The organism is Rhodobacter ferrooxidans (assembly GCF_000176015.1).
GTDB lineage: Bacteria > Pseudomonadota > Alphaproteobacteria > Rhodobacterales > Rhodobacteraceae > Pseudorhodobacter_B > Pseudorhodobacter_B ferrooxidans.
Window position 1 is genome coordinate 1 of record NZ_ACYY01000019.1, and the last position, 55,452, is coordinate 55,452.

The 55,452-nt window shown below is 65.9% G+C and carries 54 protein-coding genes and 1 pseudogene (1 of these 55 only partly in view); 15 read left to right on the plus strand and 40 right to left on the minus strand.

What is annotated here, in order from left to right:
- The 6 genes from RSW2DRAFT_RS18720 to RSW2DRAFT_RS12985 all read right to left on the minus strand — a co-directional run.
- On the minus strand, nt 1-422 hold a 422-nt coding region (locus RSW2DRAFT_RS18720), incomplete at its 3' end, for a calcium-binding protein (protein WP_269630412.1).
- On the minus strand, nt 304-2,448 hold the full coding sequence (locus RSW2DRAFT_RS12960) for a calcium-binding protein (RefSeq protein ID WP_008031671.1): 2,145 nt from the start codon (nt 2,446-2,448) through the stop codon (nt 304-306). The genes RSW2DRAFT_RS18720 and RSW2DRAFT_RS12960, both read right to left, overlap by 119 nt.
- A 187-nt stretch (nt 2,449-2,635) precedes the next feature.
- On the minus strand, nt 2,636-3,940 hold the full coding sequence (locus RSW2DRAFT_RS12965) for a UDP-glucose dehydrogenase family protein (protein WP_008031672.1): 1,305 nt from the start codon (nt 3,938-3,940) through the stop codon (nt 2,636-2,638).
- A gap of 121 nt (nt 3,941-4,061) precedes the next feature.
- Nucleotides 4,062-6,146: a DUF2793 domain-containing protein gene (locus tag RSW2DRAFT_RS17200; RefSeq protein ID WP_008031674.1), complete on the minus strand. Its 2,085-nt coding sequence runs from the start codon at nt 6,144-6,146 to the stop codon at nt 4,062-4,064.
- A gap of 97 nt (nt 6,147-6,243) precedes the next feature.
- Nucleotides 6,244-7,149, minus strand: a complete 906-nt coding sequence (locus RSW2DRAFT_RS12980) for a DMT family transporter (RefSeq protein ID WP_232209688.1) — start codon at nt 7,147-7,149, stop codon at nt 6,244-6,246.
- 148 nt (nt 7,150-7,297) lie between these two features.
- Nucleotides 7,298-7,900, minus strand: coding sequence for a LysE/ArgO family amino acid transporter (locus tag RSW2DRAFT_RS12985; RefSeq protein WP_008031677.1), 603 nt, complete (start codon nt 7,898-7,900; stop codon nt 7,298-7,300).
- Between the two features lie 127 nt (nt 7,901-8,027).
- On the opposite strand from RSW2DRAFT_RS12985, the gene RSW2DRAFT_RS12990 reads away from it, so the two are divergent.
- From RSW2DRAFT_RS12990 to RSW2DRAFT_RS13000, 3 genes are all read left to right on the plus strand, one after another.
- Nucleotides 8,028-8,897, plus strand: a complete 870-nt coding sequence (locus RSW2DRAFT_RS12990) for a LysR family transcriptional regulator ArgP (protein WP_008031679.1) — start codon at nt 8,028-8,030, stop codon at nt 8,895-8,897.
- A gap of 64 nt (nt 8,898-8,961) precedes the next feature.
- Nucleotides 8,962-9,555: a BglII/BstYI family type II restriction endonuclease gene (locus RSW2DRAFT_RS12995; RefSeq protein ID WP_008031680.1), complete on the plus strand. Its 594-nt coding sequence runs from the start codon at nt 8,962-8,964 to the stop codon at nt 9,553-9,555.
- Nucleotides 9,552-10,205, plus strand: coding sequence for an MT-A70 family methyltransferase (locus RSW2DRAFT_RS13000; RefSeq protein ID WP_008031681.1), 654 nt, complete (start codon nt 9,552-9,554; stop codon nt 10,203-10,205). The genes RSW2DRAFT_RS12995 and RSW2DRAFT_RS13000 overlap by 4 nt, the downstream gene beginning before the upstream one ends.
- Nucleotides 10,206-10,268: 63 nt before the next feature.
- Here RSW2DRAFT_RS13000 and RSW2DRAFT_RS13005 read toward each other — a convergent pair whose 3' ends face one another.
- The 5 genes from RSW2DRAFT_RS13005 to RSW2DRAFT_RS13025 all read right to left on the minus strand — a co-directional run bounded on the left by RSW2DRAFT_RS13005 (nt 10,269) and on the right by RSW2DRAFT_RS13025 (nt 14,968).
- Nucleotides 10,269-11,015: a YebC/PmpR family DNA-binding transcriptional regulator gene (locus RSW2DRAFT_RS13005; protein WP_008031682.1), complete on the minus strand. Its 747-nt coding sequence runs from the start codon at nt 11,013-11,015 to the stop codon at nt 10,269-10,271.
- A gap of 72 nt (nt 11,016-11,087) precedes the next feature.
- Nucleotides 11,088-11,438: a hypothetical protein gene (locus tag RSW2DRAFT_RS13010; protein WP_008031683.1), complete on the minus strand. Its 351-nt coding sequence runs from the start codon at nt 11,436-11,438 to the stop codon at nt 11,088-11,090.
- Nucleotide 11,439: 1 nt separating this feature from the next.
- A complete protein-coding gene (locus RSW2DRAFT_RS13015; protein WP_008031684.1) occupies nt 11,440-13,221 on the minus strand; it encodes an SLC13 family permease in 1,782 nt (593 codons plus the stop codon).
- A 29-nt stretch (nt 13,222-13,250) separates the two neighbouring features.
- Nucleotides 13,251-14,159, minus strand: coding sequence for a DMT family transporter (locus RSW2DRAFT_RS13020; protein WP_008031685.1), 909 nt, complete (start codon nt 14,157-14,159; stop codon nt 13,251-13,253).
- On the minus strand, nt 14,156-14,968 hold the full coding sequence (locus RSW2DRAFT_RS13025; RefSeq protein ID WP_040672195.1) for a TIGR00282 family metallophosphoesterase: 813 nt from the start codon (nt 14,966-14,968) through the stop codon (nt 14,156-14,158). Before RSW2DRAFT_RS13025 ends, RSW2DRAFT_RS13020 begins: the two co-directional genes overlap by 4 nt.
- 100 nt (nt 14,969-15,068) lie before the next feature.
- Between RSW2DRAFT_RS13025 and RSW2DRAFT_RS13030 the strand changes: the two genes are divergently transcribed.
- Both RSW2DRAFT_RS13030 and pdeM read left to right on the plus strand, forming a co-directional pair.
- Nucleotides 15,069-17,459, plus strand: a complete 2,391-nt coding sequence (locus RSW2DRAFT_RS13030; protein ID WP_040672201.1) for a ligase-associated DNA damage response DEXH box helicase — start codon at nt 15,069-15,071, stop codon at nt 17,457-17,459.
- Complete coding sequence (gene pdeM / locus RSW2DRAFT_RS13035; protein ID WP_008031690.1) at nt 17,456-18,106, plus strand: ligase-associated DNA damage response endonuclease PdeM; 651 nt, start codon at nt 17,456-17,458, stop codon at nt 18,104-18,106. Before RSW2DRAFT_RS13030 ends, pdeM begins: the two co-directional genes overlap by 4 nt.
- Here pdeM and folD read toward each other — a convergent pair.
- The 14 genes from folD to RSW2DRAFT_RS13105 all read right to left on the minus strand — a co-directional run bounded on the left by folD (nt 18,103) and on the right by RSW2DRAFT_RS13105 (nt 31,587).
- A complete protein-coding gene (gene folD, locus RSW2DRAFT_RS13040; RefSeq protein ID WP_008031692.1) occupies nt 18,103-18,993 on the minus strand; it encodes a bifunctional methylenetetrahydrofolate dehydrogenase/methenyltetrahydrofolate cyclohydrolase FolD in 891 nt (296 codons plus the stop codon). The two genes, pdeM and folD, sit on opposite strands and share 4 nt — an antisense overlap.
- The gene (locus tag RSW2DRAFT_RS13045; protein WP_008031693.1) at nt 18,990-19,292 is read right to left on the minus strand and encodes a chorismate mutase; all 303 of its coding nucleotides are present in this window, start codon (nt 19,290-19,292) and stop codon (nt 18,990-18,992) included. The genes folD and RSW2DRAFT_RS13045 overlap by 4 nt, the downstream gene beginning before the upstream one ends.
- 69 nt (nt 19,293-19,361) lie before the next feature.
- Nucleotides 19,362-21,038: a formate--tetrahydrofolate ligase gene (locus tag RSW2DRAFT_RS13050; RefSeq protein ID WP_008031696.1), complete on the minus strand. Its 1,677-nt coding sequence runs from the start codon at nt 21,036-21,038 to the stop codon at nt 19,362-19,364.
- Nucleotides 21,039-21,198: 160 nt separating this feature from the next.
- Complete coding sequence (locus RSW2DRAFT_RS13055) at nt 21,199-21,804, minus strand: MOSC domain-containing protein (protein WP_008031697.1); 606 nt, start codon at nt 21,802-21,804, stop codon at nt 21,199-21,201.
- Between the two features lie 156 nt (nt 21,805-21,960).
- Nucleotides 21,961-23,883 (minus strand): ATP-dependent zinc metalloprotease FtsH, encoded by a 1,923-nt coding sequence (gene ftsH, locus RSW2DRAFT_RS13060; protein WP_008031699.1) that lies wholly within the window; start codon nt 23,881-23,883, stop codon nt 21,961-21,963.
- Nucleotides 23,884-23,958: 75 nt separating this feature from the next.
- Nucleotides 23,959-25,227 (minus strand): tRNA lysidine(34) synthetase TilS, encoded by a 1,269-nt coding sequence (gene tilS, locus RSW2DRAFT_RS13065; RefSeq protein WP_008031701.1) that lies wholly within the window; start codon nt 25,225-25,227, stop codon nt 23,959-23,961.
- Nucleotides 25,227-26,045 (minus strand): tol-pal system protein YbgF, encoded by an 819-nt coding sequence (gene ybgF / locus RSW2DRAFT_RS13070; protein ID WP_008031704.1) that lies wholly within the window; start codon nt 26,043-26,045, stop codon nt 25,227-25,229. The genes tilS and ybgF overlap by 1 nt, the downstream gene beginning before the upstream one ends.
- A 4-nt stretch (nt 26,046-26,049) precedes the next feature.
- Entirely contained in the window at nt 26,050-26,583 is a 534-nt protein-coding gene (pal, locus tag RSW2DRAFT_RS13075; protein ID WP_008031706.1) for a peptidoglycan-associated lipoprotein Pal, read from the minus strand.
- Nucleotides 26,584-26,668: 85 nt separating this feature from the next.
- Entirely contained in the window at nt 26,669-28,006 is a 1,338-nt protein-coding gene (gene tolB / locus RSW2DRAFT_RS13080) for a Tol-Pal system beta propeller repeat protein TolB (protein ID WP_008031708.1), read from the minus strand.
- Between the two features lie 109 nt (nt 28,007-28,115).
- Nucleotides 28,116-29,273: a hypothetical protein gene (locus RSW2DRAFT_RS13085; protein WP_008031712.1), complete on the minus strand. Its 1,158-nt coding sequence runs from the start codon at nt 29,271-29,273 to the stop codon at nt 28,116-28,118.
- 10 nt (nt 29,274-29,283) lie between these two features.
- On the minus strand, nt 29,284-29,754 hold the full coding sequence (locus tag RSW2DRAFT_RS13090) for an ExbD/TolR family protein (protein WP_008031714.1): 471 nt from the start codon (nt 29,752-29,754) through the stop codon (nt 29,284-29,286).
- Between the two features lie 3 nt (nt 29,755-29,757).
- Nucleotides 29,758-30,453 (minus strand): protein TolQ, encoded by a 696-nt coding sequence (gene tolQ, locus RSW2DRAFT_RS13095; RefSeq protein ID WP_008031717.1) that lies wholly within the window; start codon nt 30,451-30,453, stop codon nt 29,758-29,760.
- Between the two features lie 106 nt (nt 30,454-30,559).
- Nucleotides 30,560-30,967 carry a tol-pal system-associated acyl-CoA thioesterase gene (gene ybgC, locus RSW2DRAFT_RS13100; RefSeq protein WP_008031719.1) on the minus strand — a complete coding sequence of 136 codons (408 nt, stop codon included), beginning with the start codon at nt 30,965-30,967 and terminating at the stop codon, nt 30,560-30,562.
- Nucleotides 30,964-31,587: a hypothetical protein gene (locus RSW2DRAFT_RS13105; RefSeq protein ID WP_232209689.1), complete on the minus strand. Its 624-nt coding sequence runs from the start codon at nt 31,585-31,587 to the stop codon at nt 30,964-30,966. Before RSW2DRAFT_RS13105 ends, ybgC begins: the two co-directional genes overlap by 4 nt.
- Nucleotides 31,588-31,745: 158 nt before the next feature.
- On the opposite strand from RSW2DRAFT_RS13105, the gene RSW2DRAFT_RS17205 reads away from it, so the two are divergent.
- Together RSW2DRAFT_RS17205 and RSW2DRAFT_RS13115 are read left to right on the plus strand one after the other, a co-directional pair.
- Nucleotides 31,746-32,321 carry a phosphatase PAP2 family protein gene (locus RSW2DRAFT_RS17205; RefSeq protein WP_156790716.1) on the plus strand — a complete coding sequence of 192 codons (576 nt, stop codon included), beginning with the start codon at nt 31,746-31,748 and terminating at the stop codon, nt 32,319-32,321.
- Nucleotides 32,322-32,328: 7 nt separating this feature from the next.
- Complete coding sequence (locus RSW2DRAFT_RS13115; RefSeq protein WP_008031723.1) at nt 32,329-32,679, plus strand: diacylglycerol kinase family protein; 351 nt, start codon at nt 32,329-32,331, stop codon at nt 32,677-32,679.
- A 212-nt stretch (nt 32,680-32,891) separates the two neighbouring features.
- Here RSW2DRAFT_RS13115 and RSW2DRAFT_RS18330 read toward each other — a convergent pair whose 3' ends face one another.
- From RSW2DRAFT_RS18330 to ruvC, 5 genes are all read right to left on the minus strand, one after another.
- The gene (locus RSW2DRAFT_RS18330; RefSeq protein WP_008031724.1) at nt 32,892-33,038 is read right to left on the minus strand and encodes a hypothetical protein; all 147 of its coding nucleotides are present in this window, start codon (nt 33,036-33,038) and stop codon (nt 32,892-32,894) included.
- 197 nt (nt 33,039-33,235) lie between these two features.
- Entirely contained in the window at nt 33,236-34,270 is a 1,035-nt protein-coding gene (gene ruvB, locus RSW2DRAFT_RS13125) for a Holliday junction branch migration DNA helicase RuvB (protein WP_008031725.1), read from the minus strand.
- On the minus strand, nt 34,267-35,148 hold the full coding sequence (locus tag RSW2DRAFT_RS17210) for a GIY-YIG nuclease family protein (RefSeq protein ID WP_008031726.1): 882 nt from the start codon (nt 35,146-35,148) through the stop codon (nt 34,267-34,269). Before RSW2DRAFT_RS17210 ends, ruvB begins: the two co-directional genes overlap by 4 nt.
- Nucleotides 35,149-35,151: 3 nt before the next feature.
- Nucleotides 35,152-35,826, minus strand: a complete 675-nt coding sequence (ruvA, locus tag RSW2DRAFT_RS13135; RefSeq protein ID WP_008031727.1) for a Holliday junction branch migration protein RuvA — start codon at nt 35,824-35,826, stop codon at nt 35,152-35,154.
- Complete coding sequence (gene ruvC / locus RSW2DRAFT_RS13140; RefSeq protein WP_040672207.1) at nt 35,823-36,329, minus strand: crossover junction endodeoxyribonuclease RuvC; 507 nt, start codon at nt 36,327-36,329, stop codon at nt 35,823-35,825. The genes ruvA and ruvC overlap by 4 nt, the downstream gene beginning before the upstream one ends.
- 329 nt (nt 36,330-36,658) lie before the next feature.
- Between ruvC and RSW2DRAFT_RS13145 the strand changes: the two genes are divergently transcribed.
- Nucleotides 36,659-36,874, plus strand: coding sequence for a DUF1127 domain-containing protein (locus RSW2DRAFT_RS13145; RefSeq protein ID WP_008031731.1), 216 nt, complete (start codon nt 36,659-36,661; stop codon nt 36,872-36,874).
- A gap of 95 nt (nt 36,875-36,969) precedes the next feature.
- Here the strand turns inward: RSW2DRAFT_RS13145 and RSW2DRAFT_RS13150 are convergent, their stop codons facing one another.
- The 6 genes and pseudogenes from RSW2DRAFT_RS13150 to RSW2DRAFT_RS13175 form a co-directional block, all read right to left on the minus strand.
- Nucleotides 36,970-37,323, minus strand: a complete 354-nt coding sequence (locus tag RSW2DRAFT_RS13150; protein ID WP_008031733.1) for a hypothetical protein — start codon at nt 37,321-37,323, stop codon at nt 36,970-36,972.
- Nucleotides 37,324-37,403: 80 nt separating this feature from the next.
- Nucleotides 37,404-38,282 carry a 50S ribosomal protein L11 methyltransferase gene (locus RSW2DRAFT_RS13155; protein ID WP_008031734.1) on the minus strand — a complete coding sequence of 293 codons (879 nt, stop codon included), beginning with the start codon at nt 38,280-38,282 and terminating at the stop codon, nt 37,404-37,406.
- A 60-nt stretch (nt 38,283-38,342) separates the two neighbouring features.
- Nucleotides 38,343-38,933 carry a hypothetical protein gene (locus tag RSW2DRAFT_RS13160; protein WP_008031737.1) on the minus strand — a complete coding sequence of 197 codons (591 nt, stop codon included), beginning with the start codon at nt 38,931-38,933 and terminating at the stop codon, nt 38,343-38,345.
- Between the two features lie 28 nt (nt 38,934-38,961).
- The gene (gene msrA, locus RSW2DRAFT_RS13165; RefSeq protein WP_008031739.1) at nt 38,962-39,612 is read right to left on the minus strand and encodes a peptide-methionine (S)-S-oxide reductase MsrA; all 651 of its coding nucleotides are present in this window, start codon (nt 39,610-39,612) and stop codon (nt 38,962-38,964) included.
- Between the two features lie 38 nt (nt 39,613-39,650).
- A complete protein-coding gene (locus RSW2DRAFT_RS13170) occupies nt 39,651-40,895 on the minus strand; it encodes an MFS transporter (RefSeq protein ID WP_008031740.1) in 1,245 nt (414 codons plus the stop codon).
- Between the two features lie 151 nt (nt 40,896-41,046).
- Nucleotides 41,047-43,273, minus strand: a pseudogene (locus tag RSW2DRAFT_RS13175) (primosomal protein N').
- A gap of 61 nt (nt 43,274-43,334) precedes the next feature.
- Here RSW2DRAFT_RS13175 and fsa point away from each other — a divergent pair.
- Genes fsa through RSW2DRAFT_RS13195 form a run of 4 tightly spaced genes read left to right on the plus strand, consistent with a single transcriptional unit; the run spans nt 43,335 to nt 46,384 of the window.
- Nucleotides 43,335-43,988, plus strand: coding sequence for a fructose-6-phosphate aldolase (fsa, locus tag RSW2DRAFT_RS13180; protein WP_008031745.1), 654 nt, complete (start codon nt 43,335-43,337; stop codon nt 43,986-43,988).
- A 42-nt stretch (nt 43,989-44,030) separates the two neighbouring features.
- Nucleotides 44,031-44,723 carry a DUF484 family protein gene (locus RSW2DRAFT_RS13185; protein ID WP_008031747.1) on the plus strand — a complete coding sequence of 231 codons (693 nt, stop codon included), beginning with the start codon at nt 44,031-44,033 and terminating at the stop codon, nt 44,721-44,723.
- On the plus strand, nt 44,720-45,643 hold the full coding sequence (locus tag RSW2DRAFT_RS13190; protein ID WP_008031748.1) for a tyrosine recombinase XerC: 924 nt from the start codon (nt 44,720-44,722) through the stop codon (nt 45,641-45,643). The genes RSW2DRAFT_RS13185 and RSW2DRAFT_RS13190 overlap by 4 nt, the downstream gene beginning before the upstream one ends.
- A 39-nt stretch (nt 45,644-45,682) precedes the next feature.
- A complete protein-coding gene (locus RSW2DRAFT_RS13195; protein WP_008031750.1) occupies nt 45,683-46,384 on the plus strand; it encodes a CDP-alcohol phosphatidyltransferase family protein in 702 nt (233 codons plus the stop codon).
- Here the strand turns inward: RSW2DRAFT_RS13195 and RSW2DRAFT_RS13200 are convergent.
- Nucleotides 46,381-47,217: a DMT family transporter gene (locus RSW2DRAFT_RS13200; RefSeq protein ID WP_008031753.1), complete on the minus strand. Its 837-nt coding sequence runs from the start codon at nt 47,215-47,217 to the stop codon at nt 46,381-46,383. The genes RSW2DRAFT_RS13195 and RSW2DRAFT_RS13200 overlap by 4 nt on opposite strands.
- A 147-nt stretch (nt 47,218-47,364) precedes the next feature.
- Complete coding sequence (ileS, locus tag RSW2DRAFT_RS13205) at nt 47,365-50,319, minus strand: isoleucine--tRNA ligase (protein ID WP_008031756.1); 2,955 nt, start codon at nt 50,317-50,319, stop codon at nt 47,365-47,367.
- A gap of 223 nt (nt 50,320-50,542) precedes the next feature.
- On the opposite strand from ileS, the gene RSW2DRAFT_RS13210 reads away from it, so the two are divergent.
- On the plus strand, nt 50,543-50,950 hold the full coding sequence (locus RSW2DRAFT_RS13210) for a group III truncated hemoglobin (RefSeq protein WP_008031758.1): 408 nt from the start codon (nt 50,543-50,545) through the stop codon (nt 50,948-50,950).
- Here the strand turns inward: RSW2DRAFT_RS13210 and RSW2DRAFT_RS13215 are convergent.
- Both RSW2DRAFT_RS13215 and RSW2DRAFT_RS13220 read right to left on the minus strand, forming a co-directional pair.
- Nucleotides 50,947-51,972 (minus strand): YcjF family protein, encoded by a 1,026-nt coding sequence (locus RSW2DRAFT_RS13215; RefSeq protein ID WP_040672208.1) that lies wholly within the window; start codon nt 51,970-51,972, stop codon nt 50,947-50,949. The genes RSW2DRAFT_RS13210 and RSW2DRAFT_RS13215 overlap by 4 nt on opposite strands.
- Nucleotides 51,973-51,977: 5 nt before the next feature.
- Nucleotides 51,978-53,393 (minus strand): YcjX family GTP-binding protein, encoded by a 1,416-nt coding sequence (locus tag RSW2DRAFT_RS13220; RefSeq protein ID WP_040672210.1) that lies wholly within the window; start codon nt 53,391-53,393, stop codon nt 51,978-51,980.
- Between the two features lie 300 nt (nt 53,394-53,693).
- Here RSW2DRAFT_RS13220 and RSW2DRAFT_RS13225 point away from each other — a divergent pair, with 300 nt between their 5' ends.
- Both RSW2DRAFT_RS13225 and RSW2DRAFT_RS17215 read left to right on the plus strand, forming a co-directional pair.
- Nucleotides 53,694-54,272, plus strand: a complete 579-nt coding sequence (locus tag RSW2DRAFT_RS13225; protein WP_156790718.1) for a hypothetical protein — start codon at nt 53,694-53,696, stop codon at nt 54,270-54,272.
- Between the two features lie 94 nt (nt 54,273-54,366).
- Nucleotides 54,367-55,452, plus strand: partial view of a S8 family serine peptidase gene (locus RSW2DRAFT_RS17215; RefSeq protein WP_008031765.1) — the beginning only. Its footprint extends 2,136 nt past the window's final position; 1,086 of the gene's 3,222 nt are visible here — the first part of the coding sequence; the start codon lies at nt 54,367-54,369; its stop codon lies off the right edge, out of view.

Here is a 55,452-nt window from a genome sequence, read left to right on the forward strand (position 1 = left end):
CCTTGCAGGACGTCGTCGCCATCGCCGCCCAGCAGCGTGTCGGCACCATCGCGCCCCATCAACACGTCGTGACCGGCCAGGCCATAAAGGACGTTGGCGGCATCGTCGCCGCCCAGCACATCGGAAAAGTCAGTGCCGCCAAGGTCTTCGACACCGGTCAGCACATCGCCCGCCGCGTCGCCGGTGTTGGCGGAGGCCACCAGCATGTCCACCCGCAGGCCTGCGGTGCTTTGGCCGTAATCGGCCAGATCGCGCCCGGCACCCCCCTCCAGCCGGTCAGCGCCAAGCCCGCCCTGCAGGCTGTCATTGCCGTCGCCGCCCAGCAGCGTGTCGGCACCATCGCGCCCCGACAGAATGTCGTCGCCAGCCTGACCGGTCAGCAGGTTGGATGCGGCATCGCCCGCCAGCGTATCGCCGAACAGGCTGCCGCCCAGATCCTCGACGCCCAGAAACACATCGCCCGCCGCCTCGCCGCTGTTGGCCGCCAGCACGGCCAGATCGACCAGCACCGCCGTCGCCGCCCCGCGATATTCGGCCCGGTCGCGCCCGGCGCCGCCCTCCAGCCGGTCGGCCCCCGGTGCCGCCGCTCAGCACGTCGTCGCCGTCGCCGCCCAGCAGCGTGTCATCCCCCGCCCGCCCGAACAACTGGTCGGCACCCACGCCTCCGTCAAGGCGATTGGAGTCCTGACTGCCGGCAATGGTATCGTCGCCCGCGCCGCCGGTGACCGCCTCGATCGACCGGTAGACCTTGGTGCCCACAGCCATCGTGGCCGTCAGCGAATCAAGCAGGTCAAACCCCAGGTTTCCCTGCCCCTGCGAGAAATCCACCGTGTCAAACCCCTCCAGCCCGTCCAGCAGCGTGGCTGCCGTGGTGCCCGACAGGGTATCGTCCCCCGAGGTTCCGACAAGTTCGGCGCTTTCGGGCGGCAATTCACCGGGGATCAAGCCGGTCGGCACCTCGTGCCACAGGTTGAACAGATCGCGCGATTGAAAGGCCGAGGGCTGGATCGGCTGGCCGTTGGCCGACATGACTGTCAGGGTTTCGCTGCCGAAGATGATTGTGGCACCGCCGGTGCGCGCCACCACCCGCAATTCATCGACCGAATAAACCCGGCCCCAGCCCGACAGGTCGATCCGGTCGATGCCCACCTGGAAATCGCGGATCACGTCGGCCACGCCGTCGGCTGCCAGCACAAAGACATCCGCCCCCGCGCCGCCCCAAAGCGAATCCGACCCGGCGCCATCCAGCAGGATATCGTCGCCAAGATCGCCCTTCAGCGAATCATTGCCGGTGCCGCCGGTAATCATGTCGTTGGCGGCGCTGCCCAGCAGCAGGTCGGCACCGTCCGTGCCCCCGATTGTGGCCGCAACCTCGCCCGGATCAAGCCGCAGGCGCGTGATACCCGTGCCCTCGCCCGCCACGAACAGCTCGATCACACCGCCCACCACCGTGGCGCTCAACGCCGAGATGTTGTGCAGCGCCATCCCCGGCACCTGCAACTGTGTCGCCATCAGTTGCAGACGACCGTCGGGCAGCAGGGTGAACATGTTCAGCCCGTCATCACCACCACCGGCAAAGACGAAAGCCCGGCCCTCCACCACCACCGATGTCAGCGCCTGCACCCCCTGAAACCGGCTGTCGAGCGTGTCGATCACATGGTCGGTCAGGTTCATGCCGCCGTCGGCTGCGATCTGCACCACCGAAATCGACGAGGTTCCCGCCGCCGCCAGCAGCACCGTGGTGACGCCCCCCACCTGCACCACCTCCAGCGCCGAGGGGGAATTCAGCCCCAATCCTTGCGTCGCCCCCAGGGATTGCTGAAAGGTCAGGCGGCCATCATCGCCAATGGCATAGCTGCGCAAGGCATCCTGCGCGGTCGAGGCCACCAGAAGGTAAGATTGCGCCCCGACGGCAAACGATGCCATCGCCGTGACATCGACACCCTGAAAATCGCCGATCACCGAAACGTTGCTGACCTGCTGCATCTGACCGTTGGCCAGCAGCCGGTAGCCCAGCAATCCGGCATCGCCCATCCGGTTCACAAAGCAGAAGGTGTCGGCGCCGACCTCCACCATGATCTGCGCCGCCAGCGTGCCCGACGGACTGCCGATCACCTGTGCGCTGAGCCCCAGACTGCCATCGGCACCCAGCCCATAGCCGCCCATCCGCGCGCCATTGCTGCCGGTCACGATCAGGGTGCTTTGGCCGTTCAGGCTGACGACCTCCAGCCGGGCCGGCGCCGGCAGCGAACTGCCCCAGACAGTGCCTGCCTGATCCAGCAGCGCCATGTCGGCACCGATGCTGACCGCCAGAACCCCGCCCCCCGCGCGGGTGGCCGAGTAAAGCCGCAGCCCGCTTTCGGTCTGCACCAGTTCCATATCCGTAATGCCCGACAGCATATGCGTCGGCCCGTCGAGAAATGTCTCGACCACCTGAAAAGCAGCCACCCCGAACCCCTGTCACCCGAATTTCACACCCGGGATCAGGATGGGCCGACATGCTTTGTCCGGTCTTAACAAAGCAAGGCGGCTTTGTGGCTTTTGCCTTCAATGCAGCCTGGATCGGCGGGCGGTCGGGGGGGATCCAGCCTGCACAAGACCGCCCGTTGCAACCGCAGTGCCCATGAATGCGCCGTCAGCGGCCCACCCCGACATAGGCCTCGAACCCCGCCGCCCGCACGGCATCGGGTTCATAGAGGTTGCGCAGGTCGGCCATCCGCGGTGTCTGCATCTTGCGCGCCAGCTTTTCCAGATCCAGCGCGCGGAATTCGTTCCATTCGGTCAGGATCACCACCAGATCGGCCCCATGCGCCGCCTGATAGGCGTTGTCGTACCATCTGGTGCCGGGCAGCAGTGTCTCGCCCTCGCGGCGGCCTTCCGGATCGACCAGTCGCACCTTGGCCCCCGCCCCCACCAGCGCGGGCACGATGGTCAGGCTGGGCGCGTCGCGCATGTCATCGGTGTTGGGCTTGAACGTCACCCCCAGCACCGCGATCACCTTGCCACTGACGCCGCCGTCACACAGATCGACGATCTTGTCGATCATCCGCCGCTTGACCTCGTCATTGACGGCGATCACCGTCTCGACGATCTGCATCGGCACGGCATAGTCTTGCCCCATCCGCGCCAAAGCCTTGGTATCCTTGGGGAAACACGACCCGCCATAGCCGGGGCCCGCATGCAGGAACTTGTTGCCGATGCGCCCATCCAGCCCCATGCCCTTGGACACCGCCTTGATGTCCGCGCCGGCCCGCTCGCACAGCGCCGCGATCTCGTTGATGAAGGTGATCTTGGTGGCCAGAAACGCATTGGCCGCGTATTTGATCATCTCGGCGCTTTCCAGCCCGGTGAACACCACCGGAAATTCGCGCAGGAACAGCGGGCGGTAGATGTCGGCCAGCACCTTCTTGGCCCGCTCGGTTTCCACCCCCACCACCACCCGGTCGGGGCGCATGAAATCGTCGATCGCAGCACCCTCGCGCAGAAATTCGGGGTTCGAGGCCACGTCGAACTCGGCCCCCGGATGCGCTGTAGTGATCACCTCGGCCACCTTGCGGTTGGTGCCCACCGGCACGGTGGATTTGGTCACCACCACGGCATAGCCGGTCAGCGCCCGGCCGATTTCCTCGGCTGCGGCCATCACATAGGTCAGATCGGCATGGCCGTCGCCGCGCCGGGTGGGGGTGCCCACGGCAATGAACACCGCATCCACCCCCGCCACCGCCGCCGCCAGATCCAGCGTGAACGTCAGCCGCCCGGCCGCCACGTTCTTGGTCATCAGCGCTTCCAGCCCCGGCTCGAAGATCGGCACCTGGCCTGCCTGCAACCGCTCGATCTTGCCGGGGTCCTTGTCGACGCACACCACGTCATGGCCGAAATCAGAGAAACACACACCCGACACAAGCCCGACGTAACCGGTTCCGATCATGGCGATTTTCATGGCTGTTCCCCTGCATGGATTGGTTATCAAATGCATAGGCACTCGCCCAATCGCTGTCAAACAGCCAAAGGCCGCGCCCGTTGCCCGGCGCGGCCCTATCCCGTTGCCCTGTCTTGCGGTCTCAGGCCATGCGCAGCCAGATCGCCGTCGCCGCTGCGGCGCTGATCTCGCTGGCCACAAAGCCCCAGCTTGCCGGCGCCGCAGTCGCATAGGTCAGGGTGCGCCGCAGAACCTTGCGCGCCGAGGTGACCGGCACCCCACCGTTCAGATCCGGCGTCGCCGTCAGTGGCCAGGCCGACAGCGTTGCAGTCGAGCTGTGGCGGATGCCGATCCAGTAGGTCCGTCCCTGCCGCAGGGTCTGGGCGATGGTGGCGCTCTTCACCCCGGTGGTGGAGAAATCCATGTCCGCCGTCTCCTGGATCAGACTGCCGGGGCGGCCATTGGCATCGGCACCATAGATCACCACCTTGCCCAGCGCCGACGCGATCAGCGTGGTCACGTACACCGCCGCCTGGTTCACCGTGATGTCGGCGCGCGGTATGAACGGAAAAAGGTCGATCCGACCCGCCGCCCCAGCCAGCGTTGAGGTTGTCGTGCCGCCGGCACCGCTGGTGGTCAGCACATACTCGCCCGCCGCCGGCGTCAGCCAGGGCACATTCTGCTGGCTGTCGATGATGCGCGCGGCCCCTGCCACCTGTGCCTTGATCTGGCCGGTGCTGGCATTGTGCCAGATCGCGCCATCCGCCGGGCTGGCCGGATCGGCTGCTTGCCCGGCCAGAACCGCCGGCTGATGCAGCGTCACCTGGCCAGAGGTCTGATCGGCACTCAGCGCGGTGACAAAGCTGCTGCCATCCGGGCTGACCTTCAGTGCAATGCCGTCACTGGCCAGCAGGCCCAGCATGGCCCGGGTGCTGAACCCGGTCTTGAACGCCAGCGCCGCATCATTGCCGACGGCGGCCTTGTTCAGCGTCGCCTCGATCCCGGCCCCCCCATGGTTCAGCAGCACCGCAGGCGTGTTGACCGACAGCCGGTTGGTGGCATCCGCTACCGCCCCGCCCAGCCCCAGCCGCAACGCCGACAGGTTTGCCTGCGGCATCGCCACCGCCGTCACTCCGGCGGCAAAGGTCACCGTCGGCACGTTCACCACCAGCGACCCCAGCGCCCCGGCGGTGGCCGAGCCGATGTTGACCACCGTGGTCGAACCTGACGCCCCGCCGGTGCCCAGGTTCAGCGTCTTGCTGCTGCCCGAACCGGTCGCGCCAGTGCCAACCCCATAGGTGGCCACCCCGGTCGCCGTGCCCAGCGTTGCCACCGCGTTGGAGACCGTGAACACCCCCGACACCGTGGTCACCCCCGAGGCTGTCAGCGCCCCCGAAACCCCCACCGCACCGGAAAAGCTCTTGTCGCCGGTGAAAGCCTGCGTCCCCGCCAGCACCGCAATCTCGCTGCTGGTGTTGGGCAGCGCATAGCTGCGGGTGACGCCAGTGCTCAAGCCCGACAACGTGAATTGCGCCCCCTTGGTCGCATCCACCCCGTCGCGCAGCACCAACCCGCCGCTGGAAACCCCCTGCGGCAGCGCCACGATGCCACTGGCGCGGTTGACCGTCAGCGCCGTGGCAAACACCGCCCCGTCCGCACTGACCTTGATCGAGAAATCGTCGCTGCCCGCCAGCCCCATCTCGGCCCGGCCGGAAAACCCGGTCTGATACATCAGGCTGGCGGTATCGCCCGCCGCCGCCTTGTTGACCTTCAACTGATGCCCGGCCCCCTCATGCGTCAGCAGCGTGGCGGGCGAAGATACCGCCAGCCGGTTGACCGCATCCGCCGTGGTGTTGACCCCCAGCATCGTGGGTGCCAGCGGCCCGGACCCCGGCACCGTCCAGTCCAGCCCGTCGAACACCGCGGTCTGACCCTCGGCCAGCACATGCGCCTGCCAGCCCGCCAGCGGCGCAAAGAACTGCCAGCCCTCGGCGGTGAACAGCGCGATCCTGCCCGCCTGCCCGGCCCAAAGCCCGACAGCGCCAGCCGCCACGATGTGCCGGTCACCCACCGCCGCCAGCGCCGGCGGCACGGTCTGGTCGCGGTTCAGCACCGCCAGTTGCACCGCCACATCCAGAAGCCGCAACGCCTCGTTGTGGGTCACGTGCTTTTGCGCCTGGGCCGGCAGGATCAGGGGCAGCGACAGTATCGTCGAAACATCGGGCATGAACACCTCCGCGGAACGCCATAGCCGCGAAACCTAGGCCTTCAGCCCTTACAGCCTGTAACCGCAGCGCCCGCCCTTCCTGCGCCCGCGCAACACCTCAGGCCGAGGCCCGCCGCCGCGCCACCGTCTCGCGCCAGGTCAGCACCGAAATCGCGCCGATGATCACCGCCCCGCCCAGCAGCACGAACCCGTCCACTGCCTCGTCAAACACCAGGGTGCCCAGCAGCGTCGCCCAGACCAGTTGCAGGAACACCACCGGCTGCGTCACCGCCAGCGGCGCCGCCCGGAACGCTTTGGTCATGCAGAAATGCCCGACCGTGGCGAACCCCGCCACCAGCGCCAGCCAGGCCAGTTGCGCCAGTGTCACCGGCACCCAGACCCACCAGGCCACCGGCGCCAGCCCGATGGCCACACTCAGCGACATCATCGCCACCACCCGCGCCGCCGATTCCGTCCGGCTGACCTCCTTGGCGAACAGATACGAGGCGGCAAAACACACCGCCGCCGCCATCTGCGCATAATGCCCGCCCGTCACCTCGCGCACCCCCGGCCGCAGCACGATCACCGCGCCCACCAGCGCCACCGCAATCGCCAGCACCCGCCGCGCCGCCAGCCCCTCGCCAAACAGCAGCGCCGCTCCCAGCGCCACCAACACCGGGTTAAGGTAACCAATCGCCGTTGCCTCGGCCACCGGGATCCGCGCCATGGCATAGAACCAGCACACCACCGCCAGCGTATGCGCCAGCCCGCGCCCGGCATAAAGCCGCAACACCCCCGGCGCAAAGCCGCCCCGCAGCAACGACCCCAGCATCGGCGCCAGCAGCAGCACCCCGAACCCGAAGCGGATGAACGCCGACTGCGCCGCGGGCAGATCGGTGCCCAGATACCGCACGATGCCATTCACCGCCACGAAGCTCAGCCCCGAGGCCAGCATCCACAACACCCCCTGCAACGGGCGCGAGGTTTCGGCGGTCAACACTGGGGCATCAGCAAGGTCAGACATACCGCGACCCAAGCCGATTGCCCCGAAATCCACAAGCCCGAACCCGCGCGCCCTTCATCTGTTCTCAAATATCCTCGGGGGGTGGCCATTGGTTCGCCACCGGTTCAAGAACCGATGGCCACGGGGGCAGACAGCCCCCCGCTCTGCCTCAGCCCAACACCAACCCCGCCGCAATCGCCCACATGGTGCAGCCCACCACCACCTCCAGCACCACCCAGGCCTGAGGTCTGGCAAACAACGGCGCCAGCAACCGCGCACCAAACCCCAGTGCCGCAAAGAAACTGAACGACCCCAGCGTTGCCGCCACCCCGAACACCGCCCCATAAGGCGCATATTGCGCCGAGATGCTGCCCAGCAGCACCAGCGTGTCGAGGTAAACATGCGGATTGGCCCAGGTCAGCACCAGACAGGTGGCAATCACCCGCCCCAGCGGCACCGCCTCGGCGCCCGAGGCCACCAGCGCCTCGCCCCCCTTCCATGCGGCCAGAAACCGCAACGCGCCATAGACCAGCAGAAACCCCGCCCCGCCCCAGCGCATCGCCTGCCCCAGCCACGGCAGCGCCCCCGACACCGCGCCAAACCCCGCCACCCCGGCGGCAATCAGCACCGCATCCGACCCGGCACAGACCAGCACCACCGCCAGCACATGCTCGCGCCGCAAACCCTGCCGCAGCACAAACGCATTCTGCGCCCCGATCGCCGCAATCAGGCTCAGCGCCACCAGATACCCCGCCACCGCCGCCTCAAGCATCGCTTGCTCCCCGCCCTGTTCCGCTTGACATAGGCGCGCCCCACGACATCAATCAAATTAATCTTTCTACCAATGCCTGAATCCTGTTAATTCATCTTCGCCCAAATATCCTCGCGATCGGCACCCCATGCTCGACTACCCGCAACTCCGCGCCCTCGCCGCAGTCCACCGCCGCGGCAGCTTCGATCTGGCCGCCGCCAGCCTCGATCTGACCCCCTCCGCCATCTCCCAACGCATCAAGGCGCTGGAAGAACGCATGGGCACGCTGCTGGTCAAACGCGGCCAGCCCTGCACCGCCACCGCCGCCGGCCTCGCCCTGATCCGCCATCTGGATGAAGTCACCCTGCTGGAGGCCGCCCTCGCCCTGCCCGACCCCGGCCCGACCACCCTGCGCATCGCGGTCAATGCCGACAGCCTGGCCACCTGGGTGATCCCGGCGCTGGCCGCCACCGAAGGGCTGCTGTTCGATCTGGTGATCGACGATCAGGACCATTCGCAAGACTGGCTGAAACGCGGCGAGGTGGCCGCCGCCATCACCTCGCACCCCGGCCCACTGCAAGGCTGCGATACCCTGCCCTTGGGCCGCCTGCGCTACCACGCCACCGCAAGCCCGGCGTTCTGCGCCAGATGGTTCCCGCAAGGCGCCACGCCCGACGCCCTGCACCACGCCCCCGCCTTGACCTTTTCCGACAAGGACAGCCTGCAATCCGCCTGGCTTTCCCGCCATTGCGGCCAGACCTTCCCCTACCCCACGCACCGCATGGCCAGCAGCCACGCCTTCGTCGATGCCGCCGTGACAGGCCTCGGCTGGGGCATGAACCCCGAACCGCTGATCGCCTCCCACCTCGCTGCCGGAACCCTGCTGGAAATAGCCCCCAACACCCCACTGGACGTGCCGCTGCACTGGCAGTTCACCCGCCTGACCGCCGCCGCCCTCGCCCCGCTGACCCGCGCCATCCGCCAGGCCGCCGCCCACACCCTGCACCCGCCCGCCTGACCAACCAGCCCTTGCGCGGCAGACACCGGCAACATACGGTGATCTCTCAGCCGCGGAGCCCAATATGCTGCAAGATCGCCTTCCCGCTTTCGTCCGTGACAGCTATGAATGTCACGACTGGAAGCATGCGAGTGCGATCCTGTCTCAGGACTTCCCGTCCGAATGGCAAGACCTGCTCGACCTGCTGACCACCTTCCGGCTGCAGAAATCCTGGATCGAAACCGGCGGCGGCAACAAATCGAAGCTGGCCAGCTTCATTGACCACTTTCTCACCGACCGCGGCTGGGTTGAAAAGCAGTTCCAGACCGCGATCGAAGTCGATGGCGCGCGGCTCAATTCGCCCACCCACAAGATCGACTGCTTCAAGAACGGCGTCGCCCTTGAAATCGAGTGGAACAACAAGGATCCGTTCTTTGACCGCGATCTGAACAACTTCCGCCTGCTGTTCGATCTGCGTGCCGTCAGCGTCGGTATCATCATCACCCGCGCCGACTCGCTGCAGGACATCTTCAACCATCTTGGGCGCGGATCGTCCTACGGCAATTCGACCACGCATATGTCGAAGCTGCTGCCGCGAATCGAAGGCGGGGATGGGGCCGGTTGCCCGCTTCTGGTTTTCGGCATCACCAAAGCCCTGCTTGTGGAGGACGTGCAATGATCAGTGCCGCCGACGACCTGCTGGCCCGCGCGGGTAAGACCCGCTTCCGCACCGTGCTGGCCGATCCGCCGTGGCAGTTCCAGAACCGCACCGGCAAGATGGCGCCCGAACACAAGCGGCTGGCCCGCTACCCCACCATGACCCTGCGCGAGATCTGCGATCTGCCGGTCGAGGCGGTGGTGGCCGATACCGCGCATCTTTACCTGTGGGTGCCGAACGCCTTGCTGCCCGAGGGGCTGAAGGTCATGGAAAACTGGGGCTTCAGCTACAAGAGCAACATCATCTGGTATAAGATCCGCAAGGATGGCGGCCCGGATCGGCGCGGTGTCGGCTTCTATTTCCGCAATGTCACCGAAGTGCTGCTGTTCGGCGTGCGCGGCAAGAACGCCCGCACGCTGAAGCTTGGCCGCACCCAGGAAAACATCATCTCGTCGCAGAAGCGCGAACACAGCCGCAAACCCGACGAGCAATATCCGCTGATCGAAGGTTGCAGCGAAGGTCCACGGCTGGAGATGTTCGCCCGCGGCCCGCGCGTCGGCTGGACAGTCTGGGGCAACCAGTCCGACGACTACACCCCGACCTGGGACACCTACGCCAACCATTCGCAGTCCAACGTCATCCCGCTGCTGGCCGATGTGAAACTGGGATAGCACTCCCGAAAAAGCAAAAGCCCCCGTCGCCGGGGGCCTTGCATCGCCGTCCGCGAAGCGCCCTCAGGCGTCCAGCAGCGCCGCGACCTCTTCGCTCATGTCGAAGTTATGCGTCACCGTCTGCACGTCGTCGTCTTCTTCCAGCATGTCGATCAGCTTCATCAGCTTCTGCGCGGTGTCCAGATCGACCTCGGTCAGGGTCTGCGGCTTCCAGATCAGCTTGCTTTCCGTCGATTCCCCCAGCGCCTTCTCCAGCGCGTCCGACACTTCGTTCAGCGCCTCGACCGAGCAATAGACCCAGTGGCCGTCCTCGTCGGATTCCACATCATCCGCCCCGGCATCCAGCGCCGCCATCATCACGTCATCGGCCGACCCGGCACTGGCGGGATAGGACACCTCGCCCACCCGGTCGAACCCGTGGCTCACCGATCCGGTCTGCCCCAGATTGCCGCCACATTTGGTGAAATAGCTGCGCACATTGGCAGCGGTGCGGTTCAGGTTGTCGGTCAGCGCCTCGACGATGATGGCAATGCCGTTGGCACCGTAACCTTCATAGCGGATTTCGGTGTAGTCCGCCCCGTCGCCCATCTGCGATTTCTTGATCGCCCGGTCGATCACGTCCTTGGGCATCGAAACCGCCTTGGCCGCCTTGACCGCCAGACGCAGCCGCGGGTTCATGTCCACATCGGGCATGCCCATCTTCGCGGCGACGGTGATTTCCTTCGCCAGCTTGGAAAACATTTTCGAGCGCAACTTGTCCTGCTTGCCCTTGCGGTGCTGGATGTTCGCCCATTTCGAATGGCCTGCCATGACCCGTCTCCGATGCTTGGATTTCGGCTATGCGGCCCTATACTCCAGCCCGCCCCCCCGCCGCAACCCCGGCTAATCGTCCTTCACTGGCCGCGGCGGTGGCGAAGTAAAGCCATAAGTCTGCCCGGTGGCATCGGTCAGGCTGATCCGCGCCATCGGCGTCACCGCAAGGCCCAGCGCCTGCGACAGATCGACAAAGGCGCGGCGCAACGGGTTGGGCTTGTCCACCACAACCTGCCAGTCCAGCCCGCAATCCTGCATCCGCCCGGCCCCTGCGGCCCAAGGCGCATCGCAGCGCCGGCCATCGGCCATCATCACCGTCAGAGTGCTGGCGCTCAGCCGCACCTCGGCGGGGCGGGAAGGGCCGGTGCCCACGCAGGCAGCAAGGCCCAGAAGCAGGGCGAAGGGAAGGATATGTTTCATGTCAGAACTCATACAGCAAAGGCATGGCGATTGTCACCACCACCAGACAGATCAGATTGAGCGGCACGCCGAACCGGATGAAATCGGCGAACTTGTAGCCACCCGGCCCGAACACCAGCGTGTTGGTCTGATAGCCGATCGGCGTGGCAAAACTGGCCGAAGCGCCGATCATCACCACCATCACCAAAGGCCGCGGGTCCACCCCAAGGCTTTGCGCCAGCCCGATCACCACCGGCGTCACGATCACCGCCACCGCGTTGTTCGACACGACCTCGGTCAGGAACGAGGTCAAGAGATAGACCAGAAACACCAGCACATAGGGCGAAATTCCCTGCATGTAGGGGCTGACCCAGCCCACCAGCATCTCGACCGCGCCCGAATGTTCCAGCCCCGCGCCGACCCCCAGCATGCCGAACAGCATCCCCATCAGGCGGCCATCGACAAAGCCGAAGGCCTCGTCGGCGTCGATGCAGCGGGTCGCCAGCACCACGCCGACCCCGATGAACGCCAGCACCTGAATCGAGGCCACATTCAGCGCCGAAAGCCCCACCACCGCCAGCAGCACCGCAATCACGATCGGCGCCAGATGGCGGCGGTAGGCGCGTTCCGACGGATGCGCCACATCGACCAGTTCCATATCCTCGGCCAGACGGCGGATGTCGGCCATCGCCCCCTCCAGCAGCAGCGTATCACCGACCTGCACCTCCAGATCGTCCATCTGCTGACCGGTGTTCATGTTGCGCCGGTGCACCGCCAGCGGATAAACCCCGTAACGCCGCCGCAGCCGCATCTCGCGCAGCGTCCGCCCGACCATGCGGCAACCGGGGCTGATCAGCACCTCGACGGTGCTGGTCTCGACCGAGCTCAGCTTTTCGACCATCCGCAGGTCTTTGTGGGTCTGCAACCCCAGCACTTCCGACATGGCGGTGCGCAACACCACGCGGTCGCCCGCCTCCAGCACCACATCGGCCATCACGCCACGCCGCAGGCTGGCATCGCCGCGCAGCACGTCGATCACCCGCGCGCCCTCGCGGCGGAAAATGTCGATGCCGTCCAACCGTTTCCCGATCAGCGCCGAGTCTTCGGGCACCGCCACCTCGGTGAAGAACTTCATCTTGGAGCGGTCGCTTAACAGCGACGACATCGAATCCCGGTCGGGCAGCAGCCGTTTCGCCCCCAGCCCCAGATAGACCAGCCCGGTCAGCGCCACCACGATGCCAATCGGCGTCATCTCGAAAATCGTGAACGGCGCCAAGCCCTTGGCCTGCGCCACCCCGTCCACCACCAGATTGGTCGAGGTGCCGACCAGCGTCACCGTGCCGCCCAGAATGGTCATGTAGCTCAGCGGGATCAGCAGCTTGGACGGCGAGATCGCCAGTTGCTTCGACAGTTGCATGAAGATCGGCATCATCACCACCACCAGTGGCGTGTTGTTCACGAAGGCCGACATGCCGGTGACCATCAGCCCCAGCAGGATCAGCGTCCGCGCCGGATGGATGGCGGCATTGCGCGCAGCCACCCCCGAGATGTATTCCAGCGCCCCGGTCCGCACCAACCCGCCGACGATGATGAACATCGCCGCAATCGTCCAGGGCGCGTTGTTGGCCAGCACCCCGGTGATCGCGTTCGCCGGAATGATCCCCAGAACCAGCATCAGCCCCGAGGCGCCGATGGCCACCACCTCCACCGGATAGGTCTCGCGCAGGAACATCACGAACATGCCGACCAGGATGGCCACCGCCACCCAGGCTTGCGTCGTCTGTGCCAGTTCCAGCCCGAACATCCTGCCTCCGGTCGTCATTTACGACCCTGTTAGCCGAGTTTCCCGCCCTGTCCAACCGCTTGCAGCCGTGGCTGCACCAGAAACAGCCCCAAAAGCATCACCGCCATCGCGGCCCAGACCCAGCCTGAAAACCGCTCGCCCAGCAGCGCCATCGCCCACAGCATGCCCGCGCCGGTTGTAATGTAGGAACATTGCGCCGCAAACACCGCCCCCGCCCGCGCCGCCAGCCAGACAAAAGACGCATAGGCAAAGCAGTGGATCACCGACGAGGCCACCAGCGCCGCCTCGGCCTTGCCCCAGGGCTGCAACGGGTCGATGAACTGGCCAGAGCCAAGCGCCAGCGGCAGGCAGATCACCGCCCCCACCGCCGAGGCCAGAAACATCGCCTGCACCGCGTCCATCCCCGCCATGCCGAATTTCGCCACGAAATTGCTCTCCATGGCATAGAACAGCGGCCCGATCAGCGCCAGCGGCAACCAGGCCGCCATCCGCGCATCCGGCAGGCTGCCCTGCGGCAAGGCGATCAGCGCCACCCCCGCCAGCCCGCACAAAAGCCCCGCCACCCGCCCGATGCCAAAGCGGTCCATCCCCAGCGCCAGCGCCATCGGAAAGGCCAGCAACGGCACCATCGAGATCAGGATCGACATGATCCCCGACGGCAACCGCGCCACCGAAATGTAGAAGGTCGAGTTGGGAATGATGGTGCCGATCAATGCGATCACCACGGCAAAGCGCCAGCCCGCAAGGCCCGGCAGCACCCAGCGCCCGCGCAGCAGCGTCACCAGCCCCAGCACCACCGCACCGATCACCAACTGCCAGAAAATCAGCCCGAAATGCCGGTGCCCGGTAGAAACCGCCATCTTGCCCAGCGGTTGCGTCGAACCCCAGGCGACCCCCATCGCCACCAGCAGCGCCACATAGCCAAACCGCTGGTTCACGGCCGGGCTTCTTGCAGCCGCCCGCCCACCCGGATCATGCTGATCTTCACCGCCTTGCCGGTCTTGTCGTCGGTCTCGACGCACACCCCCGCCAGCGTCGCCGGGCCATTGGCCGGCTCGAACCGCGATTTCGGCATGCCGGTGACAAAGCGCCGCATCGGCTCCAGCTTGTCCATGCCGATGACCGAGTTGTAATCGCCACACATGCCCGCGTCGGACTGATAGCCGCAGCCGCCCGGCAGGATCATGGTGTCGGCGGTCGGAATATGGGTGTGGGTGCCGACGACCAGAGAGGCCCGCCCGTCGCACCAATGCCCCATCGCCATCTTCTCGGATGTCGCCTCGCAGTGCATGTCCACCACGATGGCCTGCGCCACCCCGCCCAAGGGATGCGCGTTCAGCACCGCCTCGACCGCAGAAAACGGGTCATCAAACGGCCGCTTCATGAACACCTGCCCCAGGGCCTGCGCCACCAGCACCTTGCGGCCGTTGGTGGCGGTGTAAAGCCGCGCCCCCTTGCCCGGTGCACCCTTGGCATAGTTCAAGGGCCGCAATATCCGTGGCTCCTGTTCGATGAATTGCAGCATGTCTTTCTGATCAAACGCATGATCGCCCAGCGTCACGCAATCGGCGCCCGCGGCCAGCAGGCCCTTGGCGTGCTCTGGCGTCAGCCCGACGCCTGACGAGGCATTCTCGCCATTGATCACCACGAAATCGAGGCCCCATTCGGTGCGCAAGCCCGGCAGCCGCTCTGCCACCGCCGCGCGCCCCGCACGCCCCATCACATCGCCGAGAAACAGGATTTTCATGGCGCTTGGGATAGGCGGGCCGCCCCTGCGGCGCAAGGGAAAACCACTGCGCGCCACAAGCCCGCTTCCCTGTGCCGCGCCCTGCCCCTATCTTGCGGCGATGATCCCCCTGCCGCCCGCCCTTGCCGACTGGTTCGCCGCCCAAGGCTGGACCCTGCACCCGCATCAGCGGCAGATGCTGGATCTGGCAGCTTCCCCCGCCTGCCTGCTGATCGCCCCCACCGGCGGCGGCAAGACGCTTGCGGGGTTTCTGCCAACCCTTGCCGAACTGGGGGCAGCACCCGCGCCGGGTCTGCACACCCTCTACATCTCGCCGCTGAAGGCGCTAACCGCCGACATCCGCCGCAACCTGCGCCGCCCCGTCGAAGGTGCGGGCCTCGCGATCCGGGTCGAGGATCGCACCGGCGACACCACTTTTACCCAGCGCCGCCGCCAGCGCGCTGACCCGCCGCATATCTGGCTGACCACGCCGGAAAGTCTGGCGCTGCTGCTCAGCTATGACGACGCGCCCCGCATCTTCGCGGGGCTGCGGCGGGTGATCGTGGACGAGATTCATGCGCTGGCCGAAAGCAAGCGCGGCGACCAGTTGATGCTGTCGCTGGCAAGGCTCGCTACGCTCGCTCCGGGGCTGCGCCGCATTGGCCTGTCGGCCACGGTGGAAGATCCACCGGCGCTGGCGCGCTTTCTGGCCCCCGACTGCCGGATACTGCAAGCCGACCCCGGCCCCGACCCCGACATCTCGATGCTGGAAACCGAAGCCGCCCCGCCCTGGGCCGGGGGTGGTGGCCGCTATGCCATCCCGGCCATTCTCGATCAGGTCCGCGCTCATCGCACCACGCTGATCTTCCACAACACCCGCGCGCAGGCCGAGATCTTTTTCCACGACCTCTGGCTGCAGAACACCGACAACCTGGCCATCGCCATCCACCACGGCAGCCTTGCCCGCGAGCAACGCGACCGGGTGGAGGCGGCGATGACCGCAGGCCAGTTGCGCGCCATCGTCTGCACCGGCACGCTGGATCTGGGCATCGACTGGGGCGATGTCGATCTGGTGATTCAGGTCGGTGCCCCCAAGAACGTCAAACGGCTGGTCCAGCGCATCGGCCGCGCCAACCACCGCTACAACGCGCCCTCCAAGGCGCTGCTGGTGCCCGCCAACCGCTTCGAGGTGGTGGAATGTCATGCCGCCTTCGACGCCGTGCGCGCCCACACCCTTGACGGCGACCCCCGCGGCCCCGGCCCGCGCGACGTGCTGTGCCAGCATATCCTCGCCACCGCCGCCGCCGGACCGTTCGATGCGGGCGCGCTCTATGCCGAGGTCACCACCGCCGGTCCCTACGCCACCCTGACCCGCCCCGACTTCGACGCCTGTCTGGATTTCGTGGCCACCGGCGGCTATGCCCTGCGCGCCTATGACCGCTGGCAACGGCTGATGCTGCGCGGCGGCCAATGGACCCTTCGCGACCCCCGCGCCGCTGCGGTGATCCGCCAGAACCTTGGCACCATCGTCGATACCGAAACTCTGAAGGTGCGGCTGAAAGGCCGGATGGGCACGCCGCTGGGCGAGATCGAGGAGGCCTTTGCGGCCTCGCTGACCCCCGGCGATACCTTCCTGATCGGCGGTCAGGTGGTGCGTTACGAAGGCCTGCGCGAAATGACGGTGGAGGTCACCCGCCAACCCGGCCGCGACCCCAAGGTGGCGGTGTTTTCCGGCACCAAGTTTGCCACCTCGACCCTGCTGACCCAGCGCATCATGGGTATCTTCGCCAAGAAGACCTGGCCGGAGCTGCCCCCGCACACCGCCCGCTGGCTGGCCCTGCAACGCGAGGTCTCGCAATTGCCGCAGGCTGATCGGCTGCTGGTGGAAACCTTCCCCTACGAGGGCCGCGAACACCTTTGTCTTTACGGTTTCGCCGGGCGCAACGCGCAGCAGACGCTGGGGCTGCTGCTGACCAAGCGGATGGAAGATGCGGGGCTGGCCCCTCTGGGCTTCGTTGCCACCGATTACGCCACGCTGATCTGGGGGCTGGAGCCGGTGACCGATGTGGCCCCCCTGCTGGATGCCGCCAACCTGCGCGACTGGCTGGAAGGCTGGCTGGCGGGCAATGCGGTGATGAAGCGCAGCTTTCGCGGCGTGGCGACCATTGCGGGCCTGATCGAGCGCAGCCACCAGGGGCGGCGCAAATCCGGGCGGCAGGCCACGTTTTCCTCGGACATCCTTTACGACACCTTGCAGAAATACGACCCCACCCACCTGCTGCTGGCCATCACCCGCGAGGAGGCGATGCGCGGGCTGGTCGATTTCGGCCGCATCGAGGAGATGCTGGCGCGGGTCCAAGGCCGCATCGACCTGATCGCCCTGCTCCGCGTCTCGCCACTTGCCGCCCCCCTGCTGCTGGAACACGGAAGGGTGCCGGTGGCCGGGGCGGGGCAGGAAAGGCTGTTGGCGGAAGCTGCCGAGCGGTTGCTTGCCGCCGCGGGGCTGGCATGAGCGGCTACGGGTTTTCCCTTGCCGGGCAAGCACTTGTCGCCCTGCCCTCGGGCGCGCTGCACTGGCCTGCGCAGGGGTTGCTGTGTGTATCAGACCTGCATTTCGGCAAATCCGACCGGCTGGCGCGGCGCGGTGGGGCGTTGTTGCCGCCTTATGAGACGCGGGCGACGCTGGCGCGGCTGGATGCCGATCTGGAGGCGACCGCAGCGCGGCAAGTGATCTGCCTTGGCGACAGTTTCGACGATCTGGACGCCGCCGACCGCCTTGAAGATTCAGACGCGCTGTGGCTGACCCGGCTGATGGCGGGGCGCGACTGGACCTGGATCGCGGGCAACCATGACCCCGGCCCCCTGGCGTTGGGAGGCAGCCTGCGGGCCGAGGTGCGGCTGCAAACCCTGACTTTCCGCCACATCGCGGACCTCGGCACAACCGGGGAGGTCTCGGGCCACTACCACCCCAAGGCGCGGCTGGCGGGGCAGGCGCGGCCCTGCTTTCTGCTTGACGACACAAGGCTGATCCTGCCCGCCTATGGCGCCTATACCGGTGGTCTGCGCAGCGACGATGCGGTGCTGACCACGCTGATGGGGCCAAAGGCGCTGGCGGTGCTGACCGGCAGGCGGGCGCTGGCCCTGCCGATGCCGCGCTAGACGGTCAACCCGACAGGTTCCGGCAAACCATTTTCGCGGCAGCAGGCCGTCAACGTATTGGCCAAGAGACAAGCGATGGTCATCGGCCCCACCCCGCCCGGCACCGGGGTGATGGCGCCTGCCACAGCGGCGGCCGAGGCGTAATCCACATCGCCCACCAGCCTGGTCTTGCCATCGCGCTGGATGCGGTTGATGCCCACATCAATCACCGTGGCGCCGGGTTTCACATAGTCGCCGGTGATCATCTCGGGCCGCCCCACCGCCGCCACCAGAATATCCGCCCCCCGACACACCGCCGCCAGATCGCGGGTGCGGGAATGGGCGATGGTCACCGTGCAGCTTTCCCCCAGCAGCAGTTGCGCCATCGGCTTGCCGACGATGTTGCTGCGCCCCACCACCACCGCGTTCAGCCCCGACAGCTTGCCCAGATGCGCGCGCAGCATCATCAGGCAGCCCAGCGGCGTGCAGGGCACCATCGCCTTCTGCCCGGTGCCCAGCAGCCCGACGTTCGAAATGTGAAAACCGTCCACGTCCTTGGCCGGATCAATGCTGTTGATCACCAGATCGGAATTCAGGTGAGAAGGCAGCGGCAACTGCACCAAAATCCCGTGAATTTTCGCATCCGCATTCAGCGCGGCGATCAGCGCCAGCAGATCGGCTTCCGAGGTATCCACAGGCAGCTTATGTTCGACAGAGATCATTCCGACCTCGACCGTCTGCTTGCCCTTGGCCCCGACATAGACCTGAGACGCCGGGTCTTCGCCCACCAGAACCACGGCCAACCCCGGCACCAACCCGTGCTCGGCCTTCAACCGCGCCACCTGTTCGGCCACTTGCCCCCGCACCCGGGCCGCAAAGGCCTTGCCGTCGATCACCGTGGCCGTCATTCCGCATCCTTCCCCAGATGGCTTTCCTCGCGCTCGATCGACCAGTCGACCAGCTTGCGCCAAAGCTTTTCGATCTTGTCCGGCGGCAGCCCGTTGGCCACCGCATGACGCCGCACATTGGCGATCACCTCCTCGACGCGGGAGTTGATCCGCGCGGGCAGCCCGATCCCGGTCTTGATCGCCACCGCCCGGTCGATATAGCCGACACGCTGGGCAAACAGCGCTACCAGTTCTTCGTCCAGCCGGTCGATCTCGGCCCGCAGTTCGGCCATCGTGGTGCATTCTGCCGGAGTCTTCATCTGCGCCTCGCCCGTGAAAGGATGCCGCCTTCTACGATGCACGCGGCCAAAGGACAACGCGGCAGTTGGTCAGAACAGGCCTTCCACATCGCCGTCCGCATTCAGCCGGATCACCTCGGCCGAGGGCAAGCGCGGCAGGCCGGGCATGGTCATGATCTCGCCGCAGATCACCACGATGAACCCCGCCCCGGCCGAAAGCCGCACCTCGCGCACCGGCACCGAATGCCCCGTGGGCGCGCCGCGCACGTTGGGATCGGTGGTGAAACTGTATTGGGTCTTGGCCATGCAGACCGGCAGATGGCCATAGCCCGCCGCCTCCCAGACCTTGAGCTGATCGCGGATCGACTTGTCGGCCAGCACCTCGTCGGCATGGTAGATGCGCTTGGCGACGGTTTCGATCTTCTGGAACAGCGGCATGTCGTCGGGGTAAAGCGGCGCGAAATTGGCGGCACCGGATTCCGCCAGGGCCACCACCTTGTGCGCCAGATCCTCGATCCCCGCGCCGCCATGCGCCCAGTGCTTGCACAGGATCGCCTCGGCGCCCTGGCCTGCCACATAATCCTTCACCGCCTGCACCTCGGCATCGGTATCGCTGAAGAAATGGTTGATCGCCACCACCACCGGCACGCCGAAGCTTTTGACGTTGCCGATATGGCGGCCAAGGTTGGGGCAGCCCTTCTGCACGGCGGCCACGTTTTCCGCCCCCAGATCGGCCTTGGCAACGCCGCCATTCATCTTCATCGCCCGCACCGTGGCGACAATCACCGCCGCCGCCGGTTTCAGCCCAGCCTTGCGGCACTTGATATCAAAAAACTTCTCGGCCCCCAGATCGGCGCCAAAACCGGCCTCGGTCACCACATAATCACCCAGTTTCAGCGCGGTCTTGGTGGCAATCACCGAGTTGCAGCCATGCGCGATATTGGCAAACGGCCCGCCATGCACGAAGGCCGGGTTGTTCTCCAGCGTCTGCACCAGATTGGGCTGCATCGCGTCCTTCAACAGCACCGTCATCGCGCCATCGGCCTTGATGTCGCGGCAATAGATCGGCTTCTTGTCGCGGGTATAGGCCACCACGATGTCGCCCAGCCGCTTTTGCAGGTCGGCCAGATCGTTGGAAAGGCACAGGATCGCCATCACTTCCGAGGCCACGGTGATATCAAACCCGGTCTGCCGCGGGAAACCGTTCGACACCCCGCCCAAGCTGACCACGATATCGCGCAGCGCCCGGTCGTTCATGTCCATCACCCGGCGCCACACCACCCGGCGCTCGTCGATGCCCAGATCGTTGCCCCAGTAGATGTGGTTGTCGATCATCGCCGACAGCAGGTTGTGCGCCGAGGTGATCGCATGGAAATCGCCGGTGAAATGCAGGTTCATCTCTTCCATCGGCACCACTTGCGCATAGCCGCCACCCGCCGCCCCGCCCTTCATGCCGAAGTTCGGCCCAAGGCTGGCCTCGCGGATGCAGACCACGGCCTTCTTGCCGATGCGGTTCAAACCGTCGCCCAGACCCACCGTGGTGGTGGTCTTGCCCTCGCCCGCCGGGGTCGGGTTGATCGCGGTCACCAGGATCAACTTGCCATTCGGGCGGCCTTCCAGCGACTTGATGAACTCCTGCCCGACCTTGGCCTTGTCATGGCCATAGGGCAGCAGGTGTTCGGCGGGGATGCCCAGCTTCGCGCCGATCTGCATGATCGGCAGCTTTTTCGCCTCGCGCGCAATCTCGATGTCGGTCTTGAAGGCCATGTCTCTCTCCCCGCGGGCGCTGCCCGGTGTTTTAATCCGCTATAGCGGCAGAAAGTCACAAGGAAAGGGTGGATTGCGACCGTCGCAGCGGTAAAATCGTCCGCCCGCGTTTCCGATGCGAAACCCAAGCCGGGCTTGCGGAAATTTCCGCAGCGGGGCCTCAGCCCAGCCGAGCCGTATCCAGATGCGCCCAGACCGGCTGATCGGGGATATGCAACCGCAGCACGTCGCCCAGCCGCAAGCTGCCCTCGCGCTCGACCCAGGCGGTGACGCCGCGCTTGCCCTCGGCGGCGGTCTTGAAGGCTTTGCCCATGCAGGGCAGCGCCTTGCCGATGGTCACCGCCGGTTCCTGACAGGGCCGGTTTTCCATATCGACCACCAGCGTCGTGCCGTTTTCGGCCTGCAAGCGGCTCGACGGCGGCAGGTGGCTGAAATCGGGGAAACCTTCGGCCACCACCGAGGCGCCGACCCAGGCATAGTCGAACTCGGCTATCCCGAGGTCCGCCGCCACCTCTGCCATTTCCTCGGCACTCACCACGGCCAATTGCCGGGTGTTGCGGATCAGGGTGCCACGCGGATGCTGCGCCTTGACCCGGCTGCACGATGGCCGCGTCAACCCGGCATGGCTTTCGCGCGCGTAACCGGCAAAGGTCAGCGGCATCTCGGCCACCGCTTCGGCCCGGATCACCAGATCCTGCACCGGCAGCACCTGCGCGCCCAGCCAGACGATCCGGCCCTGAAAATTGGTCGGCAGCAATGCGGGCATGGGTCCACCTTCGGCAGGAAAAAACGGCGTCCGAGCGGGCGAAGCACCGCGCCGCAAGCAAGGAATAAACCTGCTCCTGAGCCAAGCGCAAACGAAAACCCCGAAACCATTCACAGGTTCCGGGGTTTCAGTCTTTTGCGATGTCAGGCCGCCAGCTCAGGCCAGCGGTTCGGGCTTCAACCCGTCGGCACCGGCGTCGGGCTTCAGCAGCTTCGGCTTGGTCTTCGGGATCGCCGCGATCGAACTGACCCCGCCGCCCGACGAGGACGAGTTGTCGCTGTCGTCCTCCAGCTTTTCGCCCGCCACCACCCGGCGAATTTCGTCGCCGGTCAGGGTTTCATATTCCAGCAAGCCCTGCGCCAGCCGCTCGAACTCGACCTTCTTCTCCAGCAGCACCTTGCGCGCCACCTGATAGCCGTCGTCGATCAGCCGTTTCACTTCGGCCTCGATCGCCTTCTTGGTTTCCGCCGAAACCGAGAAGCCGCCGGTGTTGCCCTGATAACCCTCGTGCGCCTCGGCATAATCGATGTTGCCGATCACGTCCGACATGCCCCAGCGCATCACCATGGCGCGGGCGAGGCTGGACGCCTGCTGAATGTCGCCCGACGGACCCGACGAAACCCCCTCTTCGCCATACTTGATGATCTCGGCGGCCTTGCCGGCCATGGTCATGGCGATCTTCTGCTTGGCCTCGTCCTTGTGCATGTTCAGCCGGTCCATCTCGGGCAGGCTGACCACCATGCCCAGCGCCCCGCCGCGCGGAATGATGGTGGCCTTATAGACCGGGTCGCATTTCGGCATGTTGATGCCGACGATGGCGTGACCGGCCTCGTGATAGGCGGTCTTTTCCTTCTGGTCGGCGGTCAGCACCATCGAGCGGCGCTCGGCCCCCATCATCACCTTGTCCTTGGCGTTCTCGAAATCGTCCATGGTCACGAAGCTGCGGCCCACCCGGGCGGCGGTCAGCGCCGCCTCGTTCACCAGGTTGGCAAGGTCAGCGCCCGAGAAGCCGGGGCAGCCGCGCGCGATGATGCGCAGATCGACATCCGGCCCCACCGGCACCTTGCGGGCATGCACGGTCAGGATCTTTTCGCGGCCCTTGATATCGGGGTTCGGCACCTGAATCTGCCGGTCAAACCGGCCGGGGCGCAGCAGTGCGGGGTCCAGCACGTCCTTGCGGTTGGTGGCGGCGACGATGATCACACCCTCGTTGGCCTCGAAGCCGTCCATTTCCACCAGCAACTGGTTCAGCGTCTGTTCGCGCTCGTCATTGCCGCCGCCCATGCCGACGCCCCGCGCCCGGCCCACGGCATCAATCTCGTCGATGAACACGATGCAGGGCGCGTTCTTCTTGGCCTGCTCGAACATGTCGCGCACCCGGGAGGCACCCACACCCACGAACATTTCCACGAAATCCGAGCCGGAAATCGTGAAGAACGGCACCCCGGCCTCACCGGCAATCGCCCGCGCCAGCAGGGTCTTACCAGTGCCCGGAGGACCAACCAGCAGCGCGCCTTTCGGAATTTTACCGCCCAGGCGGCTGAATTTCTGCGGATTGCGCAGGAATTCGACGATCTCTTCCAACTCTTCCTTGGCCTCGTCGATGCCCGCCACGTCGTCGAACGTCACCCGGCCATGCTTTTCCGTCAGCAGTTTGGCGCGCGATTTGCCAAAGCCCATCGCCCCGCCTTTGCCGCCGCCCTGCATCCGGTTCATGAAGAACACCCAGATGCCGATCAACAGAAGGAACGGCAGCCAAACGCCAAGGACGGACAGGAACCCCGATTGCTCCTGCGCCTCGGCCCGCACCTCGACGTTTTTGGCAATCAGCCGGTCGGTGATGTTCTCGTCCAGCGGCTTGATGGTGACGTAGCGCGCGCCATCACTGCCCATCACCGAAATCTTTTCGCCATCCAGCGTCACACTGGCGACCTTGCCGGCATCGACCTGCGCAATGAATTCCGAATAGGACAGGCTGCGCGCGGCGCTGGTGCCGGTGCCATTGCTGAACAGATTGAACAGCGCCAGGATCAGCAGGAACAGCACCACCCAGAACGCGATATTTCGTGCATTGCCCACGAACAGTCTCCCCAAGTGCCCCGGCGCGTCTGGCGCAGGGCGTCCCTGTGTAAGATAGAGATTAGCGCGGGGTGTTCAATGCGATAAAGCGCAAAGAAAATCACCATCCGGTGCAGGGGCGATTTCCGCTCGCCAGCCGAGCCCGAACCCGGCCAGCGGGGCTGCCAGCAATTCCGCGCCGCGCCAGGCCGAAACCGAGGCCAGCAGCGACGCCCTTGGCACCCCGGTCGCCCGCCAGTCCGGGCAGCGCGCCAGCCCTGCGGCGCCCAAGGCTCTCAATTCCAAGCCGTTGATTTCCGGCCCGTAAACCCGCCAGCGGCCATCCCACAACGCATCCGCTGTGGTCACATGGTCGCGCACCGCCTGCCATTCGCGCAGCACCCGGAGACCCTCGGGGCGCAGCAACATCCTGCACCCCAGCAGCGTCGCCGGACGCCCCGCCCGCAGCTTGGCCAATGCCGCCGCAAGCGCCGGTCCGCGCGGGCCATATTCGGCCGAGGAGACCCGGATCAGCGCCGATGCCAGCAGCCTGCGGGCAATTTCTTCCGGCAGATCGTGCAGCGCGGCAGGGTCGATCACCACATCCCCGGCCTCGATCCGGGCGTATTTCCGGGCGGCGTCGCGGGTCTGCACCTCCAGCGCCGCCCGCACCTGCGCCAGATGCCCTGCCACCTCGGCCAGCCGCTCTGTCGTCAGCCCCAGCGCGGCCAGCGTTCCCGCCGCCTGCCGCAGCCGCACCCGATCAAACCGGGCGTTATCGTTCGAAGGATCATCGACCCAAACGACGCCCCGCCCCGCCAGCCAGTCGCGCAACTCCCCGCGCCCGATCTCCAGCAAGGGCCGCAGCCAGTTCACCCCCTGATGCCGCCGGCGCGCGGCCATCGCCGCCAACCCATCGACCCCCGCACCACGCGCCAGCCGCAGCAGCAGGGTCTCGGCCACGTCGTCGCGATTGTGCCCCAGCGCCACCGCGGCAATCCCGTGTGCCAAGGCCCATTCGGCAATCAGCGCATAGCGCGCCCGCCGCGCCTGATCCTGCAGGTTGCCGCGGCCGTCCCAACCCTGCCAGCGCAGCGTGTCATGCGGCACCGCCAAGGCCGCACAGGCCCGCGCCACGCCTGCGGCTTCGGCGGCGCTTTCGGCGCGCAAGCCGTGATCGACCGTCACCGCCCGGCACGGCAACCCCGCCGCCACCGCCAGATGCAGCAACGCCATCGAGTCGCCACCGCCCGAGACCGCCAGCCCCAAAACAGCAGGGCCTGACCCGGCATCACACCGCGTCAGGCCCTGCAAAAATCGTTGCGGCACCGCCGCGCCCCCGTTTAGCGGCACAGCCGCAGGCATCACTGACAGCCCAGACCCTGCATGGCACTCTGGGCGTCGCTGGCCTCGGTGCTGCCGGGAAAGCGGGTGCCCACTTCGGCCAGCGTCACGCAAGCCTCCGGCCCCTGCCCCAGCGTGCCCAGCGCCTGCCCCAGCTTCAGCAGCGAGGCCGCAGCGCGCGGCCCGTCCGGTGCGCCGGAAAACGCATCCAGATAGGCCCGCGCGGCATCGGCGGTTTCGCCCAACTTGCCCAGCGCCTCGCCGCGCAGGAAATGCGCCTCGTAGGTCAGGGGGCCGCCCGTGTAGGTCGTGGCAAAGGTCGCAAACTGGTTCGCGGCGGTGCGAAAGTCACCGGAATCGAGCACCGCCCGGGCCCGGTCGAAATCTGCCTGTTCGCCAACTGCCAGTTCCGCCCCGGCCGCAGGCGGCGCCACCGGATCGACCGGTGCCGCAGCCCCGCCCGCATCGCCGCCCAAAGTCGGCGTCGCCGGGATCGCCCCGACATCGCCGCCCTCAAGCTCTACCAGCCGGAACTCCAGATCGCCCAGCCGGTTGGTGCCATCGGTCACCACCTTGTTCAGCCGCAACTCGACGCCTTCGGTCTTGGCGGTCAGCCGCACCAAAGCCGCCTCGATCGAATCCAGCCGCTGCAAGGCATCGCCGCCCGCAGCCCCCGATTGCGCCGCCCCGGTGGTGACCAGTTCCTGCTTCAGCGCGTTGAACTCGGCGCTGAGGCCGGCCAGTTCGGCCCGGATATCGGCCAGCGTCTGCGCCCGGTCCTGCGCCATCGCAGCCCCGGGCAGCAGCAGCACCAGCGCGAATGAACGCAGCAGGCTCATGCGATCAGGCCCCCGCGCCCATCGACAGCACCGTCACGGCGCGGCGGTTGCGCGAGTAGCAATCCTCGGTCGAGCAGACCTCGATCGGGCGCTCCTTGCCATAGGACACCGTGCGCATCCGGCTGGCGGTGACGCCCTGGCTGATCAGATAGTTCTGCACCGCACTGGCGCGACGCGCCCCCAGGGCCAGGTTGTATTCGCGGGTGCCCTGCTCGTCGGCGTGGCCTTCGATGATGATGGCATAATCGCGGTTGGTGTTCAGCCACTGCGCCTGCCCTGCCAGCGTGGCGCGGGCCTGATCGGACAGGTTGCTTTGATCGACGGCAAAGAACACCCGATCTCCCAGCGTCTGGTTGAAATAGGCGACCGAGGCCGGGTCCGAGGCATCGCCCAGCCCGCTGCTGTTGATACCGCCCGCACCTCCGGCACCGCCAGCGCCACCTGCGCCTGCACCACCCGCACCGTAGCGATCGGGGTTGTTACAGGCCGCAAGGCCCAGCACGGCCAGCACAAGCAAGGCCTTGGATACGTGGGTCATTAGAAAAATCCTTCTTGTTCTTGGCTCGATTGGACGCAGCATATCAGGTTTGCGCGCCCTTGGGAATCGGGCGCGCCTTGAAAAATCACGGCAAAAGCGGCGACCACGCGGGGTCCGAGGCCGGGGTTTCGGTGCTGATCTGGCGCAGGTTGCGCCCCGAGATATCCACCGAATACAGCGCCGGTTGCCCGCCTTCGCCCGCCTGTTCGCGGGTGAACATGATCACCCGGCCATTCGGCGCCCAAGTCGGGCCTTCATCCAGGAAGGACGCGGTCAGCAGTTTTTCCTCCGACCCGTCGGTCAGCATCACGCCAATGTGAAACCGGCCCTCGTTCTGCTTGGTGAAGGCGATATAGTCACCACGCGGCGACCAGACCGGCGTGCCATAACGCCCGGCGCCGTTGGAAATCCGCCGCGGCTCGCCGCCCCCCGCGCTCATCACATAAAGCTGCTGGGTGCCCGAGCGGTCGGACTCAAACACGATCTTGCTGCCATCCGGCGAATAGCTGGGGGCGGTTTCAATCGACGGCGCGTCGGTCAACTGGCTGAGCGTGCCCGACTGGGTATCGACGGTATAGATGTCGGTGTTGCCACCGCGTTCCAGACTGAACACCACGGTGCGGCCATCCGGGGCAAAGCGCGGCGCGAAGGTCATGGTGCCGGGCTGTTCCTCCAGACTGCGGGTTTGCAGACTGCCCACATCCATCAGGTAAATCTGCGGGAAACCGCTGGTGTAGCTGGTGAACAGGATGCGGTCGCCCGAGGGCGAGAACCGCGGCGCCAGCACGATCGAGGCGCTGTCGGTCAGGTAAGCCACATTGGCGCCATCGTAATCCATCACCCCCAGCCGCTTGGCGCGCTGGTTCTTCGGGCCACTTTCCGACACGAACACCACGCGGCTGTCGAAATAGCCGCCCTCGCCGGTGATGCGGGCATAGGCGGCGTCGGCCACCTTGTGCGCCATCCGCCGCCAGCTTTGCGCGGTGCCGGCGAATTGCAGCCCCTCGCCCATCTGCTGACCGGAGAACACGTCGAACAGCCGGAATTTCACCACGATCTGATCGCCCGAGGCCTGCACCGCCCCAGTGATCAGCGCCTGCGCGTTGATCGCCTTCCAGTCGGGGTAGGATACCGGCGCGTCAAAGCTGGTGACGCGGGCGATATGCGCCGCGGCCGGAATTTCGGCAAACAGGCCCGTGCCCGCCAGATCGGCGGCAATCACCCGGCTGATCTTGGCGGCATAATCCTCGCCACCGCCATTTTCGGCCACGAAATCCGGCACCGCAAAGGGCATCGGCTCGATCACCGGGTTGTTCAGCTCGATCCGCAGCGGTTCGGCCTGCGCCAATTGTGCGAAGGTCACGCCACCAAACAGGGCCAGAGAGAAGGCAATCGCCGGGGTAAGGTATCTGAGACGGGTCATATGTCCCTCATGTTCTGAGCCACCGCCCGACTTTGGGCCGCGGTTTTCGATTTGCCAAAGGGAAAAGCCAAGGCTGTCTCCCCGGTGATGAAATGCAGGAAGCGCGCCGTCATAGCCCGATTCCGTTCGAATTGAACACCAGTTCCAGGTCTTTCCAGGTGTCGTATTTTTCCGGCGGCAGCGGGAAGCCCTCGCTGCCACAGCGCAGGATCGCCCGCCGCGCCACCTCGTAGGCCTGCCGCGCCGCCGCGTCCGACCCGCCCGAGGAGCCGATCATCCGCACCGAGGCCGCCTCGGGCGTGCCATCCGGCCCCACCGACACCGCCACCGTCACCGTGGTGCGCAGCGCCTCGGTGGAAAGGGCGGCGACGTTCCAGCAGCGTTCCACCGCCACCCGCAGCGCATCCTTCTCGCCCGAGGACATCGGCGGCCCGGCGGGGGCGGTGTTGCCGCCTTGCTCGCCACTGTCGGCAACGGCCAGTTCGGCGGCCAGCGCCTCGGCCACCGCATCGTCGGTGGCGGTGCTGTCGGCGGCAGGTTCGGCAGGGGTTTCCGCCGCCACCGCTTCGGCAACCGGCGCAGGCGCCGACCGCGACGGGCGCACCCGCGGGCGGGCGGACGCGGTGGGGGCCAGTTGCGGCGCGTCGTCTGAGGTGTCGGTGGCTTCGGTCACGATCTGGGTCGTGGCTTCTTCAGGTGCTGCGGCGGGTTGTTCTTCCACCACCACCGGCGCTTCGGGCGCAGGTTCCGGCGTCACCGCGGGCGTGGCTTCGGGGGCCACCGCCACATCCGGCGGCGGCGGCTCGACCGGCACCGGCGCCACCCGGGTCGAGGGCCTGGGCTTCGGCTTCACCGATGACGGCGGCACCGGGATCGGCTGCGGCACATCGGCGGGCGGCAATGGCTCGGGGGCCGGCGCAGGCGTCGGATCGGGCGCGGGTTCGGGGGTGGGTTGCGGCTCGGGGTCGGCTGCGGCCACCGCTTCTGGCGCAGGCTCCGGTTCGGGGGCCGGTTCGGGCGCCACGTCCGGCACCACCGGTTCGGGGGCCGCCACCGCAGGCTCGGCAGGTGCGGCAGGTGTCGGCGCCGGTTCCGGCGTCGAAGGTGCCGCCGCCACCAGCGCGTCGAACTCTGCCGCCGACAACAGCGACACCGCCGTCACCGCCGCCTCGGGCGCGTCTTCGGGGGTCGAGAAGAACCCCGCGAAAAGCACCCACAGGATCAGGCAGCCATGCCCGATGCCAGAGATGATGACGCCCTTGTCCATATCGCCCGGCCTAGCCACCACTGCCGCCGAAGGTCGGCCCTTCGGTGTCGGTCACCAGACCGATGTTGCGAAAACCCCCGGCGTTCAGCGCGCCCATCAGTTGCGCCACCCGCGCATAGGGAATCCCGCCATCGGCGCGCAGGAACACCTTGTCCGAGGTGCGTTCCGCCGCGATTGCCTTCAGCTTGGGGATCAGCTCGCCCTCGGCCACCTCGGTGGTCTGTATCATCAGCAGGCCGTCCAGCGTCATGGTGATGGTCAGCGGCTCCTCGGCCTCGTTCGGCATCGCCGTCGCGGCGGTATCGGGCAGTTCCACCGGCACGCCCACCGTCAGCATCGGTGCCGCCACCATGAAGATGATCAGCAGCACCAGCATCACATCGACGAACGGCGTGACGTTGATCTCTGACATCGCCGCCGACTTGCCGCGATGCCGCCGCCGCCCGCCGCCGCCCGATTTCTTGGTGACACCAGCACCCATGGCTCAGGCGTCCAACTGGCGCGACAGGATGGTGGCAAATTCGTCGGCAAAGGCCTCGTAGCCGCCGATGATATGCTCGCTGTCCGAGTTCAGCTTGTTGTAGAACACCACCGCCGGGATGGCCGCCACCAGACCGATGGCGGTGGCCAGCAGCGCCTCGGCGATGCCGGGGGCCACAACGGCAAGGTTGGTGTTCTGCGAGATCGCAATCTGCTCGAAGGCATGCTTGATGCCCCAGACCGTGCCAAAGAGGCCGATGAACGGTGCAGTGGACCCCACCGTGGCCAGGAACGACAGCCCCTTGTTCAGGCTTTCGCTTTCCTTGGCAATCGCCACATCCATCGAGCGGTCGATCCGCGCCTGCGCGCCTGCGATCAGCCCGCCGTCCTGCCGGTGACTGCGCCGCCACTCCAGCATCCCCGACGAGAAAATCCGCTCGGATGCCCCCATCGGCTGCGCACCGATCTTTTCGAACAGCTCGTCCAGCGGTTCGCCCGACCAGAAGGCGCGGTCGAACACCCCGGCTTCGGCCTTGGCCTTGCGATAGTCGATGTGTTTGCGGATGATGATCGCCCAGGACCAGAACGACATGCTCAGCAGCATGATCATCACGATCTTGACGGTGAAAGTGGCTTTCAAGAATAGCGCGAGCAAAGAGAAATCAATCTCTTGCGCCATCGCAAGGGGTGTCGTGTCCATACGCCTGCTCTTTTTCCGGGCTGTTGTTCAGCCGTTATTGCAGTGATTCTAACGGGTTTTAAGGGGGAATGCCACCACATCTGTGTGAACGGCGATTTTGCGCCGCTTAAGGGCTGGGGAGCGCCGCTGCCAGCCGCTGCCGCAAATCGGCGGGTATGCGCGCGGCATGGCCTGCCTCGGTCAGGCAGACCAGCGTCACCTCGGCGTCGAACAGCACGGTGTCGCCGCGCATCACCTGCTGGTGCAGCACGATCCGGGCGACAGTGACCGCCCGCGGCGTGGTGCGCACCGACAGTTCGTCGTCGAATTTGGCCGGACGCAGGTAATCCGCCACCAGCCGCCGCACGGCAAAGACCTGCCCGGTTTCGGCCCGTAACGCGACCTGATCCATCCCCAAGGCCCGCACCCATTCACCGCGCGCCCGCTCGATGAACTTCAGGTAATTGGCGTAATAAACGATTCCGGCCAGATCGGTGTCCTCGTAATAGACCCGCAAGGCGAAGGTGTGGCTCATGGCGCCATCCTCGCCGCCAGCCGCAACGCATGGCTGGCATCGCGCGCAACCGCAGGCAGCACCGGCGCATAGGCCGCGCGGATCACCGCCGCAATCTCGGGGCGCAGAACCGCCACACCGCCCGCCATCGCCAAGGGCGAGGCCCCGGCAAAGGCCTGCTCGCCCCACAGCAGGATCACCTGCACCGCCTGCGAAAGCGCCAGCGTTTCCGCAGGCAGATCGGCCAGCGCCGCATCCATCCGCAAGAACACGAACGCCGCCTTGATCGCGCCACCCGCGTCAAAGCGGAACGCCCGATACTGGTTGGCCCCGCTGGCGGACAGCCGCGTGCACAGCGGCGCAAGATCGGGGATCAACTGGTCCAGCCCCGGCACTTCCAGCAGCTCTGCCCAGTCGCGGCAGAAGAACAGCATCAGATTGGCCCCCAACTCGGGGTCGGTTTCTGCCATTCTGTGCCCGGCCAGCACCACCACCGCCTCGATCGCGCCCTTGATCACCGCCAGCGTCGCGTCATCGACGCCAAACACCACCGGCACGATCGGCCGCCCCCAGCGGGCACACAGATAGCTGCCGTCCGGGCGGGTGAACAGGGCTTGCACAGCTTCGGGACTCACGGTCATGGCTTTCATCTTCGAAAAAATATCCTCGCCGAAGGCATAGAAAGTTTTTGCCGCCGTCTCAATGCTCACCATGAAAGGCCAACTTACACACCGACCAAAGTCCGTAGCCTGAATAATAACGCTCGACTTTCGCAAGCAAATTTTCAAAATGGCCAAAAGTGATTTCAGAGGAAAAAATGCGCACACTGAATGTGGTGGTTTCCGGCGTTCTGGCCCTTTTCATCACCGTTGCGGCAACGCTGCAACCGGCCTTGGCCCAGCCGCAAAAAAACTGGGACAAGCTTTCGACGGCGCTTGTTTTCGGCCTTGCCGGCGGTGCCGAACTTGCAACCTTGTCAAATCATGACAAGCCGGGGCAATTCGAGTTGATCAAGACCATGGCGTCAACCCTGGTTGTCGTGGAAGGGCTGAAGTCGGTTGTCCATGCGCCACGGCCGGACGGTTCGGGAAACGACAGCTTCCCGTCCGGGCATGCGGCGCTGGCATTTTCGGCGGCGACATATTTCGACATTCGCTACGGTGCCGAAAACCGGGTGCTTGTGCCGGTCGCCTATGGTGCGGCAGCCCTGACCGCCGCAGCCCGGGTTCGGGCCGACAAGCACCGGTTCGGGGATGTTGCGGCCGGGGCACTGATCGGTTTCGGGCTTGCGCATGTCTTTACAGATCCTGAATCCCCGATTTCCGCCTATCCGACCGGCGACGGCGTCGGACTGAACTACGCCAGAAGGTTCTGATCCGGTCATGCGGCGGCTGGTCCAGCGGCTTGTCAGTTTCAAGTATGCGGGTCGCGGCGTGTGGCTTCTGTTCAGAGAGGCGAATGCCAGAATTCATCTGGCCGCGACCCTCCTGGTCATTTTGCTTGGCCTTTTCTTGCGTGTTCAGGCCAGGGATTGGGCACTGCTGACCATCTGCATCACCGTTGTCCTTGCTGCAGAGGCGATCAACACGGCCGTCGAACGTGTTGTCGATCTGGTCAGCCCGGAATGGAGCGCGCTCGCCCGCGATGCCAAGGACCTGGCTGCAGGCTGTGTCCTGATTGCCGCCATCGGTGCTGCAATCGTCGGATTGACCGTTTTCCTGCCCTTTCTTTGACAGCGGCGCCGACCGCATCGGTTAACCGGGCCCAGCCGGGCAACCCCGAACTTGCGCTGGCGCGCGGCGGGGAGGGCCGAAGGTTAGACGCCGCTGCCGCGCGCCAGCGCCGCAACTGCCGCTGCCGGTCATCCGTCGAACAAGTCGCTCTGCCACGGCACCCAAACCGCAACCGGCTCGTGCCGACGGCCCGGGCTTGCGCCGGTTTCGCCTTAATTCTCCTGAATGGAAATGCCGCCCTCATCCATGCGGATTTCAACCCCGGTCGGCTGCTGGCGCGCCTGATACAGGTAGTAGCCAAGAACTGCGATGACGGCGACAAGCACCACCACGATGATCGGAAGCGAGCTCTGTTTCATGACTTTGGTCCTTGTTGCAAGAGTGACCTTTGGCCGTCAAGCGGCGAAAGGTTTCCGGCATCATCGCGCGTTTTCCTTGGTCCTGCGCCAACCTGGGTCAGTATCTGCCCCGGCATTGCACACCAAGCCGACCATTGCATTTCTTGCCTATTTGCAACGAAATCTGCAAAATGCGCGGGAAAATCCGGGCCTGAATTTCAATTTTCAAACAAATCGTTCTGCCCCGGCAAGCGCGGCGCTTCCAACCCCAGATGCCGCCAGGCCTTGGCGGCCAGCATCCGGCCCCGTGGGGTGCGCTGGATCAGGCCCTGCTGCAACAGGAACGGCTCGATCACTTCCTCGATCGAGTCGCGGCTTTCCGACAGGGCGGCGCCGATGGTTTCCACCCCCACCGGCCCGCCACCGTAGTTGTCGGCCAAAAGGCTCATATAGCGGCGGTCGGCGCCGTCCAGACCCAGATGGTCCACCCCCAGCCGGGTCAGCGCGCGGTCGGCAATCGCCTGGGTCAGCCGCCCGTCGCCCTCGACCAGCACGAAATCCACCACCCGACGCAGCAAGCGGCCAGCGATGCGCGGCGTGCCACGGGCGCGGCGGGCAATCTCGCGGGTGCCATCCGGGTCGGCTGGAATACCCAATAGCCGCGCGCCGCGGGTCACGATCAGGTCAAGCTCGTCCTCGGTGTAGAACTGCAACCTTGTGGGAATGCCGAAACGGTCGCGCAAGGGCGTCGTCAGCAGGCCCAGCCGCGTGGTGGCGCCGACCAGCGTGAAGGGTTGCAGATCGATCCGCACCGTGCGCGCCGCGGGCCCCTCGCCGATCACCAGATCCAGCGCGAAATCCTCCAGCGCCGGATAGAGCACTTCCTCGACCACCGGGGAAAGCCGGTGAATCTCGTCGATGAACAGCACGTCGCGCGGCTCCAGATTGGTCAGGATCGCTGCCAGATCGCCCGCCCGCGCCAGCACCGGGCCAGAGGTCATGCGGAACCCAACCCCCAGTTCCCGCGCCATGATCTGCGCCAGTGTGGTCTTGCCAAGGCCGGGGGGGCCGTGGAACAGCGTGTGGTCCATCGCCTCGCCGCGCATCTTCGCACTGTCGATGAACACCCGCAGGTTGGCCCGCGCCTCCGCCTGCCCCACGAAATCCGCCAGCATCTGCGGCCGCAGCGCACGGTCCAGATCGGCGGCATCCTCGGGCAGTTTTTCCGGGCGCAGGGTGGGGTTCGAGGTCATGCGCGGTTCAATCCATGGCTGACGGTATCAAGCCTGCGTTTCCAGTTCTGCTCGACCCCGATCACCTGATCCGGTGCAAGGTCGGGGTCAAGCCGTTGCAGGATGGAAAAGCGGAAGGCCGCCGGGTCGCGCCGCGCCAGTTCGACGGTCACACCGCGGTCGCCCGCCACATGCGCCCGCCAGCGCCCGAGCAGGTTTTCCGCGCCGTAGGCCGAGCCGACATAGCGCGCGCCGTCGGTCTGATCGACGATCAGATAGACCCCGCGCCATTCGGCCAGTCGCGCCGCCCAATCGCGCGGCAGGGCGCGCAGTTCGATCGCTGACAGGATCATCTCGCGCCATTCCGGCGGATGGCGTCGCAGCAACGACTCCTCTGAAATGGCTGCGATGTCGGCACCAAGGTTGGCCGCAATCCGCACATAGGTCCGCCCACCGGGGGCAGCGATGGTCAGCCGCCCCACAAGATCGGACAGCGCCTCCAGCCGAGACATGGCGAAACGGACCTGCCGCCCGCCACGCGCCAGGTTTGCCGCAGGCCCGGTATCGGTGGCACCAAACTCCTTTTCCAGCCGCGCGAACCGTGGGTCGGCGTAGATGTCTTCGACCGGAAATTCGCCCTCGGGTCGAACCGCGAACAGTCCGGCAAACACCATGCGCCGCCCAGTCAGAGGCACAAAACTGGCGGCGAACGGGCGGGCCAACAAGATCGCAGTCGCAGACCTGGAATGCACGCTTTGATAGGCGTCGAACAGGTCGGGGTGATCGGCCACGACCACCGGCAGCAAGGCGCGAAACGGATGCAGGTTGGTGGTATGCAGGATGACCGAAACCTGAGCCGGGTCGAAGCCGCCATCCCGCAGAAGCAGGTTGAACTTCATGCGCTACCCCTTCGGCGCCAGCAGTTTCAGGGCGATGCGGATCAGGGTGGCAGTGTCGGCTTCGGGCGCCTCGCCCGCCGCCTGCGCCACCGCTTGCGAGGCATCCACCGGGCCGTAGCCCAGATTGGTCAGCGCCGACAGCGCGTCGGCGGTATAGGCGGCGCGGCTTTGGGTCGGGGCGGGCGTGGGTTTGCGGGCGACCGGCAAAGGCTCGATCACCGCGTCGGCATCGTTGCCTTCGGCACGGGCCGACAGGGCGGCGCCCATCGCCATCACGCCGGGAGCCTTGGATTTCAGCTCCAGCACCACCCTTTGTGCGATCTTCGGCCCGATGCCCGGCGCCGCCTGAATGGACCGCGCATCGCCCAGCGAGATCGCCCGGGCCGCACCTTCGGCCCCCAAAGTGCCCAGGATCGCCATCGCCGCCTTGGCGCCCACGCCCTGCACCGTCATCAATAGCCGGTGCCATTCCTTCTCCAGCAGTGTTGGAAACCCGAAAAGTTGCAGCAGATCTTCGCGCACCAGCAGCTCGGTATACAAAGCCACCGCCTCGCCCGGCCCTGGCAACCCCGCCAGCGTGCGGTCGGACACATGCACGATATAACCCACGCCGCGCACGTCGATCAGCACATGATCCGCCCCGCGATAGTCGATCCGGCCCGAGATTTTCCCGATCATCCCACAGCCCTTTTCAATGCCGCCTCGAACCGGCCCGCCGATTGCAGGTGATGCGCATGGCAGATCGCCACCGCCAGCGCGTCCGCCGCGTCGGGGCCGGAAATCTGCACGCCGGGCAGATGGATACGCACCATATGGTCAACCTGCACCTTGGCGGCGTGCCCCACGCCCACCACGGTCTTTTTCACCGCATTCGGCGCGTATTCCCCGACGGTCAGCCCGGCCTGCGCCGGCACCAAGAGCGCAATCCCCCGCGCCTGGCCCAGCTTCAGCGTCGCCACCGCGTCCTTGTTGACGAAAGTATGCTCCACCGCCGCGGCATCGGGGGCAAAGGCCCGCAGCACCTCGGTCAACTGGGTATGCAAGGAAAGCAGACGCTGCGCCAGATCGCCGTCCTGCGAATGGCAGATGCCGTTGGCAACATGGGTCAACCGCGCGCCATCGACGTCAATCACACCCCAGCCAAGGTTGCGAAGCCCCGGATCGATTCCCAAAACGCGCACGGCCTGCCCCTTGCTCTGCCCATTGTTCGGCTTTTCCGAAAACTTAGCACGAATAGAGAACATCCGCCAATCGAAATCCCGGCTTGCCATGCGCGGGAATACCGTGGTATGCATCTCGAAATTGCGACGGGTCGCGCTGCGAAACCGACGCTTTTGATCAGGGGCGACACCGAACCCTTAAAAACGTGGCAAATTTAAGGCCACGAGCCATGCAATTTCTGCAAGGCGGGATTGCTCCGGCTCCCATTGCTATGCACATGCCGCGAGAATATCTGTCATCGGAAGGCGTAAACGCCCATCCATTGAGCAGTTCGTGAAGGATTCCCGCCATGGCCAATTATGAAACCACCCCCGCCGCACCCTTTGGTGCCATCACCACCTACCACGCGATTCAAGCCGTCTCGAACGTGTTTGGCGCTCTGGCTGCCTGGAATGACGCCCGCGTCACCCGCAATGCCCTGGGCAAGCTGACCGACCGCGAGCTGGACGATATCGGCCTGTGCCGTGGTGACATCGACCAGATCGGCCCGAACGGCCACATCTGATCCGCCTGCGCGTCGGGGCGGAAAGCCCCGCGCATGCCAAAGGCCGCGCATCCCGCAAGGAGCGCGGCCTTTTGGTTTTCCCGGGCAAACCCGGATCAGGTATCGACGCTGGTGACCGCCGCGCCGATCTTTTCGGAAATGAACAGCGTCACCGGATCGGCCTGCATCAGCGCGCCACCCAACCGGTCGAAACCTTCGCCCTGCATCAGGCTTTCCACCCGCTGGTCATAAACTCCGCCGCCGACCTGATAGTAGATCGCGCCCTTCAGCCCGAAGCCGCAGGCCATCACAACCATCAGCGAGCGCAACACCGGCAGGCGTTTGCGGGCTTTGCGCATGTAATAGGAACGGCCCAAGGTGCCTGCCGCCTCGAATCCAAAACCCTTGGCGCGGGCTTTCTCGATGCGTTTCACACGGCCATAAAAGTCGGCAAGATTAGGGTCGGCCATGACCAATACTCCTCAGCATCAGTGTCGGCCCCCACCGTTTGTTCAGGCTATGTCAGAATTGTGGCAGCAATAAGGCGCTGTTACCGGTAACCGTGGCGCAGCACCAAAGTTGACCATTCTCCGATATCTTCGCGGCTTTCCGGCACAAAACCGGCCGCCACATAGGCCGCCGTCACCGCCTCGGCCTGCACCACCAGCAGGCCTGACAGAATCACCAGACCCTCCTTGGCCACATGCGCCGCCATGTCGGGGGCAAGCTCGATCAGTGGGCCTTTCAGGATGTTGGCGAACACCAGATCGAACGGCGCCGCCTCCGCCAGCACCGGATGGCCGAAGCCCGCGGCCTCCACACAGTCCAGCCGCCCTTGCAGCCCGTTGATCGCCACATTGGCCAGCGCCACATCGACCGCCACCTGATCAATGTCCGAGGCGATCACCAAGGCGCCGGGCAGCACCGAGGCCGCCGCCATCGCCAGCACCGCGGTGCCGCAGCCGATATCGGCAACCTTTTCAGGACGGAACCCGGCCTCGAACAGCCGGTCAAACGCCCGCAGGCAGCCCAGCGTGGTGCCGTGGTGGCCGGTGCCAAAGGCCACCGTCGCCTCGATCTGCAACGCCACCCGGCCCGGCGGCACGGTATCGGCGTCATGGCTGCCATAAACATAGAACCGGCCGGCCTCTACGGGGGACAACTCGCGCCGCACCTTGGCCACCCAGTCGATCTCGGGGATTTCCGACACCGCGAACGGCTTGGCGCCGTAAGCCATCGCCAGCACGTCCAGCACCACCTCGTTCGGCGCTTCCAGGAAATAGGCGCCCACTTCCCAAAGCCCGCTGTCATCCTCGATCTCGAACACGCCCACGCCGATCGGCGGCGGAGCCAGCTTTTCCACCGCCTGCGACAGCGCCTGTGCGGCATCTTCGCCCATCAGGGTGGTCAGCGCGGAATAGGTGGGCATGGCGGTATCCTTCTGCGGGTTGCGGTGGCGATAGACGCGGCAACCCGGCCCGTCAAGCACTTAGGGGTCGGCCTTGGCCAGCGCCTTGCGCATCTCTTCCAGCCGGTCGCGCCAGCCTTCGGCATCACCGAAATCAATGAAGCCCGCCTGCCGGTCATGCGCGCCCTTGACCCGGCGGGAATGTTTGATCGGGCACCAGTATTGCTCGGTCCGCGCCGCGATCTCGCGGGCATAGGACAGCAGGCCGTTGCCATAGCCGCAATAGATGCAGTTCAGCTTTTCCACCAGATTGAGGTAGCCCAGCGCCTGCCGGTCGATCACGATGTAGTCGGCGCGGCGCACCTTTTCGATGCCGTAAACCGGAAAACACACCGCCTGATACAGGCTGATGAACAGGTCCAGCAGCACGAAGGGCAGGATCAGCGCATAGATGAACGGTGCTGTCAGCACCACCAGCAGCCGCGAGCGGAACACGTAGCCGAACAGCCGTGACCGCAAGGCGCGGTGCTGTGCATGGGTCTCGCGGTCGAAGATCGCCCGGCCCTGCTCGATGTGATAGCGCAGCGCGGCCTTGCGGGCCTCCAGTTCGGCCTCGACATGGCCCTCCAGCTCGATGATGCGCGCGCGCAACTCGTCCAGGCTTGACGTCATTCCAGCCCCTTCCCGCGTCAGCCCGACGCTAAACCCCAAGCCCGATTGGGCAGGTCACGCCAGTGCCACCAATGCCGCAATAGCCATTCGGGTTCTTGGCCAGATATTGCTGATGGTAATCCTCGGCATAATAGAACACCGGCGCCGCCACGATTTCCGTGGTGATCGCCCCGCGCCCCGCCGCCGTCAGCGCCGCCTGATAGGCCGCCTTGCTGGCCTCTGCCGCCGCCATCTGAGCCGCATCGAACACATAAATCCCCGAGCGGTAGGTCGAGCCCACATCATTGCCCTGCCGCATCCCCTGCGTCGGGTCGTGGCCTTCCCAGAACAGCTTCAGAAGCTGCGCATAGCTGACCTGTGCGGGGTCGAAGATAACCCGCACCACCTCGTTATGGCCGGTCAACTGGGTGCAGGTTTCCTTGTAGGTCGGGTTCGGGGTAAAGCCCCCGGCATAGCCCACCATGGTCAGCCAGACCCCGGGCACCTGCCAGAACTTCCGCTCTACCCCCCAGAAACAGCCCATGCCGAACATCGCCACCTGCATCCCCGCAGGCACCGGCGATTTCAGCGGCAGACCGGAAATGAAATGCGGCTCGGTCACCGGCATAGGCTGCGCCCGCCCCGGCAACGCATCGCCCGCCGCCACCATCGCCGTCTTCTTCGCGCCAAATCCGAACATCAAAGCCTCCTCTGCGATTCAACCCGATATAGGGCGGCTTACAGCACCGGACCAGTCGCCACACCGAACCGCCCCGAAAGCCGGGTCTCGTTGCCGCGTTCCGGGTGGCGCGGCACCAAGAGCGACAGCAGGAACGAGGTCAGCGCCATGCCCGACGCCAGCCCGAACACCGACCCCGGCGCCGTCACCCACAGATAGCCCAGCAGTGCCGGCAGAAACACCGCCGCGATGTGGTTGATGGTGAAAGCCACCGCCGCCGTGGGGCCAATATCCTGCGGGTCGGCGATCTTCTGGAAATAGGTCTTTTGCGCGAAGGACATGGCAAAGAACAGGTGGTCGATGACATAAAGCCCCGCCGCCACCCAGAGGCCCCAGTCGAACCAGTAAAGCCCGCCATAGGCCAGGAACACGAAGAACAGCCCGCCATGCTCCAGCAGCAGCGATTTCTGCTCGCCGAACCGGCCGATGAACCGCCCCAGGAAGGGGGCCAGCAGCATGTTGGCCAGAAAGTTGATCAGGAACAGCGCAGTGATCTGATCGACGGCAAAGTGGTATTTTTCGACCATCATGAAGGCCGCGAACACCACGAAGATCTGCCGCCGCGCCCCGGCCATCAGTTGCAACAGGTAAAACAGCCAGTAGCGCCGCCGCAGCACCATGTGCCGGTGCTGCCGGTGTGGCCCGTCAAACTGCGGATAGGCCACAAGACAGAACAGCGCGATCAGCGCCGTCGCCCCGCCCGAGGCAAGGTAAACCGTGGAGTAATCCAGCCCCAGGCTTTTCCAGGTCAGCACGATCAGCCCGTAGGCCACCAGCGACGCCGCCGCCCCGATCGAGGTGATCCAGCCCAGCACCCGCGGCGCCTGGGCCTTGTCGATCCATTGCAGTTGCAGGCTCTGGTTCACCGCCTCGAAATAGTGAAACCCCAGCGAGGACAGCAGCGTGACCCACAGGATGCCGGAATAGCTTGGGAAAAACGCCGTGACCGCCGTGGCCGCGCCCAGCAGGAACAGCGCCACCAGCGCCAGCACCTGCTCGCGGATCACCAGCACCAGCAGGATCACCCCCACCGACAGAAAGCCCGGCACTTCGCGCACCGTGTGCAGCCAGCCGATCTCGACCCCGGTGAACCCGGCCTTCTCGATGACGAAATTGTTCAAAAGCGCCGACCAGGTCGAAAACGCGATCGGTTGCGCCGCGGCGATCAGGAACAGCAGGAAAATCGGCCGCCGCCAATAGGGCAGGGTTTGGGCCTCGGCAAGGGACAGGGTTCTGCGCCACATGCCCCTGCCTAGCCCTTCGCCGGTGCCGGGGCGAGTGCAGAATTGTTTCCCGCACAATCCGCGCCCCGGCTACAGCCACGCAATAACCGACTTCGGTTTCTTCTTGGCCCAAATACATCTCTGCCGCCGATGCAGCCCACGGCCCCGAGGGCTAAAGAAAGCTCTGCGGATCAATATCCACCGCCAGCCTCAGATTGGCCGGCAATTTCAACTGCCCCAGCCATTCCGCCAACGCCGCCTGCAAGGGCACGCCCTTTTCCGCCTTCACCAGCAGCCGCACCCGGTGCCGCCCGCGCACCCTTGCAATTGGCGCGGGCGCTGGCCCGAACACCTGCGCCCCGATCCGCCGCAAAGGCGCATCCCGCCGCGCCAGTTCGCCACCGAAATCAAACGCCAGCGCCACGTCGGGCGAGGACAGGATGATCCCCGCCATCCGGCCATAGGGCGGCACGCCCGAAACCCGGCGCTCCTCGGCCTCGGCGGACCAGAACGCTTCCTCGTCGCCGCCCAGAATGGCGCGGATCACCGGGTGTTCGGGCTGATGCGTCTGCAACAAGGCGAGCCCCGGTTTCTCGGCCCGCCCCGCGCGCCCCGCCACCTGGCGCATCAACTGAAACGTCCGCTCTGCCGCCCGCAGGTCGGACCCTTGCAAGCCCAGATCGGCGTCGATCACCCCCACCAGCGTCAGCAGCGGAAAGTTGTGGCCCTTGGCGACGATCTGGGTGCCGATGATGATATCCGCCCCGCCCGCCGCGATCACCCCGATCTGTTCTTTCAACGCCCGGGCCGAGCCGAACAGGTCCGACGACAGCACGGCCAGCCGCGCCTGCGGAAACCGCGCCGTCACCTCCTCGGCCAGCCGCTCCACCCCCGGACCGACCGGTGCCATCCGCCCTGCCACCCCGCAGGCCGGGCAGACGGTGGGAATCGGCTTGGTGGCACCGCACTGGTGGCAAACAAGGCGCTTCAGGAAACGGTGCTCGACCATCCTTGCGTCGCAATCATCGCAGCCGACCTGGTGCCCACAAGCCCGGCACACCGTCACCGGCGCATAGCCGCGACGGTTCAGGAACAGCATCGCCTGCTCGCCAAAAGCTACCCGCGCCGCCACCGCCTGCGCCAGCGGTTCGGAGATCCAGCGGTCGTTGGCAAGGCTTTGCCCGCGCATGTCGATCGCCCGCATGTCGGGCAGTTCCGCCACCCCGAACCGCGCACCAAGGTCCAGCCGCCCATACTTCCCCGCCTGCGCATTGGCCCAGCTTTCCAGGCTGGGCGTGGCCGAGGCCAGCACCACCTGGCACCCCGCCAGCGCCGCCCGCAGCACCGCCATGTCGCGGGCGTGATACAGCACGCCATCCTCCTGTTTATAGGAGGTGTCGTGTTCCTCATCGACCACGATCAGCCCCAGCTCGCGGAACGGCAGGAACAGCGCCGAGCGTGCCCCCACCACCATCTGCGCCCCACCCTGTCCGACCATCCGCCACAGCCGCCGCCGTTCGGTCATGGTCACGCCGGAATGCCATTCCGCAGGCCGCGCGCCAAACCGCGCCTCGACCCGGGTCAGAAATTCGGCGGTCAGGGCGATTTCGGGCAGCAGCACCAAGGCCTGCCGCCCCTGCTTCAGACATTCCGCCACCGCCTCAAGGTAAACCTCGGTCTTGCCCGAGCCGGTCACGCCGCGCAGCAAGGTGGTGCCATAGCCGCCCAAGGCCACCGCCGCCACCAGCGCATCGCCCGCCGTGACCTGATCGCCCTCCAGCCGCGCCGACCCCGAAGGGTCCAGCGCCGGATAGGGCAGATCGCGGGGGGGCGTCTTCCTCCAGCACCGCCCCGGCCTTGACCAGCCCCTTGATCACGCCGGTGGTCACCCCGGCCTCGGCCGCGAGTTCGACCAGCGTCAGCCCGGCCCCGCCATAACGCGCCAACACCTCCAGCACCCGCGCCCGCGTGTCGGTGGCCCGCGCCACGCCGTCGCCTTGGCGGTAAATCCGCTTCATCGACGGCGGATCGCCCAAGCCCGGCGCGCGGGTGGCCAGCCGCAGCATCGCGGAAAGCGGCGTCATGGTGTAGTCGGCGGCGCGCGCCAGAAAACCGCGCATCTCGTCGCGCATCGGGGCTGCATCCAGCACCCGCGTCACCGCCCGCAGCTTGGCCGGATCATAGCCCCCCGACCCCGGCCCCCAGACCACCCCCAGCACCCGCCGCGGCCCCAGCGGCACCTCGACGAAATCGCCCAAGGCACAGCCGCCCTCGGGCGCGCGATAGTCCAACAGCGGCCCCAAAGCCCGCCCCAGCGTTTCGGCCAGCAGCACGCCCACCTCGTCGCCTGTGGCAAATTGCCCGCCTTGCACGCCTGCCTCTCTTTCGCCGCCCCGCATCTTGCGCTACACCACCGGGCAAAGCCGCTGCAACACCCTTGCCGAACAAAGGAACCACGCGATGAAATTCTTCGTCGATACCGCCGATGTCGCCGCCATTGCCGAACTGAACGATCTGGGCATGGTCGATGGCGTGACGACCAACCCCTCGCTGATCCTGAAATCCGGCCGTGACATTCTGGAGGTCACCAAGGAAATCTGCTCTTTCGTTTCCGGCCCGGTTTCTGCCGAAGTGGTCGCACTGACCGCCCCCGAGATGATCAAGGAAGGCCGCAAGCTGGCCGCCATCGCCCCCAATATCGCGGTGAAGGTGCCACTGACCTGGGATGGCCTCAAGGCCTGCAAGGTGCTGTCGGGCGAGGGGTTCATGGTCAACGTCACCCTGTGCTTTTCCGCCAATCAGGCGCTGCTGGCGGCCAAGGCGGGGGCCACTTTCATCTCGCCTTTCGTGGGTCGGCTGGACGACATCAACGCCGACGGGCTGGAGCTGATCGGTGACATCCGCACCATCTATGACAATTACGACTTCAAGACCCAGATCCTCGCCGCCTCGATCCGCTCTGCCAACCATGTGTCGCAATGCGCGCTGATCGGGGCCGACGTGGTCACCGCCCCGCCTTCGGTGATCAAGGCGATGATCAGCCACCCGCTGACCGACAAGGGGCTGGAAGGCTTCATGAAGGATTGGGCGAAAACCGGGCAGAAAATTCTCTGAAACCCTGTATAGTGCCGCGAAAACCAGTGGGACAGTGATGGCATGATCGAACCCGACCTGCGCGACCGCATCCTTGCGGAACCCGAAGTGATCCTGGAGGATCAGGACGTGATGCGCGCGCTGATCGCCGCCAACGAGCGCGCCATGGGCACCAACATCGTCGATCTGCGCGGCATCGCCATGGAGCGGCTGGAAACCCGGCTGGACCGGCTGGAGGATACCCACCGCTCGGTGATCGCTGCGGCTTATGAGAATTTGGCAGGCACCAATCAGGTGCACCGGGCGATTCTGCAGATGCTGGACCCGCTGAGTTTCGAGGACTTTCTGAAAAGCCTTGGCAACGAGGTGGCGCAGACCCTGCGGGTGGATTGCCTGCGGCTGGTGCTGGAATCGGTGCAAAGTGCCGAAGACCCGGCGCTGCGGCGGCTTGGGGACGTGCTGTTCGTGGCCGAACCGGGCTTCGTGGCCGAGTATGTGGCGGGCGGGCGCAATGTCAGTTTGCGGCCGGTGACGCTGCGCCAGACCATCCCGACCTCGGGGCAGATCTACGGCGACCGCGCCGACTGGATCCGCTCCGAAGCCCTGCTGCGGCTGGATTTCGGCAAGGGGCGGTTGCCGGGGCTTTTGGTGATGGGCGCCGAAGACCCGCATCAGTTCAAGCCGACGCAGGGCACCGACCTGCTGGCCTTCTTCGCCGGAATATTTGAACGCACCATGCGGCGTTGGCTGTCGTGACTCTGGTCATCTCTCCGGCGGCACGCGATGCGCTGGAGGCCTGGCTGACCCAGTTGCGCGCGCTGGATGGCGCGGCGGACCACACCATCACCGCCTATAGTGCCGATGTGGCGGGCTATCTGTCGTTCCTTTCGCTGCACCGGGGCGGCACCGAAGGCCTTGCCGCGCTGACCGCCGTGCCGCTTGCCGACCTGCGGGCCTGGATGGCGCACGAGAAGGGACGCGGCCTGTCGCCCCGCTCGCTGGCCCGCGCGCTATCGGCGGTCAAGGGTTTCACCGGCTGGCTGGCCGAGCGCGAAGGCGCCGATGCCACCGCCGTGCTGTCGGCCCGCGCGCCAAAATTCCGCCGCAAGCTGCCGCGACCGCTGTCGGTTGATGCCGCCGCAGACGTGCTGGACCGCGTTGGCGACCAGTCGCTGGAGCCCTGGATCGCGGCGCGTGACGCAGCGGTGGTGACGCTGCTGTATGGCTGCGGCTTGCGCATTTCCGAAGCCCTGGGCCTGACCGGCGCCACGCATCCCCTGCCAGAGGTGCTGCGCATCACCGGCAAGGGCGGCAAACAGCGGCTGGTGCCGGTGCTGCCCGCCGCCCGCGCTGCCGTGGCGCGCTATGTCAGCTTGTGCCCCTTCGAGCTTGCCGCCACCGGCCCGCTGTTCCGTGGCGCCCGTGGTGGCGCGCTGAACCCGCGGCAGATCGCGCTGGTGATGGAAAAGACCCGCGCCCAGCTTGGCCTGCCCGCCAGCGCCACGCCGCACGCCCTGCGACATTCCTTCGCAACCCACCTGTTGTCGGCAGGCGGCGACCTGCGCGCCATACAGGAACTGCTTGGCCACGCCTCGCTGTCCACCACGCAAGGCTATACGGCGGTGGATACCCAGCGGCTGATGGAGGTCTATGACAAGGCCCATCCGCGCGCCTGAACGGTTGCGCAATTTGGCTTTTTCGGGCATCAAGCCAACATGCCGATGCGCCTGAAAGCCCTTTCCGTCCACCTGCTGACCGCCACCGGCGCGGTGCTGGCGATGCTGGCCATGCTGGCGGCGGTGGATGGCAAATGGGACATGATGTTCCTGTGGCTGGTGGTGGCGCTGTTCGTCGATGGCATCGACGGGCCGCTGGCGCGCAAATACGACGTGAAAACCAACTGGCCCACCTATGACGGCGTGCTCTTGGACCTGATCGTCGATTATCTGACCTACGTTTTCATCCCGGCTTTCGCACTGTTCCAGTCGGACCTGTTGCCGGGCTGGACCGGCTGGGTGGCGATCATCGTCGTGGTGTTCGGCTCGGCGGTGTATTTCGCCGATACCCGCATGAAAACCGCCGACTATTCCTTTGCCGGCTTCCCGGCTTGCTGGAACATGGTGGTGCTGGTGATGTTCGCGGTAAAACCCGGCCACTGGATCATTCTGGCCATCGTGATCGCCCTCACGGTGGCGATGTTCACCCGGCTGAAATTCATCCACCCCACCCGCACCCAACGCTGGCGCAGCGTTTCGCTGCCGATTGCGGCGGCTTGGGTGTTCTTTGCCGGCTGGGCCGCCTGGGTAGATTTCCACCCGCAAAGCTGGGCGCATTGGGGGCTGGTGGTCACCTCGCTGTATCTGGTGTTCGCCGGGATCGCGCAGCAGATCATCCCGCCGCGCCACGCGCGGGATTAAAGCCGCGTCAGCATCACCCCCGCGACGATCAGCCCGGCGGCAACCGCCTTGCCCCGCGTCATCCGCTCGCCAAATGCCAGCCAGCCGATCAGCACCGCAAACAGGATCGAGGTTTCCCGCAGCGCCGCCACCACCGCAATCGGCGCGATGGTCATCGCCCAGATCGAGATCGCATAGGCACCGTATGATGCCGCCGAGGCAAAGCCGCCCACCACCCAAGCCCGTGGCGCAGCAGGCAGAACCGCCCATCCCCGCATCGCCAGCATGCCGCTGGAGAACAGCATCCCATCGACCACGAACACCCAGCCGACATAGGTGACCGCATCGCCCGACACCCGCGCCCCCAGCCCGTCGATCATGGTGTAAGTCGCCGTCGCCAGTGCCGAGCCCAGCGCGAACGGCAACAACCGTCGGCTTTCGCCATCCGTGAACACCCCCCGTGCCATCAGCGCGATTCCAAGGCCCAGCACGCCGATGCCTGCGTATTGCATCGGGCTGATCCGGTCGGCCAGAAACACCGCCCCCACCAGCGCCACGACCATCGGCGCCGCCCCGCGGGCAATCGGATAGACCCGGCTCAGGTCGCCGCGGTCATAGGCATAGGTCAGGAACAGCTTGTAGAAGAAATGCGTGCAGCCCGCGGCAAAGACCCAGGGCCAGACCTCGGCTGCCGGTATGGGCCGCCACAACACCACCGCAAGGCCGATCGGCACCTCGGCGATCGACAGGATCACCATGCCGCCGACCTTCGAGGTGCCCAGCTTGATCAGCGCGTTCCACAGCGCGTGCAGAAAAGCCGCGGCCAGAACGGCGAAAAGAACCCCGATGCTCAAGACCTGCCCCGCATGCTGCCTTGCGCATCGGTAGCCAGCGGCTCAGGGCCCGGCAAGCCTGCGTTGCCGCAGGCCCAAGAATTTTCGAAAATTCTTGGCAAAATCCTTCAAAGGATTTTGAAGCCGCGGGGGCCGCGGCTTCTGCCTTTATCCCAGCGCCTCGTCACAGCGCTTGCAGGTGCCCGCATGGCCATGGCTGCCAACATCCGGCTTGATCTGCCAGCAGCGCTCGCATTTCGCCCCGTCTGCCAGTTCGAACACCACGCCCACACCCGGCACTTCCGGCAGGCGGAACGCTTCGGCAGGCTCGGGGTCGGCAGTCAGCACGATGTCCGAGGTGATGCACAGATCGGCAAAATCCACCGACCGCAGCGCCGCCAGCGTGGCGCCATCCGCCACATGCACCACCGGTGCTGCCTCCAGGCTGGCGCCAATCACCTTGGCCGTGCGCTGCACCTCCAAAGCCGCCGTCACCACCCGCCGCACCTGCCGGATCGTCGCCCATTTCGCCGCCAGCGCCGGGTCGCGCCAGGCTTCGGGGGTCTCCGGCATGTCCTGCAGATGCACCGACGACGCCTCGCCGGGGAAACGGCTCAACCAGACATCCTCCATGGTAAACACCAAGACCGGCGCCAGCCAGGTGGTCAGCCGGTGGAACAGGATATCCAGCACCGTCCGCGCCGCGCGCCTGCGCAAACTGCCCACCGCGTCGCAATACAGCGCATCCTTGCGGATATCGAAATACAGCGCCGACAGGTCGGTGGTGGCAAAGGCGAACACCTTCTGGAACACCCCCTGGAAGTCATAGGCGGCATAGCCCGCCCGCACCTCGGCATCCAGTTCCGCCAACCTATGCAGCAGCCAACGCTCCAGCTCCGGCATCGCGGCGGGTTCCACCTTTTCGGCCTCCGAGAAGCCGGCAAGGTTGCCCAGCAGGAACCGCATGGTGTTGCGCAACCGGCGATAGCTGTCGGCGACGCCTTTCAGTATCTCCTTGCCGATCCGCTGATCGACGGTGAAATCGGCCTGCGCCACCCAAAGCCGCAGGATATCGGCGCCGTATTCCTTGATGATCTCTTCCGGCCCGATGGTGTTGCCCAGCGATTTGGACATCTTCATGCCCTTCTCGTCCAGCGTGAAGCCATGGGTCAGCACACCGCGATAGGGCGCGCGCCCCTTGGTGCCGCAGGCTTGCAGCATCGAGGAATGGAACCAGCCGCGATGCTGGTCGGTGCCTTCCAGATAAAGGTCGGCCAGCCCGTCCACCGAGCCATCCGCCCGGTCGCGCAGCACGAAGGCATGGGTCGATCCGCTATCGAACCACACATCCAGCACGTCGAAGATCTGTTCATAATCCGACGGATTGGCGATGCCGTGCAGCATCTTTTCCTTGAATCCTTGCACATACCAGACATCCGCGCCTTCCGCCTCAAACGCCGCAACAATGCGGGCATTCAGATCGGCATTGCGCAAAAGGAAATCGGGGTCAGTCGGTTTCGCCCCTTTCTTCACGAAACAGGTCAGCGGCACGCCCCAGGCGCGCTGGCGGCTCAGCACCCAGTCGGGCCGCGCTTCGATCATCGAGTAAAGCCGGTTCCGCCCGGTTTGCGGCGTCCATTGCACCAGTTGATCAATCGAGGTCAGCGCCCGCTGGCGGATGCTGTCACCATAGGTGCCCATGCCGTCGTCCAGCTTTTTGTCGATGGAAACAAACCACTGCGGCGTGTTTCGGTAGATCAGCGGCGCTTTCGACCGCCAGGAATGCGGGTAGCTGTGCTTCAGCTTGCCCTTGGCCAGCAGCGCGCCCGCATAGGCCAGTTGCTTGATCACCGAGACGTTGGCCGGGCCTTCCTTGCCCTCGGGCGTCAGGATCGCCTGGCCGCCGAAGATCGGCAGATCGGCGCGGAAGCTGCCGTCGGGTTCGACGTTATAGGTCATCGGCAGGCGGAACTTCAGGCCCAGCTGATAGTCGTCGTCGCCATGGCTGGGGGCGGTATGCACAAAGCCGGTGCCGGTATCATCGGTGACATGGTCGCCGGGCAGCAGCGGCACGTCATAATCCCACTCCGCAACGCCACCTTCCACACCACGGAACGGATGCGCCAGCAGCACGCCGTCGAAATCATCGGGGCGGCAGTTGATCTCGCGGGTAAAGGCGGTGACCTTGGCCTGCGCCAGCGCCGCTTCGGCCAGCTTGTCGGCCAGGATCAGCCGTTCGCCCACCTGTGCCGTGGCATTCTCGGCCACGGCATCGACGCGATAGACGCCATAAGCGATACCGGGGTTGAAGGCCACGGCGCGGTTCTGCGGGATCGTCCAGGGCGTCGTGGTCCAGATCACCACCGAAGTGCCGGGCAGGTAAAGCTGGCGCTGCTCGCCAAAGAAGGCGTCTTCGTCATCCTCGTAATCGGCGCGGGCAGGCCCCACCGCCACCACCGGAAACCGCACCCAGATGGTGTGCGACGTATGGTCGTGATACTCCACCTCGGCCTCGGCCAGGGCGGTCTTTTCCACGCAGGACCACATCACCGGCTTGCTGCCCTGATACAGCGTGCCGTTCATCAGGAACTTCATGAACTCGTCCGCGATCACCGCTTCGGAGTGGAAATCCATGGTGCGGTAGGGGTCGGCCCAGTTGCCGGTGACGCCCAGCCGCTTGAATTCCGCACGCTGGATGTCGATCCAGCCGGTGGCGAAGGCGCGGCACTCCTGACGGAAGGCGACGATATCCACGTCATCCTTGTTCAACCCCTTGGCGCGGTATTGCTCCTCGATCTTCCACTCGATCGGCAGGCCGTGGCAATCCCAACCCGGCACATAGCGCGCATCGCGGCCCATCATCTGCTGCGAGCGCACCACCATATCCTTCAGCACCTTGTTCAGCGCGTGGCCGATGTGCAAATGACCGTTGGCATAGGGCGGGCCGTCATGCAGGGTAAAGGGCACGCGGTTGCCCGCCTTTTCCCGCAGCCGGTCATAGACGCCGATCTTCTCCCAATGCGCCAGCCAGTCCGGCTCGCGCTGCGGCAGGCCCGCGCGCATCGGAAATTCGGTTTCCGGCAGAAAGACGGTATCCTTGTAGTCGGGCATATCGGCGCACATCAGCGGCGGTCCTTGCAACAAATCCTGAAATAACGGCGCCTTGGCACCGCGGGCATGGGGTCACGGTCCCGGCGGCTGAAGGCTCAGACCGCCGGGCCGATAATTCGCTGAACGGGGACGAATTCCTGCATGGGCGGCCTTATAGCCCGGCACCTTGCCATGGTCCAGTGCCGCCCCTTGCACCCCGCGTTGATGCGGCACACAGTGGGTCAAAGGAGCCGCCATGACCGCCTTCCCGCCGCGTTTCTTCGTCACCGCAAGCCAGATCGACACCGTGGTGGCGGCGTTCTATGCACAGGTGCGCAAAGAACCCACCCTCGGCCCGGTGTTCGCCGCCCATGTGCAGGACTGGCCGACGCACGAGGCCAAGATCGGCCGGTTCTGGCGCAACGCCATCCTGCGCGAAGGCAGCTACGACGGCAGCCCGATGCAGGCGCACCGCGAGGCCATGGACGTGCTGCCCGAACATTTCCCGATCTGGCTGGCGCTGTTCGATGCCACCGCAGCGGCGCATCTTCCCCCCGAAGCCGCAGCCGCCTGGTCGGCCACCGCCCACCGCATCGGCCGCGCACTGGCCATGGGCGTGCAAGACGCCCGCCGCTGCCCGTTTGCGGTGCCGAAACTGGGTTAGGCCTGACCGCCGGTCTCCTCGGGCGCCGCACGGCTGCCGAACAGCCCGGCCAGGGCGCGGCTGACCAGGTTGGTCACCTTGGGCCGCGGCAGGGCGACGAACGGCATCGGTCGGCACAGCTCCATCGCCGCCAGCCCGACCCGCGCGGTCAGGGCGCCGTTCACCACGCCCTCGCCAAAGCGGCGCGACACCTTGGACAGCATGCCGCCACCCGCGACCGAGCCGATCATGTCATCGGTCAGCGCCACGGCGCCAGTGGCGATCAGATAGGTGAACACCCGTTTCAGCAGCCGCCACGAGCCGAAAGACCCGGCGCGGCCGCCGTAAATCTCGGCGATGCGGCGGATCATCCGCAGGTTGGCCACCAAGGCCATCGCCACATCGGCCAGCGCCAGCGGCACCAGTGCGGTCACCGTCGCCACCTGCCGTGCGGCCAGTTCGATCTCGCGCCGCGCCGCCTGATCCAGATTGCCCAGCAGTTCGGTTTCGGCAAGGTTCAGCAGGCCATCGGCGTCGAACACCTCGGCCCGCCGCTCGCCCAGCCGGGTCAGGCCCCAGCGCAGGTCGGGGCGGCTGGCGTAAAGCTTCTCCAGCCCCGCCACCACGCCGCGGGCCTGTGCCAGATCGGCAACCTCATGCGCCGCCTCGGCCTCGGCGCGCAGCTTGTCCAGCCGGCCCAGCCGCAGGAAGGCGGTAAACTCGCGCAGCACCATCACCAGCGCCAGCGCCCCCGCCAGCGACAGCAGCACCAGGGCGATGCTGCCCAGCACGGCGTTGCGCGTCAAAAGCCCGGTGATGAAATCCCAGGCCGCCACCGACAAAACGAAGCTGAACAGCGCGCCGAACACCCAGCCCGCCAGCCGGGTCAGCGGCGAGGCCCGGCGCAGGGCGATATTGGCCGCGGCCTGCATCGCCCGCCCCTCGGCCAGCGCCTCGGGCGAGCCATCGGGCACCGGCGGGGCGGCGGAGGGGTCGGCCTCGCCTTCCAGATCGAACAGCCGGGGTTTGCGCGGCGGCGGCATCTCGTTCACAACCGGTCTCCGATCAGAAATTCGGCCGCCCGGTCCAGCCGGATATGCGGCGGCCCCTCGCCGGGGCGCAGGTTCAGCCGCGAGGGCGCGAAACTCATCAGCGAGAATTCGGAATCCAGCCAGCGTTCGGCGCCTTCGCGGGCGGGCGACAGCAGCCGCGCGGGGTCGGAGGGCAACTCACCCGGATACATCGCCGCCTGCTTGCCGGTGGACAAAAGCCGCCCGCGCACGCAATCCAGCGCGTCGCCGTTGCGGCCCACGGTTTCCTCGACCGTGGCGCGCAACGACGACAGCGACATCGCCGCCACTTCGGCCCCGGCAAAGGCGGCGCGGTCGCGGGCCTCGCGGGTCATCGCCTGCATGATCCCGGTCAGCGCGCCATGCTGGGTGTGATGCAGGTGGTCGGCCTTGGTGGCGGCAAACAGGATCTTTTCCACCCGCTTGCCCAGCAACAGCTTGCTCAGGAAACCGTTGGAGCCGGGGCGGAAGGCGGTCAATATCTCGGCCATGGTGCGGCGCAGGTCTTCCAACGCCTGCGGGCCGGAATGGATGGCCCCCAGCGCATCCACCAGCACCACCTGCCGGTCGATACGGGAAAAATGGTTGCGGAAGAATGGCTTGACCACCTTGGACTTGTAGCCCTCGTAGCGCCGCTCCATCTCCTGCCACAGGCTGGTGCGGCTGGCCTCGGACGGGCGGGGCAAGGGCGCAAAGGTCAGCACCGGCGAGCCTGCAAGATCGCCCGGCAGCAAAAACCGCCCCGGCGTGCAGTCCGACCAGCCCGCCGCCCGCGCCGCCGCAAGGTAGGCGGTGAACCGCGCCGCCAGCGCCTGCGCCCGCATCTCGTCCAGCGGCAGGGAACCATCCTCGGCGCGGGCGACGGCCATGAACTCCTTGGCCTCGGGGCGCTTGTCCAGCCGCGCCAGCGTATCCTCCGACCAGTCGGCATAGCTTTTGTCCAGCAGCGCCAGGTCCAGGAGCCACTCGCCCGGATAGTCGATCACATCCAGATGCAGCGTGCGCGGGCCGCGAAAGCCGCCCAGCCAGCCCGCCTGCTGCACCCGGAACGACAGCCGCAATTCCGACACCGCGCGGGTCGAGGCAGGCCAGCGCGGGTCGTCGCCGGTCAGCGCCGCCAGATGGCCCTCGTAATCAAAGCGCGGCAGGGTGACGTCGGGCTGCGGTTGCAGGAACACCGTCTCGATCCGGCCCTCGGCAGCGGCGCGCAGTTGCGGCATCCTTCCCCGGTCCAGCAGGTTGGCCACCAGCCCGGTGATGAACACGGTCTTGCCCGCGCGGCTGAGACCGGTAACCCCCAGCCGGATCACCGGTTCAAGGTAAGCCTCGGACACCGAAGCCAGCGCCCCTTCGACGCCGCGGTTCAATCCATCGGTCAGTTTGCCAAGAACCACGCTTCGCCCCTTGCTGCTTCCCCCATGGGGATGCGGCCCCAAGATAGGCATCCGCGCGGGCCAAGGGTAGGGGAAAAGGACGCCAAAGGGGTGTGGCATTGGCGACCTTGTGCGCTGCGCGATCCCGAGCAACCCCGCAAGCAGGTTTCAAGAAGGTCGCCAAAGGTAAAAGGTATATTTTCCTTTAATCGAATCGATTCGCGTGGCACCTTGGGTTTCGTAAGTTGGTGAGTATGTCCCGACGGTACGAGTTTCCATTTTTTGTTTTCAAGGTCGGTTAGCGGCGTGAGCAGTGGTCTGATGACCAACGCCAGCCTTGGTACGAGCAATCGTTCCAGGGGTCGCTGGTTTCCGGTCTTCTATGGAATGAACACGGCAATGGATTGGCGGACGCTCACACGCAGAACGGAACCAGCGCATTTCAGCCCAGGTTCCGGTTCGGCCGCAAGCACACGTCATGGTTGCATCGCATATCCCCAAATGCCGGAGAAGATGCGTTGCGCACGCCTGATACCCCGGGTGGTGTTGTTCATGGCGGCAATCGTTACAGCACAGATGGTCGCAGCTTGCACCGATCAGGCCACGGGTGAGGCAACCGGCATCTCTTTGACCCCGAAGGAGCAAGATATGGCGTCGGCACCGATTCCGGCAAATTCCACGCTGGACCAGATTTCCATTACCGGGGTTCGGCTGACCAAGGGCAATGCCGTAAACTGCCCGCAGATCCGTGATGATGCCGGCGACATTCATCCGGTTTCCTATCTTTCGCCCGCCGTGGCGATCGGCGCTCGGGTCGCCGTAAGCGGCCATTACGGCATTTCCACAAGCTGCACAGGCCGGGTGCTTGTGGTCGAAAGCGAACAGCGTGTCGAGGAATGAAACGCGCAAGCACACTCGTCGTCGAAATCGACCGGATTGCTGACTGATCGTGCAGCGCTGGCCGAAAACATTTTAAAAACAGAAGGATATTGACATGCCCCTGCCAACTGATCCCCTGCTGTCGCAGCAATGGCATCTTCACAACCCCAATCCGCTGCTGCTTGACCTGAACGTGTTCGGCGTCTGGAATCCGGCGGAAGGCCGGGCCTACACAGGTGCTGGCGTCCGGACGGTAATCATCGACGACGGCTTCGATTACACCCACCCCGATTTCGACAATTACGACCAGAGTCTCGATTTCGACTTTGTCGGTGGCAACGACTATGATCCCTTTGGCCTGGGCAGCGATGCGCACGGCACGGCTGTGACCGGGATCATCGGTGCCGCGGCGGATGGCACAGGGGCTGTCGGGGTGTCCTACGGGGCCAGCCTTGTCGGTTATCGCACCGAGGGTCTGATCAACGATGACTGGCTGGTCTCGATCGCCGAGGCAATCGGCTATGCCTCGACGAACGCCCTGGGCGACACCATCAACATCAGCCAAGGCATCGCCAACGACCTGGATAGCGAGTTCGGCAACGGCTACAACGCCGCCCGCTTTGACGCTATCGAAACCGCGATCGGCACCGTCGTCGACTCCGGCCGCGGCAACCTCGGCGGGACCATCATCAAATCGGCCGGCAACTCGCGCGTCGGCAACTATGACGTCAACTCGGACGATTGGACCAATGACACCCGGCAAGTGGTGGTGGCAGCGGTTGATCAGAACGGCTTTGTGTCCAGCTATTCCAGCTATGGCGCGGCCATCCTGGTTTCCGGCTTCGGCACCCCGGGCGAGGTGGTAACCACCGACCGCGTCGGCGCTGACGGTTATGATCTGGGCGATTTCACCTCGACCTTCAATGGCACCTCTTCGGCTGCACCGATGGTGACTGGCGTTGTCAACCTGATGTATGACGCCAACGGCGGCCTTGGCTGGCGCGATGTGCAGACCATTCTGGCCATGTCCGCCCGCCATGTCGGCTCGGCGGTCGGCGCGGGCCATGCGGCACCCGAACAGTTCGACTGGGGTTTCAATGCGGCCAGCACCTGGAACGGCGGCGGCATGCATTTCAGCAATGACTACGGCTATGGCCTGGTGGATGCGCTGGCGGCGGTGCGGCTGGCGGAAACCTGGCTG

What these genes read in the sequence shown, in the direction of transcription:
- RSW2DRAFT_RS13210 (WP_008031758.1), top strand. Translation starts at nt 50,543, where the DNA reads ATGACCGCCTTCCCGCCGCGTTTCTTCGTCACCGCAAGCCAGATCGAC.
- RSW2DRAFT_RS13105 (WP_232209689.1), bottom strand. Translation starts at nt 31,587, where the DNA reads ATGACCGTGAGTCCCGAAGCTGTGCAAGCCCTGTTCACCCGCCCGGAC.
- RSW2DRAFT_RS17200 (WP_008031674.1), bottom strand. Translation starts at nt 6,146, where the DNA reads ATGCCCGATGTTTCGACGATACTGTCGCTGCCCCTGATCCTGCCGGCC.
- tolQ (WP_008031717.1), bottom strand. Translation starts at nt 30,453, where the DNA reads ATGGACACGACACCCCTTGCGATGGCGCAAGAGATTGATTTCTCTTTG.
- ruvB (WP_008031725.1), bottom strand. Translation starts at nt 34,270, where the DNA reads ATGACCTCGAACCCCACCCTGCGCCCGGAAAAACTGCCCGAGGATGCC.
- RSW2DRAFT_RS12990 (WP_008031679.1), top strand. Translation starts at nt 8,028, where the DNA reads ATGCTCGACTACCCGCAACTCCGCGCCCTCGCCGCAGTCCACCGCCGC.
- RSW2DRAFT_RS13005 (WP_008031682.1), bottom strand. Translation starts at nt 11,015, where the DNA reads ATGGCAGGCCATTCGAAATGGGCGAACATCCAGCACCGCAAGGGCAAG.
- RSW2DRAFT_RS13085 (WP_008031712.1), bottom strand. Translation starts at nt 29,273, where the DNA reads ATGGACAAGGGCGTCATCATCTCTGGCATCGGGCATGGCTGCCTGATC.
- msrA (WP_008031739.1), bottom strand. Translation starts at nt 39,612, where the DNA reads ATGTTCGGATTTGGCGCGAAGAAGACGGCGATGGTGGCGGCGGGCGAT.
- tolB (WP_008031708.1), bottom strand. Translation starts at nt 28,006, where the DNA reads ATGACCCGTCTCAGATACCTTACCCCGGCGATTGCCTTCTCTCTGGCC.
- folD (WP_008031692.1), bottom strand. Translation starts at nt 18,993, where the DNA reads ATGACGGCCACGGTGATCGACGGCAAGGCCTTTGCGGCCCGGGTGCGG.
- RSW2DRAFT_RS13000 (WP_008031681.1), top strand. Translation starts at nt 9,552, where the DNA reads ATGATCAGTGCCGCCGACGACCTGCTGGCCCGCGCGGGTAAGACCCGC.
- RSW2DRAFT_RS12985 (WP_008031677.1), bottom strand. Translation starts at nt 7,900, where the DNA reads ATGCTTGAGGCGGCGGTGGCGGGGTATCTGGTGGCGCTGAGCCTGATT.
- RSW2DRAFT_RS12965 (WP_008031672.1), bottom strand. Translation starts at nt 3,940, where the DNA reads ATGAAAATCGCCATGATCGGAACCGGTTACGTCGGGCTTGTGTCGGGT.
- RSW2DRAFT_RS13225 (WP_156790718.1), top strand. Translation starts at nt 53,694, where the DNA reads ATGACCAACGCCAGCCTTGGTACGAGCAATCGTTCCAGGGGTCGCTGG.
- RSW2DRAFT_RS13170 (WP_008031740.1), bottom strand. Translation starts at nt 40,895, where the DNA reads ATGTGGCGCAGAACCCTGTCCCTTGCCGAGGCCCAAACCCTGCCCTAT.
- RSW2DRAFT_RS17210 (WP_008031726.1), bottom strand. Translation starts at nt 35,148, where the DNA reads ATGAAGTTCAACCTGCTTCTGCGGGATGGCGGCTTCGACCCGGCTCAG.
- RSW2DRAFT_RS13160 (WP_008031737.1), bottom strand. Translation starts at nt 38,933, where the DNA reads ATGACGTCAAGCCTGGACGAGTTGCGCGCGCGCATCATCGAGCTGGAG.
- tilS (WP_008031701.1), bottom strand. Translation starts at nt 25,227, where the DNA reads ATGCCTGCGGCTGTGCCGCTAAACGGGGGCGCGGCGGTGCCGCAACGA.
- RSW2DRAFT_RS13215 (WP_040672208.1), bottom strand. Translation starts at nt 51,972, where the DNA reads ATGCCGCCGCCGCGCAAACCCCGGCTGTTCGATCTGGAAGGCGAGGCC.
- RSW2DRAFT_RS13195 (WP_008031750.1), top strand. Translation starts at nt 45,683, where the DNA reads ATGCCGATGCGCCTGAAAGCCCTTTCCGTCCACCTGCTGACCGCCACC.
- RSW2DRAFT_RS13115 (WP_008031723.1), top strand. Translation starts at nt 32,329, where the DNA reads ATGCGGCGGCTGGTCCAGCGGCTTGTCAGTTTCAAGTATGCGGGTCGC.
- ybgC (WP_008031719.1), bottom strand. Translation starts at nt 30,967, where the DNA reads ATGAGCCACACCTTCGCCTTGCGGGTCTATTACGAGGACACCGATCTG.
- ybgF (WP_008031704.1), bottom strand. Translation starts at nt 26,045, where the DNA reads ATGAGCCTGCTGCGTTCATTCGCGCTGGTGCTGCTGCTGCCCGGGGCT.
- RSW2DRAFT_RS13045 (WP_008031693.1), bottom strand. Translation starts at nt 19,292, where the DNA reads ATGAAGACTCCGGCAGAATGCACCACGATGGCCGAACTGCGGGCCGAG.
- RSW2DRAFT_RS13050 (WP_008031696.1), bottom strand. Translation starts at nt 21,038, where the DNA reads ATGGCCTTCAAGACCGACATCGAGATTGCGCGCGAGGCGAAAAAGCTG.
- ileS (WP_008031756.1), bottom strand. Translation starts at nt 50,319, where the DNA reads ATGTGCGCCGATATGCCCGACTACAAGGATACCGTCTTTCTGCCGGAA.
- RSW2DRAFT_RS12980 (WP_232209688.1), bottom strand. Translation starts at nt 7,149, where the DNA reads ATGTCTGACCTTGCTGATGCCCCAGTGTTGACCGCCGAAACCTCGCGC.
- ruvA (WP_008031727.1), bottom strand. Translation starts at nt 35,826, where the DNA reads ATGATCGGGAAAATCTCGGGCCGGATCGACTATCGCGGGGCGGATCAT.
- RSW2DRAFT_RS13150 (WP_008031733.1), bottom strand. Translation starts at nt 37,323, where the DNA reads ATGGCCGACCCTAATCTTGCCGACTTTTATGGCCGTGTGAAACGCATC.
- RSW2DRAFT_RS13010 (WP_008031683.1), bottom strand. Translation starts at nt 11,438, where the DNA reads ATGAAACATATCCTTCCCTTCGCCCTGCTTCTGGGCCTTGCTGCCTGC.
- RSW2DRAFT_RS13025 (WP_040672195.1), bottom strand. Translation starts at nt 14,968, where the DNA reads ATGAAAATCCTGTTTCTCGGCGATGTGATGGGGCGTGCGGGGCGCGCG.
- RSW2DRAFT_RS12995 (WP_008031680.1), top strand. Translation starts at nt 8,962, where the DNA reads ATGCTGCAAGATCGCCTTCCCGCTTTCGTCCGTGACAGCTATGAATGT.
- RSW2DRAFT_RS13185 (WP_008031747.1), top strand. Translation starts at nt 44,031, where the DNA reads ATGATCGAACCCGACCTGCGCGACCGCATCCTTGCGGAACCCGAAGTG.
- RSW2DRAFT_RS13155 (WP_008031734.1), bottom strand. Translation starts at nt 38,282, where the DNA reads ATGCCCACCTATTCCGCGCTGACCACCCTGATGGGCGAAGATGCCGCA.
- RSW2DRAFT_RS13145 (WP_008031731.1), top strand. Translation starts at nt 36,659, where the DNA reads ATGGCCAATTATGAAACCACCCCCGCCGCACCCTTTGGTGCCATCACC.
- RSW2DRAFT_RS18330 (WP_008031724.1), bottom strand. Translation starts at nt 33,038, where the DNA reads ATGAAACAGAGCTCGCTTCCGATCATCGTGGTGGTGCTTGTCGCCGTC.
- RSW2DRAFT_RS13090 (WP_008031714.1), bottom strand. Translation starts at nt 29,754, where the DNA reads ATGGGTGCTGGTGTCACCAAGAAATCGGGCGGCGGCGGGCGGCGGCGG.
- pdeM (WP_008031690.1), top strand. Translation starts at nt 17,456, where the DNA reads ATGAGCGGCTACGGGTTTTCCCTTGCCGGGCAAGCACTTGTCGCCCTG.
- RSW2DRAFT_RS13015 (WP_008031684.1), bottom strand. Translation starts at nt 13,221, where the DNA reads ATGTTCGGGCTGGAACTGGCACAGACGACGCAAGCCTGGGTGGCGGTG.
- pal (WP_008031706.1), bottom strand. Translation starts at nt 26,583, where the DNA reads ATGACCCACGTATCCAAGGCCTTGCTTGTGCTGGCCGTGCTGGGCCTT.
- RSW2DRAFT_RS13030 (WP_040672201.1), top strand. Translation starts at nt 15,069, where the DNA reads ATGATCCCCCTGCCGCCCGCCCTTGCCGACTGGTTCGCCGCCCAAGGC.
- RSW2DRAFT_RS13055 (WP_008031697.1), bottom strand. Translation starts at nt 21,804, where the DNA reads ATGCCCGCATTGCTGCCGACCAATTTTCAGGGCCGGATCGTCTGGCTG.
- fsa (WP_008031745.1), top strand. Translation starts at nt 43,335, where the DNA reads ATGAAATTCTTCGTCGATACCGCCGATGTCGCCGCCATTGCCGAACTG.